55 protein-coding genes and 1 tRNA gene (1 of these 56 only partly in view) are annotated in these 55881 nt (G+C 64.8%); 21 read left to right on the plus strand and 35 right to left on the minus strand.

The window, feature by feature from the left end; genetic code table 11:
• Together ACK4HL_RS14230 and ACK4HL_RS14235 are read left to right on the plus strand one after the other, a co-directional pair.
• On the plus strand, positions 1-1974 hold a 1974-nt coding region (locus ACK4HL_RS14230), incomplete at its 5' end, for an efflux RND transporter permease subunit (protein ID WP_409761444.1).
• Positions 1975-2062: 88 nt separating this feature from the next.
• Entirely contained in the window at positions 2063-3289 is a 1227-nt protein-coding gene (locus ACK4HL_RS14235; protein WP_409761446.1) for a TCR/Tet family MFS transporter, read from the plus strand.
• Here ACK4HL_RS14235 and glmS read toward each other — a convergent pair.
• Positions 3276-5102, minus strand: a complete 1827-nt coding sequence (gene glmS, locus ACK4HL_RS14240) for a glutamine--fructose-6-phosphate transaminase (isomerizing) (RefSeq protein ID WP_409761448.1) — start codon at positions 5100-5102, stop codon at positions 3276-3278. The genes ACK4HL_RS14235 and glmS overlap by 14 nt on opposite strands.
• Positions 5103-5114: 12 nt before the next feature.
• Positions 5115-6470, minus strand: coding sequence for a bifunctional UDP-N-acetylglucosamine diphosphorylase/glucosamine-1-phosphate N-acetyltransferase GlmU (gene glmU / locus ACK4HL_RS14245; protein WP_409761450.1), 1356 nt, complete (start codon positions 6468-6470; stop codon positions 5115-5117).
• A gap of 147 nt (positions 6471-6617) precedes the next feature.
• Here glmU and ACK4HL_RS14250 point away from each other — a divergent pair.
• Together ACK4HL_RS14250 and ACK4HL_RS14255 are read left to right on the plus strand one after the other, a co-directional pair.
• A tRNA-Lys gene (locus ACK4HL_RS14250) sits at positions 6618-6692 on the plus strand.
• Positions 6693-7041: 349 nt separating this feature from the next.
• Positions 7042-7728, plus strand: coding sequence for an outer membrane protein (locus ACK4HL_RS14255; RefSeq protein ID WP_409761452.1), 687 nt, complete (start codon positions 7042-7044; stop codon positions 7726-7728).
• Between the two features lie 283 nt (positions 7729-8011).
• Here ACK4HL_RS14255 and ACK4HL_RS14260 read toward each other — a convergent pair whose 3' ends face one another.
• Positions 8012-8413, minus strand: a complete 402-nt coding sequence (locus tag ACK4HL_RS14260) for a hypothetical protein (protein WP_409761453.1) — start codon at positions 8411-8413, stop codon at positions 8012-8014.
• Positions 8414-8571: 158 nt separating this feature from the next.
• Between ACK4HL_RS14260 and ACK4HL_RS14265 the strand changes: the two genes are divergently transcribed.
• Both ACK4HL_RS14265 and ACK4HL_RS14270 read left to right on the plus strand, forming a co-directional pair.
• Positions 8572-10119: a winged helix-turn-helix domain-containing protein gene (locus ACK4HL_RS14265; RefSeq protein ID WP_409761455.1), complete on the plus strand. Its 1548-nt coding sequence runs from the start codon at positions 8572-8574 to the stop codon at positions 10117-10119.
• A gap of 111 nt (positions 10120-10230) precedes the next feature.
• A complete protein-coding gene (locus tag ACK4HL_RS14270; RefSeq protein WP_409761457.1) occupies positions 10231-10809 on the plus strand; it encodes an NADPH-dependent FMN reductase in 579 nt (192 codons plus the stop codon).
• 25 nt (positions 10810-10834) lie between these two features.
• Here ACK4HL_RS14270 and ACK4HL_RS14275 read toward each other — a convergent pair whose 3' ends face one another.
• From ACK4HL_RS14275 to ACK4HL_RS14285, 3 genes are all read right to left on the minus strand, one after another.
• On the minus strand, positions 10835-11173 hold the full coding sequence (locus ACK4HL_RS14275) for a hypothetical protein (RefSeq protein ID WP_409761459.1): 339 nt from the start codon (positions 11171-11173) through the stop codon (positions 10835-10837).
• 226 nt (positions 11174-11399) lie between these two features.
• On the minus strand, positions 11400-12860 hold the full coding sequence (locus ACK4HL_RS14280; RefSeq protein ID WP_409761461.1) for a phosphomannomutase: 1461 nt from the start codon (positions 12858-12860) through the stop codon (positions 11400-11402).
• Between the two features lie 12 nt (positions 12861-12872).
• Positions 12873-14312, minus strand: coding sequence for a mannose-1-phosphate guanylyltransferase/mannose-6-phosphate isomerase (locus ACK4HL_RS14285; RefSeq protein WP_409761463.1), 1440 nt, complete (start codon positions 14310-14312; stop codon positions 12873-12875).
• A 196-nt stretch (positions 14313-14508) separates the two neighbouring features.
• Between ACK4HL_RS14285 and ACK4HL_RS14290 the strand changes: the two genes are divergently transcribed.
• Positions 14509-14721, plus strand: a complete 213-nt coding sequence (locus ACK4HL_RS14290; RefSeq protein ID WP_409761465.1) for a hypothetical protein — start codon at positions 14509-14511, stop codon at positions 14719-14721.
• An 85-nt stretch (positions 14722-14806) separates the two neighbouring features.
• Here the strand turns inward: ACK4HL_RS14290 and ACK4HL_RS14295 are convergent, their stop codons facing one another.
• Entirely contained in the window at positions 14807-15010 is a 204-nt protein-coding gene (locus ACK4HL_RS14295; RefSeq protein ID WP_409761467.1) for a DUF2892 domain-containing protein, read from the minus strand.
• A gap of 263 nt (positions 15011-15273) precedes the next feature.
• Between ACK4HL_RS14295 and ACK4HL_RS14300 the strand changes: the two genes are divergently transcribed.
• Positions 15274-18228, plus strand: coding sequence for an NAD(P)-dependent oxidoreductase (locus ACK4HL_RS14300; RefSeq protein ID WP_409761557.1), 2955 nt, complete (start codon positions 15274-15276; stop codon positions 18226-18228).
• On the opposite strand, the gene ACK4HL_RS14305 is transcribed toward ACK4HL_RS14300, so the two are convergent.
• From ACK4HL_RS14305 to ACK4HL_RS14345, 9 genes are all read right to left on the minus strand, one after another.
• On the minus strand, positions 18219-19385 hold the full coding sequence (locus ACK4HL_RS14305; RefSeq protein ID WP_409761469.1) for a M20 aminoacylase family protein: 1167 nt from the start codon (positions 19383-19385) through the stop codon (positions 18219-18221). The two genes, ACK4HL_RS14300 and ACK4HL_RS14305, sit on opposite strands and share 10 nt — an antisense overlap.
• Entirely contained in the window at positions 19382-20182 is an 801-nt protein-coding gene (locus tag ACK4HL_RS14310; protein WP_409761471.1) for an ABC transporter permease, read from the minus strand. The genes ACK4HL_RS14305 and ACK4HL_RS14310 overlap by 4 nt, the downstream gene beginning before the upstream one ends.
• A gap of 10 nt (positions 20183-20192) precedes the next feature.
• Positions 20193-20909, minus strand: coding sequence for an ABC transporter permease (locus tag ACK4HL_RS14315; protein WP_409761473.1), 717 nt, complete (start codon positions 20907-20909; stop codon positions 20193-20195).
• Positions 20910-20997: 88 nt separating this feature from the next.
• A complete protein-coding gene (locus tag ACK4HL_RS14320) occupies positions 20998-21804 on the minus strand; it encodes a transporter substrate-binding domain-containing protein (protein WP_409761475.1) in 807 nt (268 codons plus the stop codon).
• A gap of 79 nt (positions 21805-21883) precedes the next feature.
• Positions 21884-22684 carry an ABC transporter ATP-binding protein gene (locus ACK4HL_RS14325; RefSeq protein WP_409761477.1) on the minus strand — a complete coding sequence of 267 codons (801 nt, stop codon included), beginning with the start codon at positions 22682-22684 and terminating at the stop codon, positions 21884-21886.
• 133 nt (positions 22685-22817) lie between these two features.
• On the minus strand, positions 22818-25238 hold the full coding sequence (gene clpA, locus ACK4HL_RS14330) for an ATP-dependent Clp protease ATP-binding subunit ClpA (protein WP_409761479.1): 2421 nt from the start codon (positions 25236-25238) through the stop codon (positions 22818-22820).
• 4 nt (positions 25239-25242) lie between these two features.
• Positions 25243-25566, minus strand: a complete 324-nt coding sequence (gene clpS / locus ACK4HL_RS14335) for an ATP-dependent Clp protease adapter ClpS (RefSeq protein WP_409761481.1) — start codon at positions 25564-25566, stop codon at positions 25243-25245.
• A gap of 247 nt (positions 25567-25813) precedes the next feature.
• Positions 25814-26626 (minus strand): alpha/beta hydrolase, encoded by an 813-nt coding sequence (locus ACK4HL_RS14340; RefSeq protein ID WP_409761483.1) that lies wholly within the window; start codon positions 26624-26626, stop codon positions 25814-25816.
• A gap of 17 nt (positions 26627-26643) precedes the next feature.
• Entirely contained in the window at positions 26644-27972 is a 1329-nt protein-coding gene (locus tag ACK4HL_RS14345; protein WP_409761486.1) for an 8-oxoguanine deaminase, read from the minus strand.
• Between the two features lie 134 nt (positions 27973-28106).
• Here ACK4HL_RS14345 and ACK4HL_RS14350 point away from each other — a divergent pair, with 134 nt between their 5' ends.
• The 4 genes from ACK4HL_RS14350 to ACK4HL_RS14365 all read left to right on the plus strand — a co-directional run bounded on the left by ACK4HL_RS14350 (position 28107) and on the right by ACK4HL_RS14365 (position 32121).
• On the plus strand, positions 28107-29258 hold the full coding sequence (locus tag ACK4HL_RS14350; protein WP_409761559.1) for an ABC transporter substrate-binding protein: 1152 nt from the start codon (positions 28107-28109) through the stop codon (positions 29256-29258).
• A 109-nt stretch (positions 29259-29367) separates the two neighbouring features.
• The gene (locus ACK4HL_RS14355) at positions 29368-30381 is read left to right on the plus strand and encodes an ABC transporter ATP-binding protein (RefSeq protein WP_409761488.1); all 1014 of its coding nucleotides are present in this window, start codon (positions 29368-29370) and stop codon (positions 30379-30381) included.
• A complete protein-coding gene (locus ACK4HL_RS14360; protein ID WP_409761490.1) occupies positions 30378-31316 on the plus strand; it encodes an ABC transporter permease in 939 nt (312 codons plus the stop codon). The genes ACK4HL_RS14355 and ACK4HL_RS14360 overlap by 4 nt, the downstream gene beginning before the upstream one ends.
• Positions 31306-32121: an ABC transporter permease gene (locus ACK4HL_RS14365; RefSeq protein WP_409761492.1), complete on the plus strand. Its 816-nt coding sequence runs from the start codon at positions 31306-31308 to the stop codon at positions 32119-32121. The genes ACK4HL_RS14360 and ACK4HL_RS14365 overlap by 11 nt, the downstream gene beginning before the upstream one ends.
• Before the next feature lie 7 nt (positions 32122-32128).
• On the opposite strand, the gene ACK4HL_RS14370 is transcribed toward ACK4HL_RS14365, so the two are convergent.
• The 12 genes from ACK4HL_RS14370 to ACK4HL_RS14425 form a co-directional block, all read right to left on the minus strand.
• Positions 32129-33202, minus strand: coding sequence for an Acg family FMN-binding oxidoreductase (locus ACK4HL_RS14370; protein WP_409761495.1), 1074 nt, complete (start codon positions 33200-33202; stop codon positions 32129-32131).
• An 8-nt stretch (positions 33203-33210) separates the two neighbouring features.
• A complete protein-coding gene (locus ACK4HL_RS14375; RefSeq protein WP_409761497.1) occupies positions 33211-33657 on the minus strand; it encodes a CoxG family protein in 447 nt (148 codons plus the stop codon).
• Between the two features lie 27 nt (positions 33658-33684).
• On the minus strand, positions 33685-34812 hold the full coding sequence (tgt, locus tag ACK4HL_RS14380) for a tRNA guanosine(34) transglycosylase Tgt (protein WP_409761499.1): 1128 nt from the start codon (positions 34810-34812) through the stop codon (positions 33685-33687).
• Positions 34809-35867, minus strand: a complete 1059-nt coding sequence (gene queA, locus ACK4HL_RS14385; RefSeq protein ID WP_409761501.1) for a tRNA preQ1(34) S-adenosylmethionine ribosyltransferase-isomerase QueA — start codon at positions 35865-35867, stop codon at positions 34809-34811. The genes tgt and queA overlap by 4 nt, the downstream gene beginning before the upstream one ends.
• Before the next feature lie 10 nt (positions 35868-35877).
• The gene (locus ACK4HL_RS14390) at positions 35878-36285 is read right to left on the minus strand and encodes a hypothetical protein (RefSeq protein ID WP_409761503.1); all 408 of its coding nucleotides are present in this window, start codon (positions 36283-36285) and stop codon (positions 35878-35880) included.
• Position 36286: 1 nt separating this feature from the next.
• Positions 36287-36808: a peptidylprolyl isomerase gene (locus tag ACK4HL_RS14395; RefSeq protein ID WP_409761505.1), complete on the minus strand. Its 522-nt coding sequence runs from the start codon at positions 36806-36808 to the stop codon at positions 36287-36289.
• The gene (locus ACK4HL_RS14400; RefSeq protein ID WP_409761507.1) at positions 36809-37321 is read right to left on the minus strand and encodes a peptidylprolyl isomerase; all 513 of its coding nucleotides are present in this window, start codon (positions 37319-37321) and stop codon (positions 36809-36811) included.
• A gap of 52 nt (positions 37322-37373) precedes the next feature.
• Positions 37374-37892 carry a pantetheine-phosphate adenylyltransferase gene (gene coaD / locus ACK4HL_RS14405; protein ID WP_409761509.1) on the minus strand — a complete coding sequence of 173 codons (519 nt, stop codon included), beginning with the start codon at positions 37890-37892 and terminating at the stop codon, positions 37374-37376.
• A 4-nt stretch (positions 37893-37896) separates the two neighbouring features.
• Positions 37897-38508: a LysE family translocator gene (locus ACK4HL_RS14410; RefSeq protein ID WP_409761511.1), complete on the minus strand. Its 612-nt coding sequence runs from the start codon at positions 38506-38508 to the stop codon at positions 37897-37899.
• Entirely contained in the window at positions 38505-39122 is a 618-nt protein-coding gene (locus ACK4HL_RS14415; protein WP_409761513.1) for a LysE family translocator, read from the minus strand. Before ACK4HL_RS14415 ends, ACK4HL_RS14410 begins: the two co-directional genes overlap by 4 nt.
• Positions 39122-41842 (minus strand): DNA gyrase subunit A, encoded by a 2721-nt coding sequence (gyrA, locus tag ACK4HL_RS14420; RefSeq protein WP_409761515.1) that lies wholly within the window; start codon positions 41840-41842, stop codon positions 39122-39124. The genes ACK4HL_RS14415 and gyrA overlap by 1 nt, the downstream gene beginning before the upstream one ends.
• 161 nt (positions 41843-42003) lie before the next feature.
• Positions 42004-42489, minus strand: coding sequence for a single-stranded DNA-binding protein (locus ACK4HL_RS14425; RefSeq protein WP_409761517.1), 486 nt, complete (start codon positions 42487-42489; stop codon positions 42004-42006).
• A 149-nt stretch (positions 42490-42638) separates the two neighbouring features.
• Here ACK4HL_RS14425 and ACK4HL_RS14430 point away from each other — a divergent pair, with 149 nt between their 5' ends.
• Positions 42639-43028, plus strand: a complete 390-nt coding sequence (locus tag ACK4HL_RS14430; protein ID WP_409761519.1) for a RidA family protein — start codon at positions 42639-42641, stop codon at positions 43026-43028.
• Here the strand turns inward: ACK4HL_RS14430 and ACK4HL_RS14435 are convergent.
• Positions 43025-43168: a hypothetical protein gene (locus tag ACK4HL_RS14435; protein WP_409761521.1), complete on the minus strand. Its 144-nt coding sequence runs from the start codon at positions 43166-43168 to the stop codon at positions 43025-43027. The genes ACK4HL_RS14430 and ACK4HL_RS14435 overlap by 4 nt on opposite strands.
• A 121-nt stretch (positions 43169-43289) precedes the next feature.
• On the opposite strand from ACK4HL_RS14435, the gene gcvA reads away from it, so the two are divergent.
• Both gcvA and ACK4HL_RS14445 read left to right on the plus strand, forming a co-directional pair.
• Positions 43290-44237, plus strand: a complete 948-nt coding sequence (gcvA, locus tag ACK4HL_RS14440; RefSeq protein ID WP_409761523.1) for a transcriptional regulator GcvA — start codon at positions 43290-43292, stop codon at positions 44235-44237.
• A gap of 35 nt (positions 44238-44272) precedes the next feature.
• Positions 44273-44650, plus strand: a complete 378-nt coding sequence (locus ACK4HL_RS14445; protein WP_409761525.1) for a YkgJ family cysteine cluster protein — start codon at positions 44273-44275, stop codon at positions 44648-44650.
• Here ACK4HL_RS14445 and ACK4HL_RS14450 read toward each other — a convergent pair.
• Entirely contained in the window at positions 44619-45998 is a 1380-nt protein-coding gene (locus ACK4HL_RS14450; protein ID WP_409761527.1) for an MATE family efflux transporter, read from the minus strand. The two genes, ACK4HL_RS14445 and ACK4HL_RS14450, sit on opposite strands and share 32 nt — an antisense overlap.
• A gap of 60 nt (positions 45999-46058) precedes the next feature.
• The gene (gene recQ / locus ACK4HL_RS14455) at positions 46059-47864 is read right to left on the minus strand and encodes a DNA helicase RecQ (RefSeq protein WP_409761529.1); all 1806 of its coding nucleotides are present in this window, start codon (positions 47862-47864) and stop codon (positions 46059-46061) included.
• A gap of 168 nt (positions 47865-48032) precedes the next feature.
• On the opposite strand from recQ, the gene ACK4HL_RS14460 reads away from it, so the two are divergent.
• From ACK4HL_RS14460 to ACK4HL_RS14470, 3 genes are all read left to right on the plus strand, one after another.
• The gene (locus ACK4HL_RS14460; protein WP_409761531.1) at positions 48033-48533 is read left to right on the plus strand and encodes a DUF4405 domain-containing protein; all 501 of its coding nucleotides are present in this window, start codon (positions 48033-48035) and stop codon (positions 48531-48533) included.
• A 93-nt stretch (positions 48534-48626) separates the two neighbouring features.
• Entirely contained in the window at positions 48627-51548 is a 2922-nt protein-coding gene (gene uvrA, locus ACK4HL_RS14465) for an excinuclease ABC subunit UvrA (RefSeq protein WP_409761533.1), read from the plus strand.
• The gene (locus ACK4HL_RS14470) at positions 51548-52027 is read left to right on the plus strand and encodes a gamma-glutamylcyclotransferase family protein (RefSeq protein WP_409761535.1); all 480 of its coding nucleotides are present in this window, start codon (positions 51548-51550) and stop codon (positions 52025-52027) included. Before uvrA ends, ACK4HL_RS14470 begins: the two co-directional genes overlap by 1 nt.
• Here the strand turns inward: ACK4HL_RS14470 and ACK4HL_RS14475 are convergent.
• Positions 52021-52494, minus strand: a complete 474-nt coding sequence (locus tag ACK4HL_RS14475; RefSeq protein WP_409761537.1) for a cupin domain-containing protein — start codon at positions 52492-52494, stop codon at positions 52021-52023. The genes ACK4HL_RS14470 and ACK4HL_RS14475 overlap by 7 nt on opposite strands.
• The gene (locus ACK4HL_RS14480) at positions 52487-52936 is read right to left on the minus strand and encodes an iron-sulfur cluster assembly scaffold protein (RefSeq protein ID WP_409761539.1); all 450 of its coding nucleotides are present in this window, start codon (positions 52934-52936) and stop codon (positions 52487-52489) included. Before ACK4HL_RS14480 ends, ACK4HL_RS14475 begins: the two co-directional genes overlap by 8 nt.
• A 171-nt stretch (positions 52937-53107) precedes the next feature.
• On the opposite strand from ACK4HL_RS14480, the gene folE reads away from it, so the two are divergent.
• The gene (gene folE, locus ACK4HL_RS14485) at positions 53108-53734 is read left to right on the plus strand and encodes a GTP cyclohydrolase I FolE (protein ID WP_409761541.1); all 627 of its coding nucleotides are present in this window, start codon (positions 53108-53110) and stop codon (positions 53732-53734) included.
• Positions 53734-54135, plus strand: coding sequence for a phosphoribosyl-AMP cyclohydrolase (gene hisI, locus ACK4HL_RS14490; protein WP_409761543.1), 402 nt, complete (start codon positions 53734-53736; stop codon positions 54133-54135). The genes folE and hisI overlap by 1 nt, the downstream gene beginning before the upstream one ends.
• 16 nt (positions 54136-54151) lie before the next feature.
• On the opposite strand, the gene ACK4HL_RS14495 is transcribed toward hisI, so the two are convergent.
• Both ACK4HL_RS14495 and ACK4HL_RS14500 read right to left on the minus strand, forming a co-directional pair.
• Complete coding sequence (locus tag ACK4HL_RS14495; RefSeq protein ID WP_409761545.1) at positions 54152-54586, minus strand: CBS domain-containing protein; 435 nt, start codon at positions 54584-54586, stop codon at positions 54152-54154.
• A 47-nt stretch (positions 54587-54633) separates the two neighbouring features.
• Positions 54634-55350 carry a rhomboid family intramembrane serine protease gene (locus tag ACK4HL_RS14500; RefSeq protein WP_409761547.1) on the minus strand — a complete coding sequence of 239 codons (717 nt, stop codon included), beginning with the start codon at positions 55348-55350 and terminating at the stop codon, positions 54634-54636.
• A gap of 92 nt (positions 55351-55442) precedes the next feature.
• Here ACK4HL_RS14500 and ACK4HL_RS14505 point away from each other — a divergent pair, with 92 nt between their 5' ends.
• A protein-coding gene (locus ACK4HL_RS14505; RefSeq protein WP_409761549.1) for a PAS domain-containing protein crosses the window boundary here: on the plus strand, positions 55443-55881 show its 5' portion. The gene runs 191 nt beyond the window's last position; only the first 439 of its 630 coding nucleotides appear in the window; the start codon lies at positions 55443-55445; its stop codon lies off the right edge, out of view.

Here is a 55881-nt window from a genome sequence, read left to right on the forward strand (position 1 = left end):
GCCCTCGTTCTGGCGATCGGCATCGTGGTGGATGATGCCATCGTGGTGGTCGAGGCCGTGGAAGCGAAGATGGAGGAAGACCCGAACCTGACGCCTGCCGAGGCAGCGCGGCGCGCCATGGGCGAGATCACCGCGCCGATCATCGCCATCACCCTCGTGCTGATGTCGGTGTTCGTGCCGGTGGCCTTCATCCCCGGCATTTCAGGCGAACTCTTCAAGCAGTTCGCGGTGGTCGTCACCTTCTCCATGATCATCTCGGCGATCAACGCGCTGACGCTTTCGCCCGCGCTGTGCGGCGTGCTGCTGAAGCAGAGCCACGGGCCGAAGCGTTTTCCGATGCGCCATATCCTCGGCGGCATCAACCTGGCGCGCGATGGCTACGCTGCCATCGTGAAGCGGCTGGTGCGCCTTTCGGTGCTGGGCCTGGTGGCGCTGGCGGTGATCTTCCCCGTCACCGGATGGCTGTTCGAGACGACGCCCAAGGGCTTCCTCCCCGCGGAAGACCAGGGCGCCATCTTCGGCGAGATCGTGCTGCCGGAAGGTTCCTCCGTCAACGTCACGGCCGAGGTGACGAAGCAGGTCGAGGACATTGTTCGGGCGACACCCGGCGTGGCCGGTGCGATGAGCGTCGTCGGCTACAGCATGCTGGACGGCCAGGTGAAATCGAACTCGGCGCTGATGGTGCTGACGCTCGATCCCTTCGCCAAGCGCACCGCACCGGAACTCTCGGTCAACGCGCTCATCCCGAAGCTCACGGCGCAGGCGCAGAGCGTGCGGCGCGCCAACGTCATCTTCTACAACCTGCCGCCGATCATCGGGCTCGGCACCGGTAGCGGCTTCGAATTCCAGCTTCAGAGCTTTGGCGGGGCTTCGGCAGCTGAACTCGCGGCGGTGGCGCGCGGCCTCGTGTTCGCCGCCAACCAGGATGCGCAGCTCGCCCGCGTGTTCACCACATTCGCCGCCAACACGCCGCAGCTGTTCCTGGACATCGACCGCGACAAGGTGCAGACGCTGGGGATCGACCTCTCGGATGTGTTCAGCACCCTGCAGGCGGTGCTTGGTTCTTCCTATGTCAACGACTTCAACCTGTTCGGCCGGACCTGGCAGGTGGTGGTGCAGGGCGAGGCGGCGGACCGCGCGCGCATCGACGACATCTATGAAATTCATGTGCGGAACGCCAAGGGCGAGATGGTGTCGCTGCGCGCCTTCGCCGAGGCTCGCATGATCCTCGGGCCGCAATCCATCATCCGTTTCAACAACGTGCGGAGCGCCACCATCAACGGCGGACCTGCCCCGGGCTTCAGTTCCGGCGAGGCCATCGCCGCCATGCAGCGCGTGGCCGCGGCATCGTTGCCCACCGGCTTCGGATATGAGTGGACGGGCACGGCGCTGCAGGAGATCGAGGCCAGCGGCAAGACCACGATGATCCTCGGCCTCGCGGTGCTCTTCGCCTATCTCTTCCTCGTGGGCCTGTATGAAAGCTGGACGATCCCTATCGCGGTGCTGCTCTCGGTCTCGGCGGGCGTCATGGGATCGCTCTTGGCGCTCAAGTTCTCCGGGCTCGACAACAATCTCTATGCCCAGATCGGCCTCGTGGTGCTGATCGCGCTCGCCGCCAAGAACGGCATTCTCATCGTGGAGTTCGCCATGGAGGGCCGCCGCAAGGGACTCGGCATCTCCGAGGCGGCGACGGCCGGCGCCAAGGAGCGTTTCCGCGCCGTGATGATGACGAGCTTCGCCTTCATCGCCGGGTTGATCCCGCTGGTGGTGGCGCAGGGTGCGGGCATGATGAGCCGGCGCGGCGTGGGAACCGCGGTGTTCGGCGGCATGGTTTCCGCCGCCGTCATTGGCATCTTCCTCATCCCGCTCCTCTACGTCGTGTTCCAGTGGGCGCGCGAAAAGGTGAAGGGGCAAGGCGAGGCGAAATCGCGCCAGGACCACGTGGAGCCGCCCGGAGAGACGGCGGTGGCGTGAGGCGCTTCGCCTAATCCGGGGTTGACTCCGGCCGGCTTCCTTCAACCGGGCATCTCCTGTATGAGCCTCCGCCCTTCAGGAGGACAACATGGCCCGGCAACCGGGACGATTCGCCGTCATCTTCGTGTTCATCACGGTGTTTCTCGACATGGTGGGCTTCGGCCTCGTCATGCCGGTGCTGCCGCGGCTGATCGAGGAGGTGAGCGGCAGCGACATCGCCGGGGCTTCGATCTGGGGCGGATGGCTGTTCTTCGCCTATGGCGGCATGCAGTTCCTGTTCGGTCCGGCGATCGGCAACCTGTCGGATGCCTATGGACGCCGGCCGGTGCTGCTGCTGTCGGTGTTCGGGCTGGCCGTCGACTACGTGCTCACGGCCTTCGCGCCAAGCATGCTGTGGCTGTTCGTGGGTCGCATCTTCGCCGGGATCTGCGGCGCCTCCTATACCACGGCCAATGCCTTTCTCGCGGACATCACCAAGCCCGACGAGCGCGCCAAGGTCTTCGGCATGATGGGGGCTGCCTTCGGCCTCGGTTTCGTCATCGGCCCGGCGATCGGCGGTTTGCTGGGAGAGTTCGGGCCGCGCGTTCCATTTTTCGTGGCGGCGGGGCTCTCGCTCCTCAACTTCGTCTATGGCTGGTTCGTGCTGCCGGAAACTCTCGCGCCCGAGAACCGGAGGCCCTTCCGCATGGCGCGCTCCAACCCCATCGGCACGCTCAAGGTGTTCCGGAAATACCGGGGCGTGGTGCCGCTGGGCGCCGTGATGTTCCTGTACTTCCTGGCGACGGCCGTTTACCCGGCGATCTGGGCCTTCTGGGGAATTGCCGCCTTCGGCTGGACCGAGGCGACCGTGGGGCTCACTCTGGCCGCATTCGGCCTCGTCACCGCCATCGTGCAGGGCGGGCTCACGGGTCCCGCCGTGACGTGGCTCGGCGAGCGGAAAACGGTGGTGGTGGGCCTTGCCGCGGGGGTGATCGCCATTTTCGGCTATGGGCTGGCGCCGGGGCTCGTCGCGGTGCTCGTGCTCCTTGTGATCCATGCGCCGGAGGGCTTCGTGCACCCCGCCCTCACCGCGCTGATGTCGCGGGAGGCGCCGGAGGATGCTCAAGGGGAACTGCAGGGCGGCATCGCCAGCCTGCAGAGCATCGGGCTTCTCATCGGCACCCTGTTCTTCGCGCAGGTGTTCGGCCTCTTCATGAAGCCGAACCCGTGGATCGTCTCGCCCAGCGTGGCCTATTTCATCGCGGGTGTGCTGATGCTGCTGACGCTCGCCTATTTCCTCACGCTGAGGCCCGCAAAGCCCGTCACTCGACCGTGACGGACTTCGCGAGGTTTCGCGGCTGGTCCACGTCGGTGCCCATGAACACGGCGGCGTGGTAGGCGAGGAGCTGAACCGGCACGGCATAGAGCAGCGGGCTGATGAAGGGATGCGCCTTCGGTACACGGATGGAGCGGAAGGCCTTGTGCTCGTTGTCCTTCATTCCGTGTTCGTCCGTGAGCAGAACGATCTTGCCGCCGCGAGCCGCCACCTCCTCCATGTTGGAGATGGTCTTCTCGTAGAGCTCGTCATGCGGTGCGATGACGATGACCGGAACAGTCTCGTCGATCAAGGCAATGGGACCGTGCTTCAGTTCGCCCGCGGCATATCCCTCTGCATGGATGTAGGAGATTTCCTTGAGCTTGAGCGCGCCTTCGAGGGCGATCGGATAGTTGATGCCGCGGCCAAGGAACAGCACGTCGCGGGCACTCGCCACCTCCCGCGCCACCTCGGCGATGTGCTTCTCGTCCTTCAGGATTTCCGCCATATGGCGAGGCGCCATGATCAGCGCTCCGACGAGCTCCTTCTCCTGTTCCGCGGTGATGGTGCCGCGCAGCTTGCCGGCGAGTATGGCGAGGCAGGCGAGAGCCGTCAGCTGGCAGGTGAAGGCCTTGGTGGAGGCAACACCGATCTCGGGGCCGGCATAGGTGCGGAAGACGAGCTCGCTCTCCCGCGCGATCGTCGATTCCGGCACGTTGACGATGGCGAGCGTGTGCTGGCCCTGCGCCTTGCAGTAGCGCAGCGCCGCGAGTGTATCCGCCGTCTCGCCGGACTGCGAGACGACGATGGCCAGCCCGTGCTTCGGCAGCGGCGCCTCGCGGTAGCGGAACTCGGATGCGATGTCCACCTCCGTCGGCAGCCTGGCGATGCGTTCGAACCAGTATTTGGCTGCGAGCCCGGCATAGGAGGCCGTGCCGCAGGCGGTGATGGTGATGCGGTCCAGCCTGGCGAAATCGAAGGGCAGCCTCTGCGGAAGGCGCACCACGCGCTGGGCGAAATCGACGTATTCGGCCAGGGTGTGGCCGATCACCTCCGGCTGCTCGGCGATTTCCTTGGCCATGAAGTGGCGGTGGTTGCCCTTGTCCACCAGCATTGTGGTGGCCTGGCTGAAGCTGATGGGCCGCACGACCTGGCGGCCCTCCGAATCGAAGACCGCAAGCGAGCTGTGGGTGAGAACCACCCAGTCGCCATCCTCGAGATAGGTGATGCGATTGGTGAAGGGGGCGAGTGCTATGGCGTCGCTGCCAAGGAACATCTCGCCCTCGCCATGGCCGACGGCGAGCGGGGGCCCGTTGCGTGCGCCGATCATCAGGTCCTCCTCGCCCTTGAAGAGCATGGCGAGCGCGAAGGCGCCCTGGAGGCGCGGGAGAACCTTGCGCACCGCCTCGCGGGGATTGAGCCCCCGCTTCAGCTCGCGCGCCAGGAGATGTGCCACCACCTCGGTATCGGTCTCGGTGGCGAAGAAGGTGCCCTCCGCCGCGAGCTCATCCTTCAGTGTGCGAAAGTTCTCGATGATGCCGTTGTGGACGACGACGACATCGCCCGCCACATGCGGGTGGGCGTTGGCCTCGGTGACGCCGCCGTGCGTGGCCCAGCGCGTGTGGCCGATGCCGGTCGTGCCGGCGAGCGGTTCGCGCACCAGGAGATCGGCCAGGTTCTTGAGCTTTCCCACCGCGCGGCGGCGCTCGATGCCTGCACCGGTGAGTGTCGCGACACCCGCCGAGTCGTAACCGCGGTACTCGAGGCGGCGCAGCGCCTCAACGATGTTCTCCGCCACCGGCGCCTTGCCGAGGATGCCGACGATTCCGCACATGGATGATCAGACCTACACTTTCTTCCGCGCGGCCTTCTTGGCCGCCTTGATGTCCCGGTAGCGCGCCGCCCAGCCTTCGCGCAGCTCGAGTTCGGCGCGGGTCATGGCCAGCGCATCGGCGGGCACGTTGCGGGTGATGACGCTGCCCGCCCCGATCGATGCGCCGTCCCCCACCTTCACCGGCGCCACCAGCGCGGTGTTGGACCCGACGAAGACATTCTCGCCGATGTCGGTCAGGTGCTTCTCGAAGCCGTCATAGTTGCAGGTGATGGTGCCCGCGCCGATGTTGCTCTTCGCACCCACGCGCGCGTCGCCGATGTAGCTCAAGTGATTGGCCTTGGCACCCTCCCCGATCACCGCCTTCTTCACCTCGACGAAGTTGCCGACATGGGCCTCGCGGCCGATTTCCGCCCCGGGCCGCAGCCTTGCGTAGGGGCCGATGCGGGCCCCGCGGCCGATCCGGGAACCCTCGAGATGCGAAAACGCCAGGATCTCGACGCCGTCTTCCACCGTGACGCCGGGGCCGAAGACGACGTGCGGCTCGACCACCACGTCCTGGCCCAGCACCGTATCGGCCGAGAAGAAGACCGTGTCCGGGGCGACGAGCGTGGCGCCGTTGAGCATGTGGAGGCGGCGATAGGCGGCCTGCAGCCTTGCCTCGATCTCGGCGAGCTGCGTCCGGTCGTTGACGCCCGAGACCTCCGCCTCGGGGCAGGTGGCGAGCGCGCAGGGCCTTCCGGCGGCCGCGGCCAGCGCCACGAGGTCCGTAAGGTAGTACTCGCCCTTGGCATTGGCGTTGCCGATCTTCGGCAGCAGCGACCAGAGAAGTGCTGCATCGATCGCGATGATTCCGGAGTTGCAGAGTGTCAACGCCCTTTCGCCTTCGCTGGCATCGAGTTCCTCGCGGATCGCCACCACCTGACCGGCGGCGTTGCGGATGAGCCTCCCATAGCCGTGAGGGTTCTGCGCCTCGAAGCCGAGGACGGCCATGCCCTCCTCCTCCGCCAGTCCCGCCAGCCGCATCAGGGTCTCGGCGGCGATCAACGGCACGTCGCCATAGAGCACCAGCACCGTACCGCGAAAATCTGCAAGGGCCGACTTGGCCATCGACACGGCATGGGCCGTGCCGTGCCGCTCCTCCTGGGTGGCGACCGCCACATCGGGGAAGATGCGGCGGGCCTCGGCCGAGACGGCGTCCATGCCCGGCCCCGCGACGATGACGGCGCGATCGGGCGCCAATTGCCGCGCGGCATGCAGCACGTGGCCTAGCAGGCTCCTTCCCCCGGCGCGGTGCAACACCTTGGGCAGGGAAGATTTCATCCGCGTGCCCTTGCCCGCAGCGAGCACGACGATAGCGTTGCCGGTCATCCGAGCCTGTTCGAAATCGAGAATCCCATGGCCCCGGGTAGCATGTCTCGTGCCGGGAGGCGAGTGCATCCGGCCCATCCGCTATTGACCCGTCCTCCACCCCCCTCTATGTTCCGCCCGCATCCGCCGGGCCCTACCCCCGGCTGTGGGCCCGTAGCTCAGCGGTAGAGCATCTGACTTTTAATCAGAGGGTCTCGGGTTCGATCCCCGACGGGCTCACCAATGAAATCAAATATTTACTGACAAATCACTACCCTTTGCGAGGCCGCCATATCCGTTTCGGCTAACGCTGGGCTAACGGCAGGGCTCGGAACTGGCTCTGAGTGCTTATCTGACAGCGCAGGAGAACCCCGCCCCGGCTCACAGGGCGGGGCTAGCCATGCTGAGGCCTACGCTTCGGCAGACACCGGGAAGGCCACGGCGCGGTCAAAGCGAGGCAAAGATAGTCAATCGCACGAGTCCCGTGGTTGTGCCAATTATGCAACTAACCGCATCTTTTGCGGGCGCGGAGATAGCACAGCGATTGCGGTGTGATAAAAGAAAGTCCTCGATTACTTGCAGGAGATGAGTCGTGTTCAAGAAGTCATCGATTGCCGCCCTGATCTCCATTGGCCTGCTCGGAGGCACTGCCCACGCTGCCGATATCGTCCCGGCGCCTGGATACGATTGGACAGGTTTCTACATCGGCGCCAACGTCGGTTACGGATGGGGTGATACCGAGTATACTTATGAAGGGCTTATGGGGCCGTCCTCGTCGGTTGATTTCGATTACGATGGCATCGTGGGCGGCGGAGCAATTGGTTACAATTGGCAGCACGACAGCATCGTCTTCGGCATCGAGGCCGATATCAGCGCTTCTGGAATCAGTGGTGACGAGACGAGACCGCCCGAAGAAGCTCCGTGTTATGAGGAGGGGTGTTCTGCGGACATCAATTGGTTCGGTACCGGCAGAGTTCGAGTCGGCTATGCACTCGATAACGTGATGCCTTTCATAACTGGTGGTGTCGCTGCAGTAGGCTTAGAAGGCGATGCCGATGAGGGGGCATGCGGTTTTGTTGGCAGCTGCGGTTTTGATGATACGAAGTGGGGTTGGACCGTTGGCGGCGGCCTCGAGCTTGGATTGACAGAATCGTGGTCGGCAAAGGCCGAGTATCTTTACGTCGGGGTTGATGCACCGGACTTCAACGAGGACAGCACGAGTGCCGATGACCTTGATTTCAGTGTCATTCGTGTTGGTGTGAATTATCGTTTTTATTGAGAGTTGCCCGCTCCTTGGGTTTGGGGGAGAGCATTTGCTCTCCCCTTATTGTTTGACTCTCCGCGAGGGCTAGCCATGGGGCTACAGGCGCGCCCGACATTTATAGTTGCGGTGGAAGGAGAGCGGATAATTTCTTATTGCCGTGAATGTAGCGGGCCTTCGACAGCGAGACGCAGAGGTCAGACCCCCAGCTTGCGCCATCCTGCTACGAAGAGGGTCCTTTTTGGCGAGGCCAAAGGGGCAGTCGTGGACCACGGTTCGGGCAGGATTACTCCTGGCGGTACTAAGCTCCTCTGAGCAAGACAGCGGAGGGCAGCCTTTCAGTGGGCACGAAGAAGATCTGCAGGGGCGGTTCAATGGGGCGGGAGTTGCCACCAACGATCAGCCCGGTCAAAGTTGCCTCGTAGATATTGAGCTGCGACCCCCGAGAGACCATCGTGCTGACACTGCCGATGTTCCTGACGACGTAGCGGACCTTCGTGGCATGCACGCAGACAACCTTGTCTTGGTTCACCATCTCAACCACACCCTGGAATGGAATCCCCCTACCGGCTTCCTTGAACACCATTTCAACCTGGGCTTTGGTGTTGCAGAATAGGCCGTTCAGCGCATGCCTGTCGTTTGCTAGAGTAGAAGCTGTCGCGAGGACGATTGCGGCGGTCGCGACGACAGGTCCTGCCAGCATGAGCGGTAGACGAGCTCGACGATGATATGACAAGGGCTCCCTCCAACATGGATGCCTTCGGATGCATTCAGAAAACGTACAGGGTGGATTCTTTATAGTCCCGAAGGATACGGGGAATTCTTCCGAATGCGTTGAGGATCGAGGTGCCGATGTCGCCGATGGATGACCCGCGCTACGTCTTCGGACGCTTCGAGTACGACCCACGCAGGAGGATCCTGCTGAAGGACGGCATGCGCATTGGCATTGGGCCGCGTGCCCTGGCCTTGCTTGAAATCCTCCTCAATGCTGGCGGCAAGACCGTCACCAAGGCCGATCTCATCGAAGGCGCCTGGAAGGATGCCGAGATCGAGGAAAGCAACCTGACGGTCCAGATCGCGAACCTGCGCAAAATTCTTGGGAGATCAAGAAGCGGCAGTGATTGGATCGTGACCGTGCAACGAAGCGGATATCAATTCAACGATCCTGATCAGCGGGTAAAGTCCATTCACGGAGACCTTCCTGCCGATCCTGCCACCACAGTGAAGCCGCTGGCCTTAGCCGTTCTTCCGTTCAGGAACCTGAGCAGTGACCCGGAGCAGAAGTTCTTCGCCGACGGACTTACCGAGGACATCACGACTGCATTGGGCAGACTGAAGGGCCTCTTGGTGATCGCGCGGACCACGATGTTCGGCTACGAGAACAAGGTGGTGGACGTGATAGCCCTGGGGAAGGAGCTGGGTGTTGGCTACGTGCTTGAAGGCAGTGTACGTAAATCGGGAGATCAGGTGCGTGTTACCGCGCAATTGATCGACGCCACCACAGGCCGTCATCTTTGGGGCAATCGCTATGATAGCCCGCTCGTCAAGGTGTTTACCGTGCAGGACGAGATCAGTGCCAGTGTGATCGCCTCGATTGGACCTGAGCTCGTCGTGGCCGAGTATGTTCGTGCGAGTCGCAAGAGATCTCAGAACCTCGATGTATGGGAGTGCAACATCCGTGCCTTGTTTCTGAGTTCCCGGATGTCGGAGGAGACAAGCCGCGAGTCTCTGGTCCTGTTGAACCGCGCCCTGGCGCTCGACGGCCGTTCAGCTCTGGCCTTGGGCCTCAAAGCATGGATCGTGACGTGGCGTGCTGCTCAGGGCTTCGATGATTTTCAGCGTGCCGCAGCAGATGCAAAGGCAGCTTCGGATGAAGCCATTGCCGCTGACGACAGTGAACCTTGGGCGTGGGCGGGACAAGGCAGTTTTCATATCTCCACGCGTCAGACGGCAGCAGCAGTTGCTGCCCTGAGCGAAGCAACTCGGCTTAATCCGAATTTTGCAATGGCTCATGGATTGCTCGGCATCGCCCATGCCTTCGGCGGCCAATGTGCAAAGGCCGTTTCGTGCATTGACTATGCCGCACGCCTCAGCCCGCGCGAGATCTTCCATGGCGCCATTCCTCAGCAGTATGCCTTTGCCCATTTTCAAGGGGCAGACTATGCGCAAGGATTGGAGTGCGCCCTCAGAGCTCACCAGCTACGACCCGGCCATCTCTATCCGATGATCATTGCCGTCGCGTGTTCCGGGCATCTTGGCGAAAGGGCGTCGGCAGAAGGAATGGTAGCCAGGATGAAGCGTGAATACCCTCATGTCACCGCTGACTGGGTGGGTGCCACCGTTCCTTATGTGTTGGCCGAGGACAGACAGCGGCTGACGGTCGGACTGCAGAAAGCCGGTATGGAATAGGACGCGGGAACCCCCGACCTCATCGGCGGCAAGACAAGTGACGCTCCCTGTGCGGAACCGCACAGATGCCGCCGCAGTTCAACGTGTTGAACCCGGTAGAGGTCAGCGGACATGAGCGAGTACAAGGTGGGCTATTTCGTGGGGAGCCTGGCGCGGGACTCCATCAACCGCAAGCTCGCGAAGGCCCTCGTGCGGCTCGCTCCCGCAGAGCTGGTGTTCACTGAGATCACCTTCGCGAACCTGCCCCTCTACAGCTACGATTACGATGCCGATTTTCCCAAGGTTGCCAGGGAGTTCAAGGATAGCATTGCCGCCGTGGACGCGGTGCTGTTCGTGACGCCGGAGTACAACCGCTCCATCCCCGGCGCGCTGAAGAATGCGATCGACTGGGCTAGCCGGCCCTACGGGCAGAACTCCTTCACGCGAAAGCCATCCGCGATCATCGGCGCTTCGCCGGGCGCCATCGGAACCGCAGTGGGCCAGCAGCACCTGAAGAGCATACTGGGGTTCTGCAACTCGCCGATGATGAATGCGATCGAGGCCTACATTCAGTTCAAGCCGGGCCTGATCACCGACGACGGCGAGGTCACGGTGGAGTCCACCGAAGGTTTCCTGCGCAACTTCATGACCGAATACCGTGATTTCACCCGCCGCGTTCTGTCGGTTTATCCGCGGTCCCCGGCGAACTGACTGCCTTTCCGGCAACCGGACAATCCTACAGCGTGACTTGAGAGTCGTAGAGCTTGCTCCAGTAATCCGGGTCGCCGGCCGCGCGCTGCGCATGCCAGGGCATTTCCGAGAACCGCTGCCTGAGACGTTCTACTTCCGCTGCCCGGCGCTCCAGCTCCTGGGCGGAAATCACCCCGTCTTGCCACAGCTTCATCAAGCCCGGGCTTGCCTGAATAGTTGTCGATGGCACAGGGCGTGAAACGGATCTCAACGCCTGCAGAGTTTCGCATGCGCCATCGGGGTTCGGAGAAGGCGTGGGGATCTCCCGATCCATCGGCCGAGAAAGCTGCGCCGCTTCTTCAAGTCTTCTCGCAGCGCGAGCCATGGTCAGGCATTTCTGTTGCTGCGCAAGCAATCTCTACTTCGCCGAGAGGGATGGCACCTTCCGGGCCTTCCGGCCGCATTCTTCCGCCCGGAGAATCCAGTCTCTGCTCTGCATTGCCAATCTCCTTCCCAGATTGGAATGGCGCCACATCGTAGCATCTGCGTCATGCAGCCGATAGAGACACCGCCGTGTCAGATGGCCGCTCTGGTGAATCACACGGTCGGCGCTAGCGAGCGCTATCGGCCAACACCCTTGGGGCGAGGCGCGCCAGGCAGGTGCGGCACAGGTCTTCGGCCTGGGCCTGGGACCAAGACTCGGTGTAGCACCGCAGTTCGGGGGCGTTACCCGACAGCCGGATGTGGACGATGTCGCCCGATTCCAGGGTGACACGCACTCCGTCGGTGCGGTCGATGGTGCGCCAGGCGCCCGCGCCGCCCGTCAGCAACGCGACGACGGTTGGCGCGTCCGTGTCGGCCAACGCGATGACGTGCTGGCAGCGTTCAGGTTCGACGCCCTGCAAGCGGTCGCTTGCGGTGTGGCGGTCGATGTCCTCGAGCAAGGCCGAGACGGAAGAGCCGGTGCGCCGTGCGCGTGACAGGAGAAGCAGGACCGGCAGGATCGCATCCCGCGTCCTGAGCGGGGCGAGCGTGCCGCCAGCGAGCGTCACTGTGCTGCCGAGCAGGAGGCCGCCATTCGCTTCATAGCCGACTACCGGGTGGAGCCGCGCCTCGTCCATTCCGGCGATGACATGGGGAGAACCGATGCGGGTGCGGATCACCTGCTGGACCGCGCCGCAACGCTCGAGCGCCGTATTGCTGCTGACGGGCGTCACCACGGTACGCGCGCCGAGTTCAAGCGCGCAGATCAGGCCCAGAACGTCGCCGCGCAGCCAGGTACCTTTCTCGTCCGCCACCAGGGGCCGGTCGGCATCGCCGTCCGTTGTGACGACGGCATCGAGCGCATGTGCACGGCACCAGCGCGGCGCGGCCTCGCGGTCCTCCGGTCGCACGGCCTCGGTGTCGATCGGGACGAAATCGTCGCTGCGGCCAAGGCTAACGGTTTCGGCGCCGAGATCCTTCAGCAGCCGGTGCAGAAGGTCGCGGGCCGCCGAGGAATGCTCGTAGACGCCAATGCGGAATCCCTCCAGCGCCTTCTTCCCGAAGGCGCTGCGGTAGCGTGCGAGATAGAGTGCGAGCGGCCCCGGGTCCGGCTCCGGCAGGTCGCAGGCGGGCGGCGGGCCGAAATGCGGCGGCGTGAAGGACAGGATCTTCTGCTCGTCCTCCTTCGTGATCTCGCCATGGGCGTGATAAAACTTGATGCCGTTCCGGTCGAAGGGGATGTGACTTCCGGTGACCATGATGGCGGGCAGGCCCAGGCTCTGAGCCGCGAACGCAAGTGCCGGCGTGGGCAGCACCCCGGCATTTACGACCTCGATCCGCGCCTCCTGCGCCGCTGCCGCGCAGGCCGCGGCGATACCGGGGCTGCTCGGGCGCAGATCCTGCCCGATGAGGACACGGCCCCGGCGGGGCTCGACAATCGAGAGGAAGGCCTGCGCATAGGCGTGGCACAGCGCCGGCGTGAGATCGGCGACGCGGCCGCGGACGCCGCTCGTTCCGAAGCCCGCCCCGGCACGTGCGGCCATTTCGCCGAGGGTCGATGCCGTGGCCGCCTTGTCCCGCACGCTCATGAATGGCACACGTCAGGAACGCGCATAAGCGTCTTCATGGCGGACGATGTCGTCCTCACCGAGATAGGCGCCCGTTTGCACCTCAATGAGCGCCACCGGATCAGGGCCCGGGTTTTCCAGGCGGTGCTTTTCGCCCAGCGGAATGTAGACCGATTGGTTCTCGGAGACCAGCCGGACCTCTTCACCGATTGTCACGCGGGCCGTGCCCTCGACGACGATCCAGTGCTCGGAACGGCGACGGTGGGACTGCAGCGACAGCGCGGCACCGGGATGGACGACGATGCGTTTCACCTGAAATCGCGGGCCGAGGGCGAGGACTTCGAACCATCCCCACGGCCGGTGATCGCGCCGGAATGCGGTGACCTGCGGGGCCTGCCGCTCCTTCAGGAGAGACACCGCCTCCTTCACCCGCTGGGCTTCCGAGGTTCGGCTGATGAGCACGGCGTCCGGCATCGCGACGGCCACGATGACCTCGAGCCCGATGCCCACGAGGGCGATCCCGGCATCATCCGATCTCAGCAGGCTGTTGCGGCAGCCGAGCGCCGTGACGTTGCCGCGGCTCGCGACGCCATCGCCGTCCTGCGGGCTTTCGCCCCAGATCGCCGCCCAGCCGCCGAGGTCCGACCAGCCCCCTCGGTAGGGCATGGCGAGAAGATTTGTCGCCCGTTCCATGATGGCATAATCGATGGAAATCGCGGATGCGGACGACCAGGCCTGCGCATCGAGCCGGATGAAGCCGAGGTCGGGCCGGGCGCCCGCCACAGCGCTCGCGACGGGCGGCATCAACTCAGGCGCCAGTTTCCTGAAGGCGCCCAGCATCACGTCGCAACGGAAGAGGAAGATGCCGGCGTTCCAGAGATGGCGTCCGCTGCTGGTCATCGCCTCGGCCTGCTCGGCAACCGGCTTCTCGACGAAGCGGGCGATCGGCACCGCCACGCCTTCAGGCAGGTCCTGCAGCGAGGACGGAAGTTCGAGATAGCCGTAACCGGTTTCCGGCCTCACCGGCGCTATTCCGAAGGTGACGATATCCCCCTCCTCCGCCCGCGGCGCGGCGCGGCGGACGGTTGCCTGGAACAGCTCGGGTTCCGGCATCAGATGGTCGGACGGGGCGACGAGCATCAGCGCATCGGGCACGGATCGGGAAATCCAGAGCGCCGCCGCCAGCACGGCGGGCGCGGTGTTGCGCGGCTCCGGTTCGAGGAGGATTGCAGCCGGCGAAATGCCCACCTCGGCGAGTTGGTCACGCACGGTGAAGCGGAATTCGACGCTGGTGACGATCACCGGCGGTGCAAACCCCTCTCCGGACAGCCGCCGCGCGGTTGCCTGAAACAGGCTTTCCTCCCCGATCAGTCGGGAGAACTGCTTCGGATGGCACTGGCGCGAAACCGGCCAAAGCCGCGTGCCCGTGCCGCCGCACAGGATGACGGGGTGAATGAGAAGATCGGACGTCATTCCCGCTCCACGAACCAAATCACACTCCGTAAGCCCGTTTCACCAGACGAGCAAGCCGCACGGAAGGGGGCATCCCCGTGACGAACTTGTCAGAAGCGCAACGGAAGATTAGGTTATGGTTGTATTCAAGCACTCAGATATGCGGAGGTTCCCAGTGAGCGAGGCAGGCCGAAGCGAAGACGAGGAAGGGATTGCCATGGTCAAACGCGTTTCGATTCTTGCCATCGCCGCGGCTGCGCTGCTCGCCGCGCCGGCGGACGTCCAGGCCAAGCGGACAGCGAAGGACAAGGCGCTCTACGAAAAGGCCCTGAAGGAGTGCAATGGACCCGCCTACCCGGGGGGAGCCCACATCCTCATCAACTACGCCGATGGCTGGTATCGGTGCGAAACACGCGACAGCCGGCGATAGACGAAAGGAAATCGCCGGCCGTGATGCCTTCACGGCCGGCGCAGTTCATCCTGAATTCAAGCCAGCGCGCACCTGCGGCGCGCTGTCAGGCAAATCCCGATTTCTGCTCCAGGCCCATCCTCTTCAGCATGGCAACCACCGGGCAAATGCCCGTGAACGAGGCCTGGATCAGATGCGCCCCGAGGATGCCCGTCACCCAGAACCAATAGGGGCTCTGATAGACACCCAAGAGAACGCTGCCGAGAACAACGATCCCCACCACCAACAGTATTGCGCGTTCGACTGTCATACCGGTTCTCCCTCAGATCGGATTGATGCTATCGCTTGATCAGTATACGGCAGAATCACCCTGCGGGAAAGCGTCGCATCGGCGGGCTGCCCGTTCCGGACCGGGTCGCCGGCCCGGCCCGCCCCACCGCGACACGCCATTCGGCCAGCACGGCGAAAGCGGCGCACAAATGACGTTTTTGGGCGGCAGCGCAGGCCGGAATTGGCCTTTAGCCTTCTCCAGGAACCCGGGAGGAGAGCTTGGAACACTCGTCGATCGATCAGATGAAGGCCGCGCGCGAGGCCTCCGTTGCGGCAACGGCAGGCGGTCCGCCGCAGCGCACCCAGAACCCGTTCTTCGGCGTCGGCCCGATCACGGACATGGCGCGGGACGAAGCCGAGAGCCGTCTTCTTCGCTTCGAGTTCGAACACTGGCTCGAGGCCAATTACCGCAAGTTCGACGACAAGGGCCGCGACGTGGGTTGCTTCACGGCCGCCGAGATCGGCCGCTCGATGCATCGGGGCTATCCGGCCGACAAGTTCCTGCTCGACATGATGCGCGAAATCCACCGCTACTTCCAGTTCCCCAAGCAGAACCGGCTGGCGGTGGGCCTTGGCGGCGGCCATTCGGGCTTCACCGTCTGCGCGCTTCACTTCCTCACCGTCAACGACCCGGCCCAGCACGTCTATGTCGACACGCCCGCCCCGGAATCGGAGCCCGCGAAGCAATCGGGATTCTTCCGGCAGAGCTGGGGTGCGCAGATCGTGGAGATGATGCGCTATGCGCGGAACGGCGATGAAGCGCGCATTCATTTCGCCAAGTCCGAAGGTGCGATCCCCTCCTCCGACATGCTGGAACGCATGGGCATCAAGGTGTTCTTCGGCGTCGGCCACGAAACCACGGGCGCCACCACCTATTCGCGGGCCGAGATCCTGGAGCTTCTGGACTGGATCGACCGCAACCCGGCCGAACACCATGCCATTCTCGATGCCACGTCCATGCTGGGCGCCATGCCATGGGGCGAAGAGATCGTGGCGCAGGTCATGGCGAAGTGCTGCCTGTTCATGCCGTTCCAGAAGGCGATCGGGGGCATCTCCGGCTATTTTCTGGTTTCCTTCACGCCCCGTGCCCTGGCACTCGTCGAGGAAAACCAGAAGAAACCCTCCTGGGCCATTCCGCGCCAGCTCAAGCTCGCGGCACCGGTCGATCCGAAGCTGCCCCTCACCGGCGAGCGGAGTGTGAAGCTGGGGCCGATCTACGACCCGGAAGAAAACCGGATGGTAGGCGGCGTCATCAATACCTTCTCAACCCTCGCCTTCGCCGAGACCACCTTCGGCCTGCTGCGGGTGGAGAAGAAGATCGGTTCCGTGGCCGAGCTCAACCGCCGGTCGGAGCTCAACCGCGCCGCCATCAATGAATGGATGAGCAACTCCTCGCTGTTCGAACTCGGCGTGACCAACCCGGAGAACCGCGGCGCTGCAGTCACCCTCGTGAAGGTGAAGGACGCCGCAATCACAGACGCAGGTCTTCACGCGCGTATCATCGCGAGATCGAAGCAGCTTCTCTCCTATGAGGGGATCACGCACCCCAACGGTGTGCACGAGAGCGGTCTCGACGTGGCGCGCTACATCAATGCCTTCCCCGGCACGCCCGGCGATTACCGCGCATGGATCGGCGGCATCCGCCCGGTGGAGGACATCACCGCCCTGCTCGACAACATCAAGTATGCCTACCACCGCGCCCGCATCGTGGTGCTGGAGGAGGAACTCGCCAGCCACGGCGTCACGTTCCCGGCTCCCGCCTCGGGAGCTGATCGTCCGCGCAAGGATGACCCCGATCGCGCCTATGCCGTGCTGATCTGCGATCCCGTGGGGCTCCAGCCGGGGCCGGACGGAAAGCCCGATCATTCCGCCGTCAAGGCGCATGTCGAGGCTCATGGCAGCGTGTTCCACGACGCTCCGCTCAAGAACGCGGCGAAGCTCGAGAAAGGAAAAATTCATTTCTTCTACCAGCCGGACCTCTCCAAGCCGGATGAGATCAGGCCGCTGACCGACAAGGGCCAGTATGACGCGGTGATCGCTGCGGCCACCTTCCTGCCCAAGGAAGCCGTGTTCCGCGAAGGTGGCGTGCGGATCGGTGCCGGCACCGGCAACATGGGTTCCTCCTCATGGGGCGGCGGCAACGGCGAAGGCGGCGGAGCGCCGCTGATGAATACCCCCTCCTTCAATAGCCGCGCAACCGCGCAGATGGCCTTCAAGGCGCTGCTGAAGGTGGCGCCCGACCTTCCGGTCGAGGAGATGCACAGGCTTACCGCCGCGGGCCAGTTCGACACCGGACGCGACCTCAAGAACTTCCCGACCGAGAAGATCGAGGGCAAGCGGATGGCCATCATCGGTTACGGCAATATCGGCCGCGAAATGGCGAAGCTGGCCCAGGCCTTCGGCATGAGCGTAGCCGTCCACGCAAGGCTCCGCCATCGCGAATGGATCGAGTCGGAAGGCTTCATCTTCGCGGACACACCGGAAGACGCCGCGCGCGGGGCCGACGTCCTGTCGGTGCACACGGGGCTCGGTCCGCTCAACTCAGCCACCGGCAAGTATGCCAATGCGAACGTCGTGAGCGCCGCCGTGCTCGCTGGCCTCAACGACGGCGCCATCCTCATCAACTATGACCGCGGCGAGTGCGTGGACGTCTCGGCACTGGACGCCGCCATGGCATCCGGCAAGGTACGCCATGCCGCCATCGACGCCGATCTCTTCGTCAATGCCGAAACGGGTGCCAAGAGCGGACCGATGGTTCCCTATCTGCCGCTGGCGGATAAGTACAAGGGACGCATCGAGCTCCTGCCCCACGCGGCCGCCGACACCGAGCACGTCTCGCGCGTCGAAGGGGCCAAGCAGGCGGTGGACCAGATCGTCAATGCCATCCGCTTCCGGGAAGTCATCAATCTCAAGGGCGATCTCCCGGCTGGATATTCCGTTGGCGGAGCGAAAACGGTGGCCGGGGTGGGCAAGTGTTCCGGCCAGACGATCGCCCGCGCGGTTGCGGACCGCACCGCCGCGGAAGACCTGCGCGCCAAGGTCGAGAGCATGGCGGCGATCCTGGGAGCGCTCGCGACGGCCGGCACCGAGGAGCGCCGCCAGATGCTCATCGAGCGGCACGGCGCAGCGCTGGTGAAGAGCTTCAACGCCTATGCCACGCTCATGCGCAAGCTGGGGATCGAAGGGCCCTATGCCTGAGGCAGCGCGCGCTCGACGAGCCGCGCCCAGAAGGCGGGGCCCGTGACGAGCAGCGCGTCGTTGAAATCATAGCCGGGGTCGTGGAGCATCGGCCCCGGCCCCGCGCCCAGCCCGAAATAGCAGGAGGGCACGACCTCCTGCATGTAGGAGAAATCCTCCGAAAACATGAAGGGGCCACGCAAGTCCACCTTGGCGGGGTCCTGCCCTGCCGAGAGAGCCACCTCGCGCACCAGGGCCGCCTCGTCGGCCGCGTTGAAGCCCGCGGGATAGCTCCAGCTGTCATGCCCGATCTCGATTTCCGCCGTGCAGCCGAAGGATTTCGCGTGCGCCGTGGCGAGATCGCGGATGCGGGCCAGCACCTGCTCGCGCACCGGCTTCGTCACCGTGCGAATGCCCACCAGCAGCCTCACCTCCTCAGGGATGACGGTCGCCATCGAGCCACCATTGATGGCGCCCACGGTCAGCACCGCCGGGTCATGCGGATCGATGTTGCGGGAGACGATCGATTGCAGCGCCATCACCAGGCTCGAAGCCGCGACGATGGGATCCACCGCCTTCTGCGGCAGCGCGCCGTGGCCGCCCACGCCCCGCACGGTGATGCCGGCGATGTCGACGGCCGCCGTGATGGGCCCCGGCCGCACGAGCACCTGGCCCAGCGGTTCGCCCGGCAGGTTATGCAGCGCATAGACGGAGTCGCAAGGAAAGCGCTTGAACAACCCGTCCTCGATCATGCGGAGCGCGCCGCCCTGGTCCTCTTCCGAGGGCTGGAAGATCAAGTGCACGGTGCCATCGAACTTCCTTGTCTCGGCAAGGTAGCGGGCGAGACCCAGCAACATGGTGGTGTGGCCGTCATGGCCGCAGGCATGCATCTTGCCGGCGAACTTCGATGCATGGGGAAGGTTCGTCTGCTCCTGGATGGGCAGCGCGTCCATGTCGGCGCGGATGCCGATCACGCGTGAGGACGAGCCATTGCTGATCGTACCGACCACACCCGTCCTGGCGATGCCCGTCGTCACCTTGAAGCCGAGGCGTGAAAGCTCCTCCGCCACGACTTTCGCCGTGCGCACCTCCTCAAACAGCATTTCGGGATGCGCATGGATGTCACGCCGGATGGCGGAAAGCTCGGGCAGATGCTTCTTCAGTATGTCTTCGATCATCGCTTCTGCGGTACCATTCTCTCGAGATAGCCGAAGGCCCAGACGGCCATGAAGGTCAGGCACATGTAGATGACGGCAAGGAGCATCAGCGGCTCGTAGACGATGTAGGTGTCCTGCGTGATGCGGTTCCTGACCACGCCGGCGAGGTCCATCACAGTCACCGTCATGGCGAGCGGGGTCGCCTTGAGCTGGAGAACCATCTCGCCGGCGAGCGTCGGTAGCACGAGGCGCACGGCGCGTGGGAACCACACGCGCGTCAGCACCTTCCAGGGCGACATGCCGAACGCCCGCGCCGCCTCGAGCTCCCCGCGCGGCACGCCGAGAAACGCGCCGCGCATGATTTCACCCTCGTAGCCTGCTGCCGAGATCGTGAAGGCCAGCAGCGCATACCAGAAGGCATCGAGCCGGATCAGCCACATGAAGTCCTGCCGGAACTCCGGATAGACCATGGCGATCTTCGGGAAGAGCGAGCCCAGCCCGTAATAGATGAGCCAGAGCTGCAGCAGCAGGGGCGTGCCGCGGATCACCGTGCAGAAGCCACGGGCGATGGCGCCGAGCCAGCGCGGGCCCGTCACCTGTACGAGACCGATCGGGATCGCCAGGATCATTCCGAGTATGGACGAGAGGATCCAGAGGACCAGGGTCAGCCACAGGCCGTGGAGCAGCAGCGGATAGTATTTCGCGAGCCAGTCCCAGCGTGAGGCCGCCACGAGCCAGTAGAGCAGTCCGGCAGCGATTGCGGCCAGTGCCAGCACCACAACGGTCTTGACGATGAGCTTGAAGAGGCCGGTATTCATCGCCACGCCCTCATGCCAGTTTCCGCTGGCCGCGGCGGACGCGGCGTTCGAGCAAGGCAAAGCCCTTCTGCGATACCAGCGTGATCGTCAGGTAGATGAGCCCGGCGGCGATGAAGAAGGTGAAGTACATCTTGGTGTTGCCTGCCGCCTGCCGTGTGGCGAGCGCAAGCTCGGTATAGCCGACGACGGCGATAAGGGCCGTGTCCTTGGTGACGATGAGCCAGAGATTGGCGAGCCCCGGGATCGCATAGGGCAACATGGAGGGAAGCGTCACGCGCCGGAAGATGAGCCAGGGAGACATGCCGAAGGCGCGGGCGGCCTCGATCTGGCCTATGGGAATGGCCTGGATTGCGGCGCGCAGCACCTCCGTCGAATATGCGCCTTGGACAAAGCCCAGCACCAGAACGGCAGCCGCAAAGCCATTGATGGCGATGGCATCATAGCCAGCGCTGGTCAGCAGCTGGTTGATGGTGGCCGTGCCGGCATAATAGAGGATGAGGATCAGCACCAGTTCGGGCACGGCGCGGACGAGGGTCGTGTAGCCTTGCATGATGCCGCGGGTGAGCGCACTGCCGCCGAGCTTGGAGAGCGCCCCCGCCGTCCCGATCAGCAGACCCAGGACATAAGCAAGAATGGCGATCGAAAGGCTCGTGGCAGCACCCCACAGGAGCTCGTCGCCATAGCCGGTCGGTCCAAAGTAGAGAATTTCTGGGAAGCCGGGTTTCAATGCCGTCGCTGCCGTCGCTGCCGTCGCTTCTTTCGAGTGGGGCCCGCGGCGATGTCGCGGGCCCCTGTGTTGCGGAGTGGAACCGCGATCAGCGGCCGCCAGACTCAGGCGTGATCATCTTGCCGACGAGTTCGGGATACTTGCTGGTGATCTCCTCGAACTTCTTGGCTTCCGCCAGCGCCGCGATGGCGGCGTTGAGCTTCTCCTTCAGGGCCGTGTCCTCCTTGCGGATGCCGCCGCCAACGCCCTCGCCGAGAATCTCGGGATCGTCCTTCACCTGGCCCTTGAGCTCGCAGCAGGCGGCGCCCTGTTCGGTCGCCAGGAACGCGTCGAGCGCGGAGCCGTCGGCCTGCACGTAGTCGAGGCGGCCGGCGGCGAGGTCGTTGTTGGCCTCGTCCTGCGTGGCGTAGGTCTTCACCTCGGCACCCGCGGGAGCGTAATATTTCTGGACGTACTTCTCGTGGATGGTCGAGACCTGCACGCCGATGATCTTGCCCTTGAGGTGGTCGGGCTCGATGTTCATGTCGCCCGTCTTGGCGCCGATGATCACGGTGGGCGTGTTGTAGTACATGTTCGTGAAATCGATCGTCTGCTTGCGCTCGGCGGTGATCGACATCGATGACCAGATCACGTCGATCTGCTTCGAGGTGAGCGCCGGAATGATTCCGTCCCAGGCCACTTCGACGAGCTCGCACTTTTCGTTCATCTGTGCACAGACGGCATCCATCAGGTCGATCTCCCAGCCGACCCACTTGCCGGAGGCATCCTTCGAGGTGAAAGGCGGATACGGCTCTGCGGCGACACCGAACTTGATGTCGGCCATGGCGGACGCGGTGCCCGCCATCATCGCGGCGGCAGCGGCGGCCGCGAACGCAAAACGACGTGTGAGTTTCATGCACTTTTCTCCCTGTTGTTCCGGGGACTGACAGTTCACCCGGTTATTGAAAACTGTCGAGCGGTCGAGGCGAACCCGCTCAGGCATGGCTGGAGGACACGAACTGGCGGCACCGGTCACTCCTCGGTGCGCCGAATACCTGCGCTGGCGGCCCCTCCTCCTCGATGACCCCCTTGTAGAGGTAGATCACGTGGCTGGAGACGTCCCGCGCGAATTTCATCTCATGCGTCACCAGGATCATGGTGCGGCCCTCCTCGGCGAGATCACGGATGACGCGCAGCACCTCGCCGACGAGTTCCGGATCGAGGGCCGAAGTGGGTTCGTCGAAGAGCATCACCTTGGGCTCCATGCACAGAGCCCGCGCGATCGCCGCGCGCTGCTGCTGGCCCCCGGAGAGGAAGGCGGGATACTGGTCGCGCTTGTCGTAGAGGCCCACCTTGTGGAGCAGCCGCTCGCCCCGCTCGACCGCTTCGGGCCTTGGTACCCCCAGAACGTGCACCGGCGCCTCGATCACGTTTTGCAGCACCGTCATGTGCTGCCACAGGTTGAAGCTCTGGAACACCATGCCGAGCCTGGTGCGGATGCGCTCGAGCTGGCGCCGGTCGGCTGGATGGAGGTCGCCGTCCTTGTGACGGCTCATCGCCACGGTCTCGCCCGTCACCTCGATCTCGCCTTCGGTCGGCATCTCGAGGAAGTTGATGCAGCGCAGGAATGTCGACTTGCCCGATCCCGAAGCTCCGATCATCGATACGACGTCTCCCTGGCGGGCGGTGAGCGACACACCCTTCAGCACCTCCAGATCACCGAACTTCTTGTGAAGGTCGTTGACGCGCACCGCAACCGGACGATTGCCGTTTCCCTTCGCCACCGCTTCCGTCAATCCTGGACTCCCCTTGGGCCTTCTTGCGGCCCCAATGTTCTTTGAAGCGCACAATAACAAGAAAACCGGCGACCGCAATTCAGCAGTTCACCGGTTTTTCCATGACGTTACGTCTGGTTTACGCAGCGAAATCCTACTCGAGCTTCGCCTTGGGCCGCCGCCGGGCGGGCTTGCGGTCCGACTTGTCGTCGTCCTCCTCACCCTCGGCCTCAGCCCGCGGCAAGGCCTTCCGCTCGGGTGCGGTCGGCAGCGCCTTCTCCTCGTCGCGGCTCAGATAGTCGAAATGCAACGCATCATCCTTGAGCAGGATGCGCACAGTGCCGCCCTTGGCCAGCTTTCCGAACAGCACCTCCTCCGCCAGCGGCTTCTTGACGTGCTCCTGGATGACGCGGGCCAGAGGCCTAGCGCCCATCTGCTGGTCGTAACCCTTTTGGGCGAGCCAGTCGGCGGCTTCCGCGGAGAGCTCGATGTTGATCTGCCTCTCGGCGAGCTGTGCCTCGAGCTGCAGGACGAACTTCTCCACCACCTTCCGCACAACGGCTGGCGGCAGGTGGCCGAAGGGAATGACCGCGTCGAGCCGGTTGCGGAACTCCGGGGTGAAGAGGCGCTGAATCGCCTCCATGTCGTCGCCCTCGCGCACGCTGCTGCCGAAGCCGATCGCCTCGCGCGCCATGTCCTGGGCGCCGGCGTTCGTCGTCATGATCAGGATCACGTTACGGAAGTCGACCGACTTTCCGTTGTGGTCGGTGAGCTTCCCGTGGTCCATCACCTGCAGCAGGATGTTGAAGAGGTCCGGATGCGCCTTCTCGATCTCGTCCAGCAGCAGCACCGAATAGGGATGCTGGTCGATGCCGTCGGTCAGCAGGCCGCCCTGGTCGAAGCCGACATATCCGGGAGGCGCGCCGATCAGGCGGGAAACCGAGTGCCGTTCCATGTACTCCGACATGTCGAAGCGCAGCATGTTGACGCCCAGCACCTCGGCGAGGCGCTTGGCCACCTCCGTCTTGCCGACGCCGGTGGGGCCGGAGAAGAGATAGCAGCCGATGGGCTTCTCGGGCTCGCGAAGACCCGCGCGAGCGAGCTTGATCGCGGCGGCGAGCGCTTCGATCGCCTTGTCCTGGCCGAAGACCATGCGCTTCAGCTCGGTGTCCAGGTTCTTGAGGACCGTGGCGTCGTCCTTGGACACGGTCTTGGCGGGAATGCGCGCCATGGTGGCGATGGTGGCCTCGATCTCCGGCACGCCGATCACCTTGCGGCGCTTGTCCTCGCTCACGAGCATCTGCGAGGCGCCGGTCTCGTCGATCACGTCGATCGCCTTGTCGGGCAGCTTGCGGTCGGCCATGTAGCGGGCCGAAAGCTGCACCGCCGTCTCGATGGCATCGTCCGTGTAGCGGACCTTGTGGAATTCCTCGTAGTAGGGCTTGAGCCCCCTGAGGATCTCGATCGCATCGGGGATCGAAGGCTCGTTGACGTCGATCTTCTGGAAACGGCGGACGAGGGCCCGGTCCTTCTCGAAGTGCTGGCGGTATTCCTTGTAGGTGGTGGAGCCGATGCAGCGCAGCGAGCCGCTGGCGAGCGCCGGCTTCAGCAGGTTCGAGGCATCCATAGAGCCGCCGGAGGTGGCGCCGGCGCCGATCACGGTGTGAATCTCGTCGATGAACATGATCGCGCCGGGGCGCGACTCGATCTCTTTCACCACGGCCTTGAGCCGCTCCTCGAAATCGCCGCGGTAGCGCGTGCCGGCCAGCAGCGCACCCATGTCGAGCTGATAGACAGTGCAGTTGAGGAGAACCTCCGGCACCTCGCCGTTGATGATCTTGCGGGCCAGGCCCTCGGCTATGGCGGTCTTGCCCACACCCGGGTCGCCCACGAACAGGGGGTTGTTCTTCTGGCGGCGGCACAGGATCTGGATGGTGCGGCGCACCTCTGCCTCGCGCCCGATCAGCGGATCGATCTTGCCGTCGGCGGCCTTCTTGTTGAGGTTGATGCAATAGGCGTCGAGCGCGTCACCCTCGCCCTTCTTCTTGGCGCCGCCCTCCTCGCCGCTGTCGGAGCTGGCGGAACCCTGCTGGTCCTGGTCGACCCCGCGCACGGGCCGGGCCTCCGAGAGGCCGGAACGCTTGGCGATGCCGTGCGAGATGTAGTTCACGGCGTCGTAGCGCGTCATGTCCTGCTCCTGCAGGAAATAGGCGGCATGGCTTTCGCGCTCAGCGAAGATGGCGACCAGAACGTTTGCCCCGGTCACCTCCTCGCGGCCGGAGGACTGCACATGGATCACGGCGCGCTGGATCACCCGCTGGAACCCGGCGGTGGGCTTGGAATCCTCGCGATCGGCGGCGATCATCTGGCCAAGTTCGTTGTCGATGTAGTTGGTGAGGCTGCGGCGCAGCACGTCGAGGTCGACGTTGCAGGCCTTCATCACGGCGGCGGCGTCCTTGTCTTCCGTGAGGGAGAGCAGCAGGTGCTCCAGCGTCGCATATTCGTGCCGGCGTTCGTTGGCCAGTGCCAGGGCGCGGTGGAGCGCCTTTTCGAGACTGCGGGAGAATGTCGGCATTGGCCTATTCCTTTTCCATCGTGCACTGGAGGGGATGCTGGTGGTTGCGGGCGAAATCCATCACCTGGGTGACCTTGGTCTCCGCCACTTCGAACGTGTACACCCCACATACGCCCACACCCTTCTGGTGGACGTGCAGCATGATGCGGGTGGCCTCTTCGCGCCCCTTGCCGAAAAACCGCTCCAGCACGTGCACGACGAATTCCATCGGCGTGTAGTCGTCGTTCAAGAGCAGGACCTTGTACAGCGAAGGCTTCTTGGTCTTCGCTTCCGTCCGGGTGATGACCCCGGTCTGGTTGTCTTCTCTGTGAACGGGCTGCTTCGGCATGAGAGCAATTATATAATTCCTTCGCAACGAAAGTGGAGAGGCTTTTCGCGGCGAAATTCAGGCGGCGGTCTGAAGCCGGTAACGGCGAATGGCGGGGGAATGTTTCGCTCAGGGGACGGGCCCTCGACAGCAATGTTCGGGTCGGCACCAGAACAGCCCTGCCGCGGGAGGAGTTCCCGGGCATTTTGCCCGAGTTGGGCTTAGATGGGGTGGCGAGCGCGCGGTGACAAGGGGCTCCGGCTGCCTGTCAGCCAAAAGCCAGCTCCGCCAGGCGGCGGGACAGAGGGTGATCGGGCTTGCTCAAGCCATTGACCACGCTGAAATGGTTTTCACCGGGACTCACCTCGTACCGGCACGGGAGACCGAGACCCGCCCAGGCGGCGGGAAGCGAGCGCGCCTGCCGGAGAAACTCGAAGCTCTCCTCGCCCCCCGCCCAGCTGTCCAGCGGCAGCCGGTTCGGCACCGGCCAGAACAGCGGGCTTGCCGCCATGGCGTCGGCGGGGGTCAGCCGCAAGTCCTCGTTCATCGGGGTTGCCATCAGAGGGCGGAGGTCGAACAGGCCGCTGACCGAGAGGCAGGCCTGCACCAGGTCCGGCCTTGCGCCATAGAGCTGCCAGTCGGTCGCCGCCATGCAGGCCGCGAGGTGACCTCCCGCCGAATGCCCCACGACGAGAAGCCTTCGCCCAAATCGATTCGCGAGGAACAGGCAGCACTGGCGCAGCTCGTCGATGATATCGGGAATGGTCACCTCCGGGCAGAGCGTGTAACCCGGGATCGCCACGTCGAGGCCGTGCGCGTGCGCTCCGCGGGCCATGTGGCTGAAGACCGACTTGTCGAAGCTCCGCCAGTACCCGCCATGAATGAAGATCACGATCGGCCCCGTTCCGCCCTCCGTTGCGGTGAAGTAGTCGAGGCGGTTGCGGGTCCTCGCGCCATAGGAAAGATCGAACTCCCCTGGCGCGCCGTCGCGGAAAGCCCTTGCGGCCTCGTGCCATTCGGCGATGATCCTCGGGTGGTCGGGCACCAGTTCGCGGTTGTTGTATTCGGCTGCGATATCCATGATCGTCCTCGTGGGGGTCAGAGAAAGCGGCGGGCCGCGGCACCATGGGCGGCGCGGAGTTCGGAGACGTCGATGCCGAGCGGCACGCCATCCGCCACCCGCCACTCGCCGGCCACCATCACCCGGTCGGCGCGGTGGGCGCCGCACAGGACCAGCGCGGCGATGGGATCTCCCGCGCCCGAGAAGCGCAGTTCGTCGAGCGTGAAGAAGGCGAGATCCGCCTGCTTGCCGGTGGCGATCTCTCCGATGTCGTGGCGGCCGAGACAGCGGGCGGAGCCCTGGGTCGCCCAGCGGAGCGCGTCGAGGTGGCTGACCGATGCGTCATAGGTCAGGCGGTTGATCATCAGCGCGTGGCGCACCCCTTCCATGAGGTTCGAGGAGTCATTCGAGGCCGACCCGTCGACTCCCAATCCCACGGGTGCGCCGGCCGCCTCGAGTTCGCGGGTGCGGCACTGGCCGGAAGCCAGCACCATGTTCGAGGTGGGGCAATGGCACACGCCAACCCCATGACGCCCCAGGCGGGCGACGTCGCCATCCGAGAAGTGAATGCCATGCGCCAGCCAGGTCCGGGAGCTGAGCCAGCCTGCATCCTCCAGATAGTCGAGGGGGCTCATGCCGAAGCTGGCGCGGCAGAATTCGTCCTCGTCATGGGTCTCCGCGAGGTGGGTGTGGAGGCGGCAATCGTGTTTCTCCGCCAGCGCTCCGCAGGCACACATCAGGGATTTCGTGACGCTGAAGGGCGAGCAAGGCGCCAGCGCCACCTGGATCATCGCCCCTTCGTGGCGTTCATGATACTTGCCGATCACACGCTCGCAGTCGGCGAGGATCTCGTCCTCGTCCTGCACGACCGAGTCGGGCGGCAGCCCGCCATCCTTCTCCGAGAGATTCATCGCGCCGCGCGTCACCGTCATGCGGATGCCGAGCCGGCGCGCCTCCTCGACCTGGATGTCCATCGCTTCGCCGAGCCCATCCGGAAAGAGATAGTGATGATCGGATGTGGTGGTGACGCCCGACATCATGAGTTCGGCGAGTGCGAGGCGCGTGGCGAGGCGCAGGTCCTCGGGCCGCAGCCGTGACCAGACCGGGTAAAGCGCCCTGAGCCAGTCGAACAGCTTCTTGTTGATGGCAAGCGGGTGGGCGCGCGTCAGCGTCTGGTAGAAATGGTGGTGGGTGTTGACAAGTCCCGGCAGCACAACATGGCGCGAGGCGTCGAACACATTCTCCATGGATCGGGCGGGCATTTCACCCCTGCCGAGCAATTCCGCGATGCGCCCGTCACGCACCACGATGCCGCCCGGACAATCCGCCAGTGCGGCGAGCGGCCGCTTGATCCACAGGCTGCACAATTCGCTTCCCCCTTCTCTAACCCGGGGGTTGAACTCGCCCGGCTGTTCGGTTCAGAATACATCGCACGGGCTTAAGGGCGCTGCCAAGAAGGCTTGCCGCCTCGCCCACAGGGAGAAAACACGACATGACCTTCATGAAGAAAGCGATCGCCTCGCTCGCCGCACTCGCTGCCGTGACCGGCTTCGCCGCGGCGCAGGAGATGAAAAAGGAAATCGGACCGGGCGAAGGCCAGGTCGATATCGTCGCCTGGCCGGGCTACATCGAGCGCGGCGAAACCGACAAGAACTTCGACTGGGTCACGGAGTTCGAGAAGAAGACGCAGTGCAAGGTCAACGTGAAGACCGCCGGCACGTCGGACGAAATGGTGGCGCTGATGAACGAAGGCGGCTTCGACCTCGTCACCGCCTCGGGCGACGCCTCGCTCCGCCTGATCTCCGGAAAGCGCGTGCAGCCGGTGAACGTCGATCTGATCCCCTCCTACAAGACGGTCGATGAGCGCCTGCAGAGCGCGCCTTGGCACACGGTCGGCGGCGTCCACTATGGCGTGCCCTACCAGTGGGGCCCCAATGTGCTCGCCTACAACACCAACGTGTTCAAGGAAGCGCCGAAGAGCTGGTCGGTCGTGTTCGAGGAGCAGACGCTGCCCGACGGCAAATCGAACAAGGGCCGGATCCAGGCCTTTGACGGCCCGATCTACATTGCCGATGCCGCGCTGTTCCTGATGCACAAGAAGCCCGAACTCGGCATCAAGGACCCCTATGAGCTGACCGAGGAGCAATACAAGGCCGCGCTCGACCTGCTGCGCGCGCAGAAGCCGCTGGTGGGCCGCTACTGGCACGACGCCTTCATCCAGATCGACGACTTCAAGAACGAAGGTGTCGTGGCCTCGTCCTCTTGGCCCTTCCAGGTGAATCTGCTGAAGGCCGACAAGCAGCCGATCGACTCCACCGTTCCCGAGGAAGGCGCCACGGGCTGGGCCGACACCACGATGATGCATGTCGACGCCGCGCATCCCAACTGCGCATACATGTGGCTCGAGCACTCGATCAGCCCGAAGGTGCAGGGAGACCTTGCGGCCTGGTTCGGCTCGGTGCCCTCGGTTCCGGCCGCCTGCAAGGGCAATGCGCTGCTGGGAGACCAGGGCTGCGAAACGAACGGCATCGGCAATTTCGAGAAGATCCACTTCTGGCGCACGCCGGTGGCGAAATGCGAGTCGCAGTCCGCCGGCTGCGTGCCCTACTACCGCTGGGTCACCGACATGATCGCCGTGCTCGGCGGCCGCTGAGACCTGGCTTGATGACCTCACGCCGATCCCCGGGCAAATCCCGGGGATCGTTTTCTGCAACACTGCGCCGCGGTGCCGGATTGAGCGGCCCGGGCGTCGGGAGCCCTTCATGACGACAGCCGTCAGCTTCCAGCATGTGAGCCGGCATTTCGGCGCGGTGCGCGCCGTGGACGACGTTTCGCTCGACATCGCGGAAGGTGAGTTCTTCGCCCTGCTCGGACCATCGGGCTCCGGCAAGACGACCTGCCTGCGCCTCATCGCGGGCTTCGAACAGCCGACGTCGGGCCACATCGAGATCTTCGGCGCGACCGCCGAGGGCGTTCCGCCATACCGGCGCAACGTGAACACCGTGTTCCAGGACTATGCCCTGTTTCCGCACATGACGGTGCTCGAGAACGTCGCCTATGGCCTGATGGTGCGGGGCGTGGACAAGGCCAAGCGCCAGGCCGAGGCCGAAAAGGCGCTGGCGCTCGTGGCGCTGCCGGGATTCGGCGGGCGCCGCCCATCGCAGCTTTCCGGCGGGCAGAGGCAGCGCGTGGCCCTGGCCCGTGCGCTGGTGAACCAGCCCAAGGTGCTGCTGCTCGACGAGCCGCTGGGCGCTCTCGACCTCAAGCTCCGCGAACAGATGCAGGTGGAGCTGAAGACGCTGCAGCGCAATCTCGGCATCACCTTCGTTTTCGTGACCCACGACCAGGGCGAGGCGCTTTCCATGGCGGACCGGGTCGCCATCTTCAACGAGGGCAAGATCGCGCAGGTGGGAAGTCCGGAATCGATCTACGAGCAGCCGCAGACGCGCTTCGTGGCGGATTTCGTCGGCTCCTCCAACGTCCTCCCGCCTGTATTCGCCAAAGCGACAGGCGGGCCGGAGAAATGGTTGAGCCTCAGGCCGGAGAAGATCGCCATCCTGCGCCAGGGTGCCGTTCCCGAGGGGCGCCACGGCGCAGAGGTCACCGTAAGGGCCGTTCATTACCAGGGCGCGGGAACCCGACTGAACGCGGCAACATCAGGAGGCGCGGCGCTCAACGTCATGGCGCCTTCCTCGCTCGGCAAGTTCCAGGAGGGCGACGTGCTCACCCTGCACTGGGCGCCGGATGCCGCCCATGTGATGGAGGGCGAGCCGTGACCGCCGCGGCTGTCCCACTCGCAGGCGGTTTCACACGCCGCCTGTCCGACGTGTTCATCCGGCGGCCGTTGCTGCTCCTGCTCCTTCTTCTGGTGCCGCCGCTCCTGTGGCTCGGCGTCGTCTATCTGGGCTCGCTCATCGCGCTGCTCCTGCACAGCTTCTATTCGATCGACGAATTCTCGGGTTTCATCGTCTACGAGTTCACGCTTTCGACCTATGCGGAACTCCTGCGGTTCTCGAACCTGGACGTCATCATCCGGTCGCTGACGATGTCGGCGCTGGTCACCATCGGCTGCGCCATCATGGCATTTCCCATCTCCTACTACGCCGCGCGCTACGCGAGGGGGAAGTGGAAGGCGCTTTTCTACCTCCTGGTCATGCTTCCCTTGTGGTCGAGCTATCTCGTCAAGGTCTATGCCTGGAAGCTGATCCTGGCCAAGGAAGGCATCATCGGGTGGATGGCGGACCGGCTGCACCTCAACTGGGCGCTCGATGCCGTCCTCGCCATTCCCATCATCGGCGGGCCGTCGCTATCCTTCAGCTACATCGGCACCTTCCTCGTCTTCTGCTATGTCTGGTTGCCCTACATGATCCTGCCGACGCAGGCGGCGCTCGAGCGCGTGCCCGGCAATCTTCTCGAGGCCTCTGCCGATCTCGGCGCCGAACCCGGGCAGACGTTCCGCACCGTGATCCTGCCGCTGGCGCTTCCAGGCCTGGTCGCTGGTTCGATCTTCACCTTCTCGCTCACGCTCGGGGACTACATCATCCCGCAGATCGTCGGCAATTCGAGCTTCTTCCTCGGTCAGGCCGTCTACACGCTGCAGGGAACGGCCGGCAATATCCCGCTCGCCGCCGCCTTCACGGTGGTGCCGATCGTGGTCATGCTGATCTATCTCGCGGTCGCCAAGCGCATGGGGGCTTTCGATGCGCTCTGACGGTTCGGCGAGAGCGCCCCTCGCGCTCAAGATCGCAGCACTCGGCGGATTGCTCTTCCTGCACCTGCCGCTGCTCCTGATCTTCGTCTACGCCTTCACGACGGAAGAAAAGAGCTACGCCTTCCCGCCGCCCGGATATACGCTCAGGTGGTTCTCGGTGGTGTGGGAGCGGCAGGACATCTGGGCGGCAATCTGGCTCTCCCTCAAGGTGGCGGCCATCGCCACCACCATCGCCCTCGTGCTCGGCACCTGTGCGGCAGCCGCCGTCTCGCGCGCGAAGTTCTTCGGCCGCGACTACATCTCGCTGCTCTTCATCCTGCCCATCGCGCTTCCCGGCATCATCACCGGCATTTCGCTGCGCTCAGCCTTCAGCGTGATGGACATTCCCTTCTCCACCTGGACGATCGTGCTGGGCCACGCCACCTTCTGCATCGTCGTCGTCTACAACAATGCGCTGGCCCGTTTCCGCCGGACGGCAGGCAGCATGATCGAAGCATCGATGGACCTCGGTGCAGACGGTTTCCAGACCTTCCGCCACGTGGTGCTGCCTCAGATCGGCTCGGCGCTGCTGGCTGGCGGCATGCTGGCCTTCGCGCTCTCCTTCGACGAGGTGATCGTGACGACTTTCACCGCCGGCCAGCAATCGACCCTGCCGATCTGGATGCTGAACGAGCTTATCCGCCCCCGCCAGCGCCCGGTGACCAATGTGGTGGCGATCTTCGTCATCGCCGTCACCTTCATCCCGATCCTCGCCGCCTATTACCTGACGCGCGAGGGCGAGCACACGGCCGGCGCTGGAAAGTGAATACCTGCTAGGCCTCGATGACTGCAGAAATGGGCCGGCGCAGCGAGCGCGGCATGGCGGGACCATAACCGAAGCGCAGCACCATGTCCGGTCGCCTGCCGCCCAGTCCAAGCAGCGCCTGAAGCTGCGGCCTGACGGAAGCGACCTCGACGGGCTGGTTCAGGTGGGCATGGCGGATGCCGAGTGCGGTTGCCTGGAGAGCGAAGCGCTGGCAGGCGCGGCCCGCATCCACCCAATGAGCCGGGCCGTCACCTTCCGAATGGATCACCGCAAGGCCAGCCGAAGATCGCACCTGGCCAGCATAGCGGTCGTTTTCCCTCTCGGGCGTGAAGAAGCGGTCGAACATGAAGCGCCCGAGAAAGGTGGGCAGCGTGGGATTGCCGGAGGCGGCGGAATAAAGCCCGTCTCCGCTGGCCACCGCTGCGCGGGCATTGAAGCGGAGCCAGGATTTCAGTTCGGCAGCGAAGGCCGGATTGGAGACTTGTGCGGCGTCGGCCAGGAGGATCAGTTCCAGGACCTGCTCGACGCGGGCGCGATCCTCGACAATCGTGATATCCGTGCCGCCGACCTTCGTTGCCGCCGCGAGTCGTGCCAGATCCGGCGCGGGAACGGTCCGGCCATCGTAAGCGGAGCGCGTGCATTGCCGTTCAAGTATCGCGTCGAAGAGCGGGTGCTTCTCCCCTGCATGTCCCAGCGCGATCCGGACGCTGCCCCCACCCGAGGGATCGAATACCAGCGCGGCGGAGCGGCCGGATGCGCCTGCGGCCAACACCAGATTCTCGGCCGCGCAGCCCAGAGAGGCAAAGAGATGGTGGTTGTCGCCATCGGCCTCCGGCAGGGCGCGGGCGAGATCCGGCAGGATTGTCACGCCTTCCGTCGTCTTCCTGAAGCGCCAGGGCTGGGAATTGTGGCTGTTCGCAGCGAGCGAGGCGTAATGCACCAGCCCCTCGAAGCTCGCAGGATCGCGCGCCGACCAGAGGGCGGCAGCCGCTTCCTGGTAATCGGGTCCGCTCGCCAGCATGGAGGCTCCTCCCGCTGCCGCCGCCGCGGCGACACCCGTGAGCAGTGTCCGGCGCCTCATTGCGATTCTCAGGCCTGGGCGCCGCTCGCCACTTTCGCGAAGGTCTCGAAGAATTGGGCGGAGAGCTGCCGAGCCGTCGGCTCGATGAATCGCTGGGCGAGGCTGGCGATCTTGCCCGTCACCTGTGCGTCGACGTCATAGGAGAGCTTCGTGCCTTCGGGAACATCTGCCAGCCTGACGTTGGCGCCGCCCGTGGCTCCGCCCATCATGGACTTGCCCTCGCCCGAGATGCGGTAGCCGTTGGGCGGGTCGAGGTCGGAGAGCGTCACGGCGCCCTTGAAGGTGGCCTTCACCGGGCCCATTTTCACTGTCACCCTGGCCTGCATCTCGGTGTCGGAGGTCTTGGTGATCTCCTCGCAGCCCGGAATGCACTGGCGCAGCACCTCCGGATCGTTCAGCGCTTCCCACACCTTCTGGCGCGGCACCGGAATGATCACCTCGTCCGATAGCTTCATGTCGTCGTCCTCCCCACAGGGCTGCGATTATGCCGGGATATCGCCGCGCTGCCACTGTTCCTTTGTCGCAAGCCGGAAGTCCTCGAAGCGGTTCTCGGCGATCGCGGCGCGAATGCCCTGCATCAGGCTCTGGTAATAGGCGATGTTCGCCCAGGAGAGCAGCATCATGCCCAGGAGCTCGCCGGAGCGGATCAGGTGATGGAGATAGGCTCGGGAATATCTCGACAGTGCGGGGCACGGGTGCTCCGGGTCGAGCGGCCGCGGGTCCTCGGCGTGCCTGGCGTTCCTGAGGTTGATCTTGCCGAAGCGGGTGAAGGCCTGGCCGTGGCGGCCTGACCGGGTGGGGAGCACGCAATCGAACATGTCGATGCCGCGCGCCACGGATTCGAGAATGTCCTCGGGCGTTCCCACTCCCATCAGGTAGCGGGGGCGGTCGTCGGGCAGGTGCGGGACGGTGTGCTCGATCGCTTGCAGCATCAGCTCGTGCCCCTCGCCCACGGCGAGACCGCCGATGGCATAGCCCTCGAAGCCGATCGATCTAAGCCCGTCGGCGCTCTCCTGCCGGAGGCGCGGGTTGATGCCGCCCTGCACGATGCCGAAATTGCCGCGGCCCGGCTGGCGGCCGAAGGCCTTGCGGGAGCGTTCGGCCCAGCGCAGCGACAGCCGCATCGCCATTTCCGCCTCCTTCTCCGAGTGCGGATATTCGATGCACTGGTCGAGCTGCATCTGGATGTCGGAGCCCAGGAGCCGCTGGATCTCCATGGCCCGCTCGGGCGAGAGCTCGTATTTCCGCCCGTCGATGTGGGACTGGAACATGGCCGCCTGCTCCGTGATCTTTCGGATCTTGGAGAGCGACATGATCTGGAAGCCGCCCGAATCCGTGAGGATCGGCCGGTTCCAGCCGATGAACTGGTGCAGGCCGCCGAGCTTCGCCACCTGCTCCGCACCGGGCCTGAGCATCAGGTGGTAGGTGTTGCCCAGGATGATGTCAGCACCCGTTCCCTCCACTTGGTCGAGGTAGAGGCCCTTCACCGTGCCGACCGTGCCCACAGGCATGAAGGCGGGTGTGCGGATGTCGCCATGCAGCGTGTGGACGGTGCCGAGCCGCGCCATGCCATCGGTGCCGTGCAGCGTGAATCCGAATTCAGGTGTCATGCGGCGGGGAATAGCAGGCTCGAGTCGCCATAGGAATAGAAGCGATAATCCTGCGCGATCGCGTGGGCATAGGCGAATCGCATGCGCTCCAGCCCCGCGAAGGCCGAGACCAGCATGAAGAGCGTGGACTTCGGCAGGTGAAAGTTGGTGATGAGCAGGTCCACCGCACGGAACCGGTAGCCCGGCGTGATGAAGATGTCGGTGGTGCCGGAGAAGGGCTCCAGACCGGAGCTTTCGAGCAGCCTCAGCGAGGTGGTGCCCACCGCCACGATGCGGCCACCCCTGGCGCGGGCCGCCTTCAACCGGGCGCAAGTCTCGGCCGTCACCTCGCCCCACTCGGAGTGCATGCGATGATCTTTCGTATCTTCCGCCTTCACCGGCAGGAAAGTACCGGCGCCGACGTGAAGGGTTACGAATTCCCGTGATATTCCGGCCTCTTGCAAGTCATTCATGAGGCGCGGCGTGAAGTGCAGGCCGGCCGTGGGGGCGGCCACCGCGCCCTCCTTTTCGGCATAGACGGTCTGGTAATCGGTGCGGTCCTGCTCGTCTGTGCCGCGCTTGCCGGCGATATAGGGCGGAAGCGGCATCTCGCCCAGGGTGGCGATGGCCTCTTCCAGCGCGGGGCCGTGGAAATCGAAGGCGAGCGTCACCTCGCCAGCTTCTCCCTTTTCCTCCACGGTTGCATCCAAGTTACCGAGAAGACAGACTTTTCCTTCATTGCCGAAGCGCAGCCTGTCGCCCTTCTCGAGCTTTTTTGCGGGTTTCACGAAGGCTTTCCAGCGATAGCCGTCCAGGCGCATGTGAAGCAGCGCCTCGATCTTCGGCGTGGTGCCGCCGCGGCCATAACGGTGGCCCGAGAGAGCGGCGGGGATCACGCGCGTATCGTTGAAAACAAGCACGTCACCCGCTCTCAGGAGGCCTGGCAATTCGCGGAAGCTGCGGTCTTCCAGCACATCGGGCCGAACCACGAGCAGCTTCGAGGAGTCGCGGGGAGAGGCAGGCCTGAGCGCGATCCGCTCCGGCGGCAGCTCAAAATCGAAATCCGAAACGCGCATGCCGTTTGCTTCAGGGACCTGAGCAACTCACTGCCCAGACGCCGATGCCCGGCATGGCGAGGGTCCCTGCCGTGGCCTGAGAGGGCTCGACACCCTCCCCGTCGTCCGAGGCCTTGAACAGGCGCAGGCGGGCGACGATGGCGTTCACTGCCTCGTCGGTCACGTCGATCCAGACCTGTTCCGCCGTCTCGAAGGCCTGGCCGGTGGTGACGCGGGTAACGCCCTCGCCTCCCGCCGTCGACCATCTGCGCCCCTTGGCCTCGATCTCCACGGTGTTGACCGCGATCACCTCCATCGCGCCGAGCAGCACCCGGATGCTCGCGGTCTCCTCCGCGTCGCCGCAGTCCATCCACTCCGTGGCATGGGCGGGAAGCGCCATGCCGAGCGAGAGGACCGTGGCGGCGAGGAGCCGTTTCATGTCAGGCGGCGTCCGCCGCGACCTGCATCTTCGCGATGCGGTCCGGCTCGCGCACCGGTTCGCCGCGCTTGATGCCGTCCACCACGTCCATGCCGTCCGTCACCTTCCCCCACACCGTGTACTGCCGGTCGAGGAAGGTGGCGTCGCCGAAGCAGATGAAGAACTGGCTGTTGGCCGAATCCGGGCTCTGCGAGCGTGCCATGGAGCACACGCCCCGCACATGCGGCTCGCGCGAGAACTCCTGCTTCAGGTTCGGCTTCGAGGAGCCGCCCATGCCGGCGCGGCCGGCATTGAAGCTCGAGGAACCGGTGTTGCCGAACTGGACGTCGCCACCCTGGGCCATGAAGCCCTCGATGACGCGGTGGAACACCACGCCGTCATAGGCGCCCTCGCGGGCCAGTTCCTTGATGCGGGCGACGTGGTTCGGCGCGAGATCGGGGCGGAGCGCGATGGTGACGCGGCCCTTCGCCTCGCCGTTGGCGTTCACTACGTCCATGTAGAGGGTGTTTTCGAGATCAGCCATTTATTCCACCGTGACCTTGACCATCTTGTCGGGATTCGCCGGAGGCTCGCCGCGCGCGATCTGGTCGACGCAGGCCATGCCGGCCTCGTCCACCTGGCCCCACACCGTGTACTGGCCATTGAGGAAGCCGCCCTCGGCAAACATGATGAAGAACTGGCTGTTGGCCGAATCCGGATCCTGCGAGCGGGCCATGCCTACCGTGCCGCGAACATAGGGCTCCGGCGTGAACTCCGCCTTCAGGTCCGGCTCCTGGGAGCCGCCCATGCCGCTGCCCGTCGGGTCGCCCGTCTGGGCCATGAAACCCTCGATCACGCGATGAAAGACGATTCCGTCGTAGAAGCCCGCCTGGGCGAGCTTGGTGATCTGCGCCACGTGGTTCGGCGCGAGGTCCGGCCGCAGCGCGATGTCGAAGGAGCAGCCCTTGCTGGTCTCCACCTTGAGTTTTCCGGCGGCGAGCGCGGGACTTGCGAGAAGGCCTGCGGCCACAGCGGCCAGGGCCAGTTTCCTGATCATGTCGTCTCCCGTGTGTTGTCGGTGCCGTTCCTGACGGGAGCGGCAGAAAATGTCAATGTGATGGCTTGCCCGCCGATTGTGCGAGCGCATGAGCCACCGCCGCCTGCGCTTCCTTCGGGATGAAGAGCGTGATGTCGCCCCCCATGCGGGCAATCTGCTTCACGAGCGAGGAGGCGATCATGCGGGTGGCGGGCGAGGCGGCGAGGAAGACCGTCTCGATGTCGGGCGCCATGGCGCCGTTCATCTGGCCCATCTGCACCTCGTAGTCGAAGTCGGACGAATCCCTGAGGCCGCGGATGATGAGGCCGGCGTGGTGCTTGCGTGCGGAGTCGACGGCAAGGCCGTCGAAGGTGGCGACGGTGATCTTGACGCCGGTATGCTCGGCGATGGGCCGCGTCACCTCTTCGAGCAGTGCGATGCGCTTTTCCGCCGCGATCAGCGCCTGCTTGCCGTGATGGACACCCACCCCCAGCACCAGCCTGTCGACGAGGCGCGCCGCCCTGGCGATGATGTCGAGATGGCCATATGTGACGGGATCGAACGAGCCCGGGTAGAAGCCGGTGCGTGCCATGGTCTCAGCGCCCCCTCAGCGCCATCCAGATGCCGCCGCCGAGCAGGAAGCAGCCGCTTGCGATCTCGAGCGCCCGGATGCGCGAGCGCGACAGGAAGGCCCCCGCCTTACCGGCCATCAGGGCATAAGCGACGTCGCCCACCCCGGCGATCGCCATGAAGCTCAGGCCCATCAGCAGGATCTGCCGCATCGGGTCGCTCCCCGCCGCGATGAAGGGCGGGATCATGGCGCCGAACAGCACCAGCATCTTGGGGTTGGACATGATCACGATGAAGCCCTGCAGGAAGAAGCTCCCATGCGGGCGCGCCCGGTCCACCGCCAGGGCGAGATCACCCTTGGAGCGGAACAGCTTGACCGCCAGCCAGACGAGATAGGCCGCACCCGCATAGCGGAGCACATCGAACCAGACGCCCATCACCTCGATCGCGGCGCCAAGGCCCAGCGCGGCGATGGCGAGCCAGATCACGAAGCCCAGCTGCGTGCCGGCCACGTTCATCAGCCCGGCGCGCGGGCCGAAACGCAGGCTGTTGGCGATGATCACCGTGACGGTCGGGCCCGGCACGAAGGCGAGGGCCGCCGCCGCGGCACAGAAGGCAAGGTAGGATTCGAGGGTCATCGGAGCATCTCCACCACCGGCCATCCTAGCCACAGACCGGCAACCACAAGCAAGCCTCCCGAGAGATAATCGATGAGTTTCAGCCGTTCGCCCGAGAGCAGGTGCTTGGCCTGGCCTGCCAGGACGGCGAGAAAGGCCCCGGCCAGGGCGGCCACCGAGACGAAGATCGCCGAAAGGGCGAGGATCTGGGGTGCGGGTGGAAAGGCCGGGTTCACGAAGGGCGGCAGGAAGGCTGCGAGGAACAGCAGCACCTCCGGGTTCGCCACCGCCACGAGAAATCCGTCCCGGAACAACTCGCCCGTCGGGTTCTCACCATACTTCGCGAGGCGGCCGGCAGTTCTGAGGCGGCTCACGCCCAGCCAGACAAGATAGGCGGCGCCGCCGATCCTGATCCAGTCGAACCACTCTTCCATGGTGACGGCGATCCAGGAGAGGCCGAGCCCGACGATCGTCAGGAGCAGGATGAAGCCGATCACGTTGCCCGCCACGGAGACGAGCCCGCCGCGCACGCCATAGGCCACCGAATTGGCCACGATCACCGACATGGCGGGGCCGGGCTTCAGGAACAGGAGCCCGCAGGCCCCTGCGAAGGCGAGCAGGAGCCCCGGCGCCATCAGCCCTCGCTTTCGTCCTCTTCTTCCTCGGTGATGTGCTCGACGGAGACGACGTGCTCGTCTTCCGCCGCATCGATCACGATCACGCCCTGGGTGGAGCGCCCGGCCTTGCGGATGCCGGCGACCGGCGTGCGGATCAGCTGGCCGCCATCGGTGACGAGCATGATCTGATCGCCCTCCTCGACCGGAAAACTCGCCACCAGCGGGCCATTGCGCTCATTCACCGCCATGGCGACAATGCCTTTGCCGCCGCGCCCGGTGATGCGGTACTCGTAGGAGGAGGTGCGCTTGCCATAGCCATTGGCGGATATGGTGAGGATGATCTGCTCGGCAGCGCCCATTTCTGCGTAGCGCTCTTGTGTCAGCGTGGTCTCGGAGGCCTGCTCCTCGTCGCCGCCGTTGCCGTTCGCCTCCGCCTCCTCGCCCGCCACGGCGCGCGCCATCTTGAGGAAGGCGGCGCGTTCGTCGGGTGTCGCTTCGACATGGCGGAGGATCGACATGGAGATGAGGTGGTCACCCTCTTCCAGCCTTATGCCGCGCACGCCGGTCGAGTCACGGCCCTTGAAGACGCGGACGTCGCCCACCGGGAAGCGGATGCACTGGCCTTGGGCGGTGGTCAGCAACACGTCGTCGCCCGCCGTGCAGATTTCGACGCCGGCGATCATGTCGCCCTCCTCGAGCTTCATGGCGATCTTGCCGGCGCGGTTGATCTGCTCGAAGTCCGACATCTCGTTGCGGCGCACGGTGCCGGAGCGCGTGGCGAACATCAGGTACTGGCCGGTCTCGACGGAGGTATCCTCCGGCATGGGCAGGATGGTGGTGATGCGCTCGCCCTGCTGCAGCGGCAGCAGGTTGATCAGCGCCTTGCCGCGGGACTGCGGCGTGCCGAGCGGCAGACGCCAAACCTTGAGCCGATAGACCATGCCCGCCGAGGAGAAGAACAGGATGGGCGTATGGGTGCTCGCCACGAACAGCTTGGTGACGAAATCCTCCTCGCGCGTGCCCCCTGCCCCCCGGCCCTTGCCGCCGCGGCGCTGGGCGCGATAGGTCGAAAGCGGCACGCGCTTGACATAGCCGGCATGGCTCACCGTCACCACCATGTCCTCGCGCTGGATGAGGTCCTCGTCCTCGACCTCGCCCTCGTTCTCGACGATGACCGTACGGCGGGGCGTGGCGAACTCCGTCCTGATGGCGGTGAGCTCGTCCTTGATGATGCCGAGCACGCGGGCGCGCGAGCGCAGGATCTCGAGATAGTCGGCGATCTCGGCCGCGAGCTTCTGGAGTTCCTCGGCGATCTCGTCCCGGCCGAGCGCGGTGAGGCGCTGGAGCCTCAGATCCAGAATGGCGCGGGCCTGCTCGTCGGAGAGGCGGTAGGTGCCCTCCTCCGTCAGGGCGTGGCGCGGATCGGCGATCAGCGCAATGAGCGGCGCCATGTCGCGCGCGGGCCAATCCCGCGCCATCAGGGCCTCGCGCGCCTCGGCGGCGTCCTTCGCGGCACGGATCAGCGCAATCACCTCGTCGATGTTCGCGACGGCAATGGCGAGGCCGACGAGGATGTGAGCCCGGTCGCGCGCCTTGGCGAGCAGGAACTTGGTGCGGCGGGTGACCACCTCCTCGCGGAAGGATACGAAGGCCTGCAGCAGGTCCTTCAGGTTCATCAGTTCCGGGCGGCCACCGGTGAGGCAGACATTGTTGATGCCGAAGGTGGACTGCAGCGGCGTGAAGCGGAAGAGCTGGTTGAGCACGATGTCGGCCATCGCGTCACGCTTCAATTCGATCACCACGCGCATGCCGTCGCGGTCGGACTCGTCGCGGATGTCGGAGATGCCCTCGAGCTTCTTTTCGCGCACGAGTTCCGCGATGCGCTCGATCATCTGCGCCTTGTTCACCTGGTAGGGAATTTCGGAGACGATCAGCGCCTCGCGCTCCTTGCGGATCTCCTCCGTCTCGACCCTGGCCCGCATGACGACGGAGCCGCGGCCCGTGTGGGCGGCGGACTTGATGCCGGCGCGGCCCAGAATAAGACCTCCGGTCGGAAAGTCAGGTCCGGGGATGATGCCGATCAGATCGTCAATGGAAATCGCCGGATTGTCGATGACGGCGACGCAGGCGTCGATCACCTCGCCCAGATTGTGGGGTGCCATGTTGGTGGCCATGCCGACGGCAATGCCGCCCGAACCGTTGACCAGCAGGTTGGGAAAGCGCGCCGGCAGCACCGTCGGCTCGCGCTCGGAATTGTCGTAGTTGGGCTGGAACTCGACGGTGTCCTTGTCGATGTCCTCGAGCAGCGCGTGGGCCACCTTGGCCATGCGGGATTCGGTGTAGCGCATGGCTGCCGGCGGATCGCCGTCGACGGAGCCGAAATTGCCCTGTCCGTCGATCAGCGGGAGGCGGAGCGAGAAGTCCTGCGCCATGCGCACCAGCGCGTCGTAGATCGACTGGTCTCCGTGAGGGTGATACTTACCGATGACGTCGCCCACGATGCGGGCGGACTTGCGATAAGGCTTGTTCCAGTCGTAGCCGTTCTCGTTCATCGAGAACAGGATGCGGCGGTGAACGGGTTTCAGGCCGTCGCGCACATCGGGGAGCGCCCGGCTGACGATCACGCTCATGGCGTAATCGAGATAGCTCTTGCGCATCTCCTCTTCGATGGAGATCGGCGAAATCTCGGAGGGATTGGAGGGCGGGGCAGCGCCCTTCTGATCGTCGTTATCGGCCACGGAGAACCTGTGAACTATTCCGGGTGAAACCGGCCGGACCGTGGCTCTTCAGGCAGCGATTCGGCGGTCATTCCAATTTAGGTCGGGAGGCCTGCCGTTACAATGAAAAGCTGTTTATTTTCGGGCCTTAATGCCACTTTTCGCACAGGCCTGAAAGGCTCTCAGAAGGGCACCTCGTCGTCGAGGTCGCGGGCGAAGCTCTGGCTCTTCTGGCCGCCCATGCGCGGGCGCTCCATCGGGCCCGACTGGCCGAACTCGTCACTGCCGCCGAAGGAGGTGCCCTCGCCCGCGCCGCCGCGGCCGCCGACCATGGTCAGGACGCTGTTGAAGCCCTGCAGCACGATCTCGGTCGAGTATTTCTCGACACCGTCCTTGTCGGTGTACTTGCGAGTCTGCAGCTGGCCTTCGATGTAGACGGTGGAACCTTTCTTCAGATATTGCTCGGCCACCTTGGCGAGGCCTTCGCTGAAGATCACCACGCGGTGCCACTCGGTCTTCTCCTTGCGCTCGCCGGTGTTACGGTCGCGCCAGGTTTCCGAGGTGGCGATCGACAGGTTGACGATGGGCTTGCCATCCTGCGTGTGGCGCACCTCCGGATCCCGGCCGAGGTTGCCGAGAAGAATGACCTTGTTGACCGATCCAGCCATGACACCGAACTCCTTTTTCAGGGCGCACCCTAGTCGAGCGGCCGTGCGCGCACAGCAGCGCTCTCGCCCTTATCCACATGCCTCTATAGTTCTCTTTTTGTTCCCACACAAGCGAATTAGCCTCGCTTCGGAAAGCAAGGAGATTGCCCATGATCAAGCCGCTCGAGACGGATCGCGCGCCCAAGCCCTTCTCAGCCTATGTGCAGGGCATGGAAATTCCGCCGGGGCACCGGGTAGTTCACGTCTCGGGCCAGGTGGGGGTGACGGTAGCGGGGGAAATCCCGGGCGATGTGGCCCGCCAGCACGAACTCGCGTGGGAAAACGCGCTGGCCGTGCTCGCCGCCGCCGGCATGGATCACACACACGTCGTGGACGCCCACGTCTACATCACTGACCGCGGGCACGTGAGACTCTACCGCGAAACGAGGGACCGCTATCTCAAAGGTCACAAGCCTGCCGCAACGCTTCTGGTCGTGGCAGGCCTGGCAGATGACCGGCTGGTGGTCGAGGTTGACCTCGTGGCAGCGGGACCCGCTTAGCGGCGGCCGAAGAGGCCGAACAAAGCCGGGCGCTTCACGTGAACGCGTTCTTTCGCAGGTGCAGCATTCGCCTTCGGCTCATGGGGCTGAAGCATCGCGGTCGAATAAACGTTTGAATAAGTGTCCAAAATCCAGTTCATGATATCTCTCCTTGGCCGCTTTTCCGGCTTCTCTTGAACGTCTCCAATATGATCCTTTCGCTCTTGCAACACAAACGGCTTTAATCTACGCTACCTGTAACAAAAACTTACAGGTCAGATCATGGGCCGCCGCCTGCCATCGCTCAATGCGTTGAAGGCCTTCGAGGCCGCCGCGCGCCTCGAGAGCTTCACGGACGCCGCCTCCGAACTCTTCGTGACCCACGCCGCCGTGAGCCGCCACGTGCGCGACCTCGAGGATTGGCTTGGCACGCAGCTGTTCATCCGCACGGGCCGCGGCGTGGAGCTGACTGAGGCCGGGCGGCGCTATGCCCTGCGCCTCACCCCTCTGTTCGACCAGCTGGCGGAAGCCACGCGCGAGGCCGCTGCGGTGGGCGATGTGCGCCAGCTCAAGGTCTCGGTCGAGCCCTCGATCGCCTCGCGCTGGCTGGTGCCCCGGCTCGGCCGCTTCAGCGAACTCCATCCCGACATCGAGCTCTCGATCGATCCCACCAACGATCTTGCGGACTTCCGCTCCGGCGAGGCGGACGTGGGCATCCGCTATGGCGCAGGGACCTGGCCCGACGCCGAGGCGCAGAAGCTGACGGACGCGATGATCTTCCCCGTCTGCGCGCCGAAGCTGATCGAAGGGCGGTCCGGTCTTCGGCCGCCGGACCTGGCGGATTACAATCTGCTGCACGAGTCGCGGAAGCAGTGGTGGGCGGACTGGCTGGCGGCGGCTGGGGTGACAGGGGTGGAAGACTGGCGCGGCGCCACCTTCCAGAACCACCTCGCGATCGAGGCAGCGGAGGCCGGACAGGGCTTCGCGCTCGCCGACCAGATCCTCGCCACCGACTCGCTTCTCGAAGGCTGGCTGGTGCGGCCCTTCGCCTTCGAGATGAAGGACCACTGGCATTACTGGATCGTGCGCGGCAAGGGCCAGAAGGAGAACCCGCCGGTGCGCTCCTTCCGCGAATGGCTGATGGGCGAGATCGCCGAGACCAACAAAAGATATGCACAACTGACCGGACAGAAGCCCGCAACCATTGCGGCAAGGCCGGTCTCGTCCTAATCGTCCTGCCTTCGCCCGCTTCCGGATCGAGACTTATGCCCCGCAAGAAATACGACTGCATGAAGTGCCCCGGCTATTGCTGCTCCTATCCGGTGATCGAGGTGAAGGACCGCGATGCCGAGCGCATCGCCAGGCACTTCGGCCTGCCGCTCGAGGTGGCGGAGAAGAGGTTCTTCAAGTCTGCGCACGGCTACAAGCGCATCTTCCGCCGCAAGCGGGATGAGCATTTCGGCAAGATCTGCATGTTCTTCGACACCGAGAACCGGCGCTGCGGCATCTACCCTGCAAGGCCCACCACCTGCCGCGTCTTCCCCGGCGAGGGTCGCTGCGGCTATTACGACTTCCTGTCCTTCGAGCGGGCTGGGCAGGAAGACGAGACCTTCATCTCGACGACCGATCACTCGGAGAACTGACGTTCACCCAGCGCCTGGCGAGGAGCTCGAAACGCCAGGCGAGGAGTGTCGCGGTGAAGGCGAGGCCGATGGCGAGCCCCCACCACAGGCCGGGCGCACCCCAGCCCATGCGGAAGCCAAGGAGATAGCCGCCGCCGAGACCGACGATCCAGTAGCCAACGCCGGCGATCGCCAGGGGTACGACCGCGTCCCTTAGGCCGCGCAAGGCATGGGAGGCGATGACCTGCAGCCCGTCGAAAACCTGGAAAATGGCGGCGATGACCAGGAGCACGGCGACGAGCGCGGCGATCTCGGCATAATTGGGGTCCGACGGCTCGAGGAAGGTGCGGGCCACGAAACCGGGCGCGAAGACCGGGATCAGCACCAGCAGCAGCGGGATGGCAACGCCCACCACCATGCCGAGATTGCCGGCCTGGCGGGCGGCGGCGGCGTCGTCCGCCCCGACGAAGAAGGCAACGCGCACCATGGCGGCTTCCGAGATGCCGAGCGAGATGACGAAGGGAATTGCGATCCAGCCCATCACCATCTGGTAGGCCGCCAGTTCCACCGCGCCCATGACGCCCGAGAGCAAGGCGGTCGCGGCGAAAAGGCCCGATTCGAGCGCAACGATCCCGGCCACCGGAAGGCCAAGCCGAACGAGCGGCCCATAGGCGCGCGGCCCGCCGATGCTGCCCTTGTTCAGCGGCAACTTCTCGCGCCGCACCAGCCAGAAGGTGTAGGCGGCGAGGCTCAGGCACTTGAACCACATGGAGACGGCCCAGGCGATGCCAGCGCCGGCAATGCCGAGCCGGGGAAGCCCGAAACTTCCATGAACCAGCCCCTGCATGAGCAGATAATTCAGGATGACGGTGAGGACGGTTATCGCCATCACGAAGCCCGTCCGCATCATCGCGGCGGCGAAGCTTCTCAACACCCCGAACCAGATGATGGGCAACATGGCGAAGGCGAAGGCGGTGTAATAGGGGCCGGAGATGCGGACCACCTCCGCATCCTGCCCGGCGAGCCGCAACACCGGGCCCAGATTGAGCACGACGAGCGTCGCCGCAAGGCCCAAGAGGCCCGAGAGAATCAGCCCACGGACGAGTTCAGGCAGCGCCTGACCGCGGCGCAGGGCACCCATCGCTTCCGAGACCAGCACGCCCACCACCGAGAAGAAACCCATCAGCACGATGCACATCTGGTAGGAAAGATCCGTGGCGATGCCGGCGGCGGCGAGCTCGACCGCTCCGAGCCGGCCGACGACCATCTTCGCCGTGATGACCATCATCACGTCGGCGAGATAGGCGAAGATCAGCGGCAGGGCGATGACGAGAAGCGCCTTCGTTTCCTGCAGGGGGCTCGGTTTCAACGGGCAGTCCTTCCGGTGGGCCGAACGGCTTAGCCCGTGCCCTCGCGGGAGGCAACCGCCTTAGGCCGCCGAACGGCCGCCGAGGAAGCCGCGGATCTCATCGAGGAAAACGTCGGCGAATTGCTGCAGCTTCGATTCACCAACGCCGTGCAACTCGCCGAAATCCCAACGGGTGAGCGGGCGCTTCGCGGCCATGTCGATCAGCGTGCGGTCCGAGAAGATCACGTAGGCCGGAACGCCGCGTTGTCTTGCGAGCTTCGCCCGCAGCGATTTCAACCGCTGCAGCAACTCTTCCGGAACCTCCGCCATGTCCGCGGAGACGCTCCTGCGTGAGGGCTTGGATGGCTTCTTCAGCGGGTCTTGCCGGTAGCGGAAAGTGCCCTCGCCTCTTGCGAGTGCCGAGCCCTTCGGGGCAACCGAGAGCCCGCCGTAACCGGCGACGTCGATGGACAGGTAGCCGCCGCCCACCATCTGTCTGATGACCGACTGCCAGTGAGGGCGTCCATGGGCCTTGCCGATGCCGAAGACGGGAAGCTCCGCGTGGCGCTGCGCCTCCGTCTTTTCGTTGGCCCTGCCGGAGAGCACGTCGGCCACATGGGCCGCGCCGAAGCGCTCACCAGTGGCCTTCACCGCCTCTATCACCCAGAGCGCCTCTGCCGTGCCGTCAACGAGATGCACGGGATCGAGGCAGACGTCGCAGTTGCCGCAGGGCCCGGACTCCTCTCCGAAATAGAGCAACAGGTTCTGGCGGCGGCATTCGGGGGCCTCGCAATAGGCCACCAGCGCATCGAGGCGCTTGTGCTCGCGCCGCCTTCGCTCCTCGCCGCCATCCTCCTGGTCGATGAAGCGGCGGCGCATCTGGATGTCGCCGAGGCCATAGACCATCTTGGCGTCGGCCGGAGCGCCGTCCCGCCCGGCCCGGCCAATCTCCTGGTAATAGGCATCGAGCGATGACGGCAAGTCGGCGTGGAAGACGAAGCGCACGTCCGGCTTGTCGATGCCCATTCCGAAAGCGATCGTGGCGCAGACGATGACGCCCTTCTCGGTCATGAACAGGCTCTGCGCCTCGGCCCTTTCTTCGGCACTCATTCCGGCATGGTAAGCAATGGCGCGGAAGCCTTTGCCTGCGAGAAAGCCAGCCCATTCCTCGGTCGATTTCCGCGACAGGGCATAGAGGATGCCCGACTGGCCCTCGCGCCCCTCCAGAAAGTCCAACAGCTGCTGCTTCGCATTGGACTTCGGCGCCACCGCGAGGCTGATGTTGGGCCGGTCGAAGCCGGCGACATAGATGTCCGCCCGGCCGCCGAAGATCTTCGCCACGATGTCGCGCCGCGTGGCCTCGTCCGCGGTGGCCGTGAAGGCTCCCATGGGAACCCCGGGGAAGGCCTGCCGCAGGCTCTGCAGCATGTCGTATTCTGGGCGGAAGGATGGCCCCCACTGCGAGATGCAATGTGCCTCGTCGATGGCGATGAGCCGAACGTCCAGCCGGGAAAGGGCAGCGATCATGCGCTCTGTCATCAGCCTTTCGGGCGAGAGATAGAGGAGCCGCACCTCACCCGCCGCCACCTTGCGCCAGATCGCGACGTTCTCCTCGCGGCTGGCGGCGGAGTTGATGGTCTCCGCCGCGACTCCGGCGAGTTTCAGCGCGGCGACCTGATCCTGCATGAGAGCGACGAGCGGCGAGACGACGACGGCGAGACCGCCCCGCGCCAGGGCCGGAACCTGGTAGCAGAGCGACTTGCCCGAGCCCGTGGGCATCACGGCGAGAACGTTGCGGCCCCCGAGGAGCGTGCTCACGATCGCCTCCTGCCCGGGGCGGAAACTCTCGTAGCCGAAGGTCTTGCGGAGAATCTCGTGCGGTTCCACCGGGCCCGTGTAGCCGCTCTCCGGTGATTCGGCTCAGGCATATCGATTGCACCTCCGCTGCGATGCAGACGCATGGCAGCATTTCGCCAGCACACGACGGAGTTGCAGCGGCGATGCGTCTTTCCCTCGCCGCAGCCTCGGCGCTGCCAACGCAAACAGGACCCTTACATGCCAACCCTCCTCCAGCGCTACGCCACACCGCTCGTCACCGGCCTCTTCCTGGTATCACTCATCTCGGGCGTGGCGCTCTTCTTCCATGCCGCCCCGGCCCTCTTCCACGGGATGCATGAATGGCTCTCGATGGTGCTGATCCTGCCTTTCATTCTGCATGCCTGGAAGAACTGGCGGCCCTTGGCGGCCTATTTCCGGAAGCCTGCCTTCGCGCTGGCGCTGCTTCTCTCGGCGGTTCTCGCAGCACCCTTCGCGCTCCAGTCCGCTGCGGGAGGCGGACCGCCCCAGATGGCCCTCGCCCACGCCCTCTTCGTCAACACGGCGAATGAGATCGCCCCGCTCCTGAAGACCTCGCCGGAGACGCTCGTCGGCGGGCTGAAGGCGGCGGGCTTCACCACTGCCTCGGCCGACCAACCGCTGGCAGACATTGCCAAGGCGTCCGGCAAGACCGATATGGAGCTCGCCGCAGCGCTGAACCGGGCGGGCCTCCAGCCCTAACCCGGCGAACTGTCCACAGAGCTTGCGCGTAATTCACCCCGCAGGACGGTCCCCGCCTTGCGGGCGTTCTCTTTTTGATCTAGTCGAGAGCCTATGCCTGAGCAAAAGAAAGTCCTCTCCATTCAGGGGGCGCGCGAGCACAACCTGAAGAACGTCTCCCTCGAGCTGCCGCGGGACAAGCTGATCGTGTTCACGGGACTGTCCGGCTCCGGCAAGTCTTCGCTTGCCTTCGACACGATCTATGCCGAGGGTCAACGCCGTTACGTCGAGTCGCTCTCGGCCTATGCCCGGCAGTTCCTCGAGATGATGCAGAAGCCCGATGTCGACCAGATCGACGGCCTCTCGCCAGCAATCTCGATCGAGCAGAAGACGACGAGCCGCAACCCGCGCTCCACGGTGGGCACCGTCACCGAGATCTATGATTACATGCGGCTCCTCTTTGCCCGCATCGGCGTGGCCTATTCGCCGGCGACGGGCCTGCCCATCGAGAGCCAGACGGTAACCCAGATGGTGGACCGGGTGATGGCGCTCGCCGAGGGCACCAGGCTCTACCTCCTCGCTCCCATCGTTCGCGGGCGCAAGGGCGAATACCGCAAGGAACTGGCGGAACTCCAGAAGAAGGGCTTCACCCGCGTGAAGGTGGACGGCGCCTTCCACGAGATCGACTCCGTTCCCGCCCTCGACAAGAAATACAAGCATGACATCGACGTGGTGGTGGACCGCATCGTGGTGCGACCCGACATCGCCACCCGACTCGCCGACAGTTTCGAAACGGCGCTGAAGCTGGCCGACGGGCTGGCCGTCGCCGAATACGCCGACAGGCCGCTCCCCCCATCCGAGACAGCAGAGGAGAGCGCCAACAAGTCGAAGAACGAGACGCATGAGCGCATCCTGTTCTCCGAACGCTTCGCCTGCCCCGTTTCGGGCTTCACCATCGAGGAGATCGAGCCCCGGCTGTTCTCCTTCAACAATCCCTATGGGGCCTGCCCGAAATGCGACGGGCTCGGCACCGAACTCCACTTCGAACCCGACCTGGTGGTGCCGGATACGTCGCTTTCCATGCGCGAGGGCGCCATCCTCCCCTGGGCGCGCACCGGCAACACGTCGCCCTACTACAACCAGACGCTGGAGGCCCTTGCGAAGCACTACAAGGTGTCGATGAACACGGCCTGGAAGGACTTACCGAAGAAGGCGCGCGAGGCGATCCTGTTCGGCACGGGAGAGGACGAGGTGACCATCACCTATGACGATGGCATCCGCACCTACAAGACGAAGAAGCCCTTCGAGGGCGTCATCGGCAACATCGAAAGGCGCTGGCGCGAGACCGATTCGGAATGGATGCGCGAGGAGCTCTCCCGCTACCAGTCGGACCATCCATGCAGTGAGTGCAACGGCTACCGACTGAAGCCCCAGGCACTGGCGGTGAAGGTGGACCGCAAGCACATCGGCGAAGTCTCGGCCCTGTCGATCCGCGACGCCAATGCATGGTTCTCCGATCTTCCTGCGAAGCTCAAGGCCAAGGACCAGGAGATCGCTGCGCGCATCCTCAAGGAGATCCGCGACAGGCTGAAGTTCCTCGTCGACGTGGGGCTGGACTACCTGAACCTGTCTCGCACCTCTGGCACGCTCTCGGGCGGCGAGAGCCAACGGATCCGGCTGGCCTCACAGATCGGTTCCGGCCTCACCGGCGTGCTTTACGTGCTGGACGAGCCATCGATCGGCCTCCACCAGCGTGACAATGCGCGGCTGCTCGACACGCTCGTTCACCTGCGGGATCTCGGCAACACGGTGATCGTGGTGGAGCATGATGAGGACGCGATAAGGCTCGCGGACTATGTCGTTGACATCGGCCCCGGTGCGGGCGTCCATGGCGGCGAGATCGTGGCGCAGGGAACGCCACCGGAGATCATGGCGAATCCCCGCTCGCTCACCGGCCAATATCTCACGGGCCAGCAGGCCGTGCCGCTGCCGGGCGTGCGCCGCAGATGGGACAAGGGCCGCTCGATCCGCGTCAAGGGGGCGAGGGCCAACAATCTCAAGAACGTCTCGGCGGAAATCCCGCTTGGCGTCTTCACCTGCGTCACCGGCGTCTCGGGCGGGGGCAAATCCACGCTGCTGATCGACACCGTCTACAAGGCGGCGGCGCGCAAGCTCATGGGCACGCGCGAGGCGCCTGCCGAACACGACCGGATCGAGGGTCTCGAACTTCTCGACAAGATCATCGACATCGACCAGAGCCCCATCGGCCGCACGCCAAGGTCCAACCCCGCCACCTACACCGGCGCCTTCACCCCGATCCGTGACTGGTTTGCAGGCCTCCCCGAGGCCAAGGCGCGCGGTTACGAGCCGGGACGCTTCTCCTTCAACGTGAAGGGCGGGCGCTGCGAAACTTGCCAGGGCGACGGCGTCATCAAGATCGAGATGCACTTCCTGCCCGACGTCTACGTGACCTGCGATGCCTGCCACGGGCACCGCTACAACCGCGAGACGCTAGAGATCAGGTTCAAGGACAAGTCCATCGCCGACGTGCTCGAGATGACGGTGTCGGAGGCGACGGAATTCTTCCGCGCCGTGCCGAGCGTGCGCGACAAGATGGAGACGCTGGAGCGCGTCGGACTAGGTTACATCAAGGTCGGCCAGCAGGCCACCACGCTCTCGGGCGGCGAGGCGCAGCGCGTGAAGCTCGCCAAGGAACTCTCCCGCCGTGCCACGGGCCGGACGCTCTATCTCCTGGACGAACCCACCACGGGCCTGCATTTCCACGACGTGAAGAAGCTTCTGGAAGTGCTGCACGAACTGGTCGAGCAGGGCAACACGGTGGTCGTCATCGAGCACAATCTCGAGGTCATCAAGACGGCAGACTGGATCATCGATCTGGGTCCCGAGGGCGGCGATGGCGGCGGCGAGATCGTGGTGGCGGGAACGCCCGAGGACGTGGTGCGCGAGAAGCGCAGCTATACCGGCCAGTTCCTGAAGGAGGTGCTGCGCCGGGGGCGGAAGCAGGCGGCGGAATAGTGCTCTATTTCGCCTACGGCTCCAACATGTCGAGGCGCCAGATGGTCGAGCGCTGCCCCGGGCATCACTGCCTCGGCAAGGCGCTGCTCCCCGGACACGCGCTGTGCTTCCCACGCTTCTCCACGATCCGGAAGTGCGGCGTCGCCGGCATCGAGATGAAGCCCGGCGCGCAGGTGTGGGGTGTGGTCTACCGGCTGGACGAGAGCGATCTCGCGGCGCTCGACCGGCGGGAGGGCTATGATCCGGGCCAGCCACCGCATGTGAACCGCTACAACCGGTCGAGGATCCGCGTGTTGATGAACGGCGATGCCTCGCAGGCCGTCGACTGCCTTACCTATCTCGCACGCGCCGAACCGGGAACGCATGCCCCCAGTGCCGCCTATCTCCGGGACATCGTCGAGGGTGCGGAGGAGAACGGGCTACCCCCGCGCTACGTGGCGATGCTGAAGGCGATCAGGTCGCCCGATGCCGTTCAATAGGGCGTGCCGTCCTTCCGCGTGATGCGGAACTTGCCGTTTTCCTTGACGGCCATCATGTCCGCCTCGGGATAATGCGCTCGGTCGCCCTCGCTCCGGGTTCCGACTTCCAGCAGGGTGACGGGCGCCGGAGAGCGGTTCACCAGCTTGTGGCCGTTGGGCACCCCTGCCCTGAAGCCGGCACACATTCCGGCGGTGAGGAGATGTTCGCCCGTGTCGTCGACGAGCGTCACCTCGCCTTCGAGGACATAGACGAATTCATCCTCCGTCTCGTGCCAGTGGCGTTCGGAGGATGCCGAACCCGGCGCCAGCACGGTGAGGTTCACGCCGAACTGGCTCAGACCGAAGGCGTCTCCCAGGGCACGCTTGGCACGGCCGGCCAGGGCCGCAGCATAGGGCGGCGGGTAGATGGTGGCGGTGCGGGCGGCAACATCCGTGGCGCGGAGGGCGGCGGGTTTCGCCTCAGCCATGCGCCGCCTCCTTCTGTTTCGCCTCGATCTGGCCGACGGCGTCGGCGACGGCATCGAAGGTCAGCAGGGTGGAGGCGTGGCGGGCCTTGAAATCCCTGACCGGCAGCAGGGCCTCGAGATCGGCCCATTTGCCGGTCGGGGGCGGGCCCTCCTCCTTGAGCATACGGTGCATCTGCTCGCGCAATGCCCGCAGTTCCTCCCCCGTCGAGCCGACGACGTGGCGAGCCATGATGGACGAGGAAGCCTGACCGAGCGCGCAGGCCTTCACCTCGTGGCCGAAATCCGTCACCACCCCATCCTTCATCCGGAGGTCGACCGTCACCTTGGAGCCGCAGAGCCGCGAATGGGCCACGGCGGTGGCATCCGGCTCGCTCAAGCGTTGCAACCGGGGAATATCTGCCGCGAAACCGAGAATCTTGCGGTTGTAGATGTCATTGATCATGCCGATATCCTAGCGCATGCGCGTTCCGCCGGAAACCGTCGTCTGGCGGTTTGCCATCGGGGCTTGCGCCATGATATGGGGACCGGCATGCGAGGGGCCAAGCGCCCGGGCATGTCATCCGCTGGCGGCTGGTCTGCGAATAACTGCCTAAGGGAAAGTGAAGTCAGGATTATGGACGCAGTCATCAAGAAAATGCCGGCAAAGGCGGTGAAGCGCCCCAGCCAGGAAGAGGCGGAGGCCGCGGTGCGCACCCTGCTCGCCTGGGCCGGAGACAACCCGGACCGGGAGGGCCTGCTGGACACCCCGAAGCGGGTGGCCAAGGCTTTCCGTGAGTATTTCTCGGGCTATGACGACGATCCGGCGGAGGCCCTCTCCCGCACATTCGAGGACGTCGGCGGCTACGACGACATCGTGATGCTGCGCGATATCGAGTTCAATTCGCATTGCGAACACCACATCGCCCCCTTCGTCGGCCGCGTCCACGTCGCCTATCTGCCCACCAAGGCGGTGGTTGGCATTTCCAAGCTCGCCCGCGTGGTGGAAATCTACGCGCGGCGGCTTCAGACCCAGGAGACGATGACGGCACAGATCGCGAACTCGATCTCCGACGCGCTGAACCCGCGGGGCGTGGCCGTGCTGGTGGAAGCGGTGCATACCTGCATGTCGATGCGGGGCATCGGCAAGCGCAATGTCGCCACCATCACCACGCAGTTCACCGGCGAGTTCAAGTCGAACCCGGTGCTTCAGGCCCGTTTCATGGAACTCGTCCGCGCGCCCTCGAGCGGCTTCGCTCTGTAATGGCACCGGGCCTCGATGAAACCACAGTGTTTCAACCGAGGTTCGGGTCGGACGGGTTGATCCCGGCCATCGTCACAGACGCCCGCGACGGCACCGTGCTGATGTTCGCCTACATGAATGCCGAGGCACTGAAGCGCACGCAGGAAACCGGGCTTGCCCATTTCTGGAGCCGCTCACGGGGCGCGCTGTGGAAGAAGGGCGAGACTTCCGGCGAAACGCTGAAGGTTTCCGAAATCCTCACTGATTGCGATCAGGACGTCCTGCAGTTGAAGGCCGAACCGCAGGGACGCGGTGCCGCCTGTCACACCGGGCGCCGAAGCTGCTTCTATCGCAGGGCCGATGGCGAGCGGCTCAGCTTCATCGACGATCGCCGGCTGTTCAACCCGAAGTCCGTCTACTGATGCAGGCCGGCGGCCGTCAGCCGGCGGATGCGATGTAGGTCTTCATCTCCTCCGCTTCGCGCTCGATAGATTCGATGCGGAGCTTGACCACGTCGCCGATCGACACCATCCCGGCGAGCTTGCCGTTGGCCACGACCGGCAAATGGCGGATGCGGTTCTCGGTCATCAGCTGCATGAGTTCCGCCTCTGAATCGCTAGGCGAGCAGGTGCGCACCTTGGCGGTCATGATCTCGCGCGCCTTCCTGTTCAGAACGCCGGCGCCGCTTCCCGCCATGGCGCGCACCACGTCACGCTCGGAGACGATCCCCGATATGGCGCCGGACCCGTCCACTACAACGACGGCGCCGATGCGGTGCCGGGCAAGCGTGTCGACGATGGTCTGCACGTTGTCTTCGGGGGAGACGGTGATGACCGCCGAGCCCTTCTGCCTGAGGATGTGAGCAACTGCCATGGAGGCCTCCTTCCTGCAAGGTCAACGGGTTGGAGCCTATCACGGTTTCAGGCGGGGCGCACCGCCCTCCGGGCAAGAGCGTAAAAGGCGGCAAGCCCGCCAAGGAATCCGCCGATATGGGCCTCCCACGCAATGCCGCTGTCGGCCGCGAAGGAATTGCCCGTCCAGCCGGCCGCACCCGAAAACAGCGTCAGCGCCAGCCACACCCCGGAAAACATCAGTGCCCGCGGATTGGAGACGAGTTCGCCGAAGCTGAGCGGCCGCCCGCCTCCTTGTGCCGGGCGGGCATACATGATGGGTATCGCCGCCGCCAGAAGCCCCGACACCGCGCCCGATGCGCCGATCACGAAGATCTCCTCCCCCCAGTGAAGCGCCAGGCTCGACAGGCCGCCGGCGAGACCCGCGAGGAGGCAAAGCGCCAGGAACCGGCCGCTGCCGAGATATCGCCCGACGGGGGTTCCGAAAATCAGGAGCCACAGCGAATTGAAAAAGAGATGCATCCAGTCGCCATGCAGCAGCATGTAGCTGGCGAGCGACCAGTATTGCGATCCCTCGATCATCGGAAAGCCCGGATCGGTGAAGCGTGCGGGAATGAGCGCCAGGGCGAAGAGCGACCACACCCGCCAGTTCTCGCCCAGAAGGTTCAGCAGCACATGGACCAGAACCAACCCGCCGATCACCGCCAGCACGGCGGGCGGCGCATTGATCGCCGGCCCTGCAGCACCCCTGTTCCAGTTGACTCGCGGCGAGTTCTGCTCCGGCAAGTTGTTTCCTTCCATTGGCATGAACGCTGCAACGGCGTGCGGCGAAGGTCAATATTGGTACACCGGAGGGGGCTCCGGCATGAGGTTCGGCGATGTGGGTTAAAGGGGAAGCTCAGACAAGCCAAGAGGACAAGGCGATCCAGCATCCGTGGAGCCGGATGTTGTTCCGCTTCTGGGAGGCGACGCGCGCGGAACGATCTGCCCCGCATCGGCACGATCTCGATCTGAAGCAGATCCGCGCGCTGGTGCCCTACCTGTTCATCGCGGAACAGCCGGAAGGGACACTCGACTTTCGCTGGCGCCTCGCCGGAACGGGAATCTGCCATCTCTATGGCCGCGAATTGACGGGCAAGCCATTCCTCACCGGATGGGACGATTTCGAAGCTGCGGTCATTCACCGTTTCCTGGGTGCCGTCACCGGCATGCACCAGCCAGCCCTGCTGCGCCTCCGCTTGGGCACCGTGCGGGGGCAGACCCTCACCGCCGAAATGGCGGCCTTTCCGGTCCTCGCGAGCGACGAGGTGAACACCC

Source organism: Aestuariivirga sp., assembly GCF_046294715.1.
In the GTDB taxonomy this organism is placed as follows: Bacteria; Pseudomonadota; Alphaproteobacteria; order Rhizobiales; family Aestuariivirgaceae; genus Aestuariivirga.

Bases quoted from the DNA above. Each gene is read 5' to 3' on its own strand.
- ACK4HL_RS14495 (WP_409761545.1), bottom strand. From the start codon at position 54,586: ATGGCAGTTGCTCACATCCTCAGGCAGAAGGGCTCGGCGGTCATCACC.
- ACK4HL_RS14355 (WP_409761488.1), top strand. From the start codon at position 29,368: ATGACGACAGCCGTCAGCTTCCAGCATGTGAGCCGGCATTTCGGCGCG.
- ACK4HL_RS14265 (WP_409761455.1), top strand. From the start codon at position 8,572: ATGGATGACCCGCGCTACGTCTTCGGACGCTTCGAGTACGACCCACGC.
- folE (WP_409761541.1), top strand. From the start codon at position 53,108: ATGGACGCAGTCATCAAGAAAATGCCGGCAAAGGCGGTGAAGCGCCCC.
- uvrA (WP_409761533.1), top strand. From the start codon at position 48,627: ATGCCTGAGCAAAAGAAAGTCCTCTCCATTCAGGGGGCGCGCGAGCAC.
- tgt (WP_409761499.1), bottom strand. From the start codon at position 34,812: ATGACACCTGAATTCGGATTCACGCTGCACGGCACCGATGGCATGGCG.
- ACK4HL_RS14425 (WP_409761517.1), bottom strand. From the start codon at position 42,489: ATGGCTGGATCGGTCAACAAGGTCATTCTTCTCGGCAACCTCGGCCGG.
- ACK4HL_RS14275 (WP_409761459.1), bottom strand. From the start codon at position 11,173: ATGGCTCGCGCTGCGAGAAGACTTGAAGAAGCGGCGCAGCTTTCTCGG.
- ACK4HL_RS14280 (WP_409761461.1), bottom strand. From the start codon at position 12,860: ATGAGCGTGCGGGACAAGGCGGCCACGGCATCGACCCTCGGCGAAATG.
- ACK4HL_RS14480 (WP_409761539.1), bottom strand. From the start codon at position 52,936: ATGATCAATGACATCTACAACCGCAAGATTCTCGGTTTCGCGGCAGAT.
- ACK4HL_RS14475 (WP_409761537.1), bottom strand. From the start codon at position 52,494: ATGGCTGAGGCGAAACCCGCCGCCCTCCGCGCCACGGATGTTGCCGCC.
- ACK4HL_RS14270 (WP_409761457.1), top strand. From the start codon at position 10,231: ATGAGCGAGTACAAGGTGGGCTATTTCGTGGGGAGCCTGGCGCGGGAC.
- ACK4HL_RS14400 (WP_409761507.1), bottom strand. From the start codon at position 37,321: ATGATCAGGAAACTGGCCCTGGCCGCTGTGGCCGCAGGCCTTCTCGCA.
- ACK4HL_RS14305 (WP_409761469.1), bottom strand. From the start codon at position 19,385: ATGATCGAAGACATACTGAAGAAGCATCTGCCCGAGCTTTCCGCCATC.
- ACK4HL_RS14460 (WP_409761531.1), top strand. From the start codon at position 48,033: ATGCCAACCCTCCTCCAGCGCTACGCCACACCGCTCGTCACCGGCCTC.
- ACK4HL_RS14395 (WP_409761505.1), bottom strand. From the start codon at position 36,808: ATGGCTGATCTCGAAAACACCCTCTACATGGACGTAGTGAACGCCAAC.
- ACK4HL_RS14285 (WP_409761463.1), bottom strand. From the start codon at position 14,312: ATGACGTCCGATCTTCTCATTCACCCCGTCATCCTGTGCGGCGGCACG.
- ACK4HL_RS14290 (WP_409761465.1), top strand. From the start codon at position 14,509: ATGGTCAAACGCGTTTCGATTCTTGCCATCGCCGCGGCTGCGCTGCTC.
- ACK4HL_RS14410 (WP_409761511.1), bottom strand. From the start codon at position 38,508: ATGACCCTCGAATCCTACCTTGCCTTCTGTGCCGCGGCGGCGGCCCTC.
- queA (WP_409761501.1), bottom strand. From the start codon at position 35,867: ATGCGCGTTTCGGATTTCGATTTTGAGCTGCCGCCGGAGCGGATCGCG.
- glmU (WP_409761450.1), bottom strand. From the start codon at position 6,470: ATGACCGGCAACGCTATCGTCGTGCTCGCTGCGGGCAAGGGCACGCGG.
- ACK4HL_RS14445 (WP_409761525.1), top strand. From the start codon at position 44,273: ATGCCCCGCAAGAAATACGACTGCATGAAGTGCCCCGGCTATTGCTGC.
- ACK4HL_RS14415 (WP_409761513.1), bottom strand. From the start codon at position 39,122: ATGGCGCCGGGGCTCCTGCTCGCCTTCGCAGGGGCCTGCGGGCTCCTG.
- ACK4HL_RS14310 (WP_409761471.1), bottom strand. From the start codon at position 20,182: ATGAATACCGGCCTCTTCAAGCTCATCGTCAAGACCGTTGTGGTGCTG.
- ACK4HL_RS14435 (WP_409761521.1), bottom strand. From the start codon at position 43,168: ATGAACTGGATTTTGGACACTTATTCAAACGTTTATTCGACCGCGATG.
- ACK4HL_RS14235 (WP_409761446.1), top strand. From the start codon at position 2,063: ATGGCCCGGCAACCGGGACGATTCGCCGTCATCTTCGTGTTCATCACG.
- ACK4HL_RS14430 (WP_409761519.1), top strand. From the start codon at position 42,639: ATGATCAAGCCGCTCGAGACGGATCGCGCGCCCAAGCCCTTCTCAGCC.
- clpA (WP_409761479.1), bottom strand. From the start codon at position 25,238: ATGCCGACATTCTCCCGCAGTCTCGAAAAGGCGCTCCACCGCGCCCTG.
- ACK4HL_RS14320 (WP_409761475.1), bottom strand. From the start codon at position 21,804: ATGAAACTCACACGTCGTTTTGCGTTCGCGGCCGCCGCTGCCGCCGCG.
- ACK4HL_RS14350 (WP_409761559.1), top strand. From the start codon at position 28,107: ATGAAGAAAGCGATCGCCTCGCTCGCCGCACTCGCTGCCGTGACCGGC.
- ACK4HL_RS14390 (WP_409761503.1), bottom strand. From the start codon at position 36,285: ATGAAACGGCTCCTCGCCGCCACGGTCCTCTCGCTCGGCATGGCGCTT.
- gcvA (WP_409761523.1), top strand. From the start codon at position 43,290: ATGGGCCGCCGCCTGCCATCGCTCAATGCGTTGAAGGCCTTCGAGGCC.
- ACK4HL_RS14365 (WP_409761492.1), top strand. From the start codon at position 31,306: ATGCGCTCTGACGGTTCGGCGAGAGCGCCCCTCGCGCTCAAGATCGCA.
- ACK4HL_RS14340 (WP_409761483.1), bottom strand. From the start codon at position 26,626: ATGGATATCGCAGCCGAATACAACAACCGCGAACTGGTGCCCGACCAC.
- ACK4HL_RS14375 (WP_409761497.1), bottom strand. From the start codon at position 33,657: ATGAAGCTATCGGACGAGGTGATCATTCCGGTGCCGCGCCAGAAGGTG.
- hisI (WP_409761543.1), top strand. From the start codon at position 53,734: ATGGCACCGGGCCTCGATGAAACCACAGTGTTTCAACCGAGGTTCGGG.
- ACK4HL_RS14370 (WP_409761495.1), bottom strand. From the start codon at position 33,202: ATGAGGCGCCGGACACTGCTCACGGGTGTCGCCGCGGCGGCGGCAGCG.
- ACK4HL_RS14295 (WP_409761467.1), bottom strand. From the start codon at position 15,010: ATGACAGTCGAACGCGCAATACTGTTGGTGGTGGGGATCGTTGTTCTC.
- ACK4HL_RS14260 (WP_409761453.1), bottom strand. From the start codon at position 8,413: ATGCTGGCAGGACCTGTCGTCGCGACCGCCGCAATCGTCCTCGCGACA.
- clpS (WP_409761481.1), bottom strand. From the start codon at position 25,566: ATGCCGAAGCAGCCCGTTCACAGAGAAGACAACCAGACCGGGGTCATC.
- ACK4HL_RS14300 (WP_409761557.1), top strand. From the start codon at position 15,274: ATGAAGGCCGCGCGCGAGGCCTCCGTTGCGGCAACGGCAGGCGGTCCG.
- coaD (WP_409761509.1), bottom strand. From the start codon at position 37,892: ATGGCACGCACCGGCTTCTACCCGGGCTCGTTCGATCCCGTCACATAT.
- glmS (WP_409761448.1), bottom strand. From the start codon at position 5,102: ATGTGCGGAATCGTCGGCATCCTCGGCAAGGCGCCGGTGGCGGAGAAC.